Source organism: Verrucomicrobiota bacterium (assembly GCA_039027815.1).
In the GTDB taxonomy this organism is placed as follows: domain Bacteria; phylum Verrucomicrobiota; class Verrucomicrobiia; order Verrucomicrobiales; family JBCCJK01; genus JBCCJK01.
The window spans coordinates 56,600-112,525 of sequence record JBCCJK010000002.1; the positions used below are offsets into that span (position 1 = coordinate 56,600).

A 55,926-nucleotide genomic window follows, 5' to 3' on the forward strand; every position below is an offset into this window, starting at 1 on the left:
GAGAGGGCTACCTCGAGATGACGGGCTACGCTGACGAGTTGGAAACCCTTCAGGATTAGGGGCTGAGGAAGGTTTTCAGGACTTTTTTGCCCTTTTTTGGGCCGCCGCGTGCGAGGGTCGGGCGGCTTCCTGTAGGGCCTCAAAAACGTTTTCCAACAGACCACGCTCTTCGATCAGGCGAAGCAACAATTGCTATCGCTCTTCTGATCTTTTCGGATCTCGCGACAGCGCGGCACGGCTCTCGTGGAATCTCAACTCGCGACGCGCGTGAATTTGCTGCCTGCTGCGGAGTCGATCTACGTGTGGGAGGGGAAGATCCAGCAGGAGGGGGAGATTGTGGCCATCGCCAAGACCGCGATGGAAAAGAAAGACGCGCTGGAGTCTTGAGTCTTATCTGGCCACCTACCATCCCTACGAAGTTCCCGAGCTGGTGCTGCTGCCCATGGCAGATGGGGGTGGGGAGTCTATGCGATGGGTGCGGGGTGCCTTGTGAAAGAGGCTGTGCAAGGGGCGTATGGCCGCCGACTGCAGGACAGACAACTTGCCGCTTTCGGGGAATCAACGACTCTGTTCCATGGACAGCGGAAAACAGGGGCTGACGCGTGATTATGTCCGAGAGCTGCTGGGTGGTCGCGATCCCGAGGAGGTGGCAGAGCAGTTGTTGCCTCACGGGGGGGATGCTCCACGTTCGTTTTGGCCGAGTGCTTCGACAGATCCTTCTCGTGTGGAGCGTTTGTGGAAGCGGCTAGGGGCGACTTCCAACCCCGCGCTCTGGGATAGCTGGACGCAGGCGAATGCAGGAGCCTTTGCCGGGAATATCGAGAATTTCATTGGGACGACGAAGATTCCCACGGGGATCGCGGGGCCGCTCCGGGTGAACGGCCTGCACGCGCAGGGAGAGTACCCTATTCCCTTGGCGACTTCCGAGGCGGCGTTGGTGGCGAGCTATCATCGCGGGATTTGCCTGCTGAATGCGGCGGGGGGCTGCTCGGCGATGGTGGTCTATGAATCGGTGGCGCGCGCGCCGGCCTTCCTCTTTGATACCATCGGGGATGCGGGGCGGTTTTTGGTTTGGGTGACGGAGCAATTGGAGGCGCTGAAGCGTGTCGCCGGGACTACGACATCGCATGGAGAGTTGCGGGATGTGGCGGTGACAGTGGAGGGCAATCATGTGTATCTCTCGCTAGAGTTCTTTACCGGTGATGCGTCCGGGCAGAATATGGTCACGATCGCGGCGGAGGCGGTTTGTGCCTTTATCGATCAAGAGTCTCCGGTGCCGATTCGAGCGATGTATGTCGAAGGCAATCTTTCCGGTGATAAGAAGGCGAGCGCGAAAGCCTTCACGGATACGCGGGGCAAAAAAGTGACAGCAGAGGCGGTGTTGCCGTCGGCCTTGGTGGAGAAATTTCTGCATTGTTCGGCTCAGGCGATGACGGAGTACTGGCGGGTGTCAGCTGTGGGTGGAGTGCTGAGCGGAACGCTGGGGGTGCAAGGCCATTTTGCCAATGGCTTGGCGGCGTTCTATCTGGCGACGGGTCAGGATGTAGCTTGTGTGGCGGAAAGCGCAGTGGGTGTGACGCGATTTGAGCTGACGGAGGGCGGAGACCTCTATGCGTCGGTGACGCTGCCCGCGTTGATGATTGGCAGTGTGGGCGGCGGGACAGGATTACCAAGTCAGCGAGCGGCACTGGAGCTTCTGGGATTGTCGGGAACGGGGAAGGCGCGGGCCTTGGCGGAGGTTTGCTGTGGGACGCTGCTGGGTGGGGAATTGTCGATCATTGGGGCCTTGGCGGCTGGAGAATTCACCCGCGCACACCAGAAGCTGGCGCGAAAACATTCCTAGAATCAATGATTCTATCCAAATGATCGATTGGACTGGGCTGCTTGCGGCGAACTATGATCGAAGCCATGCAGAAGTGGTGGATGTACCAGAAGGAGCGTTTTCCGCTCGCGGCGCATGGCCCGTTGGTCTTGGCGTTCAGCGCGGGAGCGGTAGCGTATTCGGCGCTCTTGACGGGGGTGGCGGAGGTGCCTTGGCGAGCTTGGGTGGTGGCTTTCGGGGTTTGCTTGCTTTTCTTCCTGCAGCTGCGGATTGCGGATGAATTCAAGGATGCGGAGGAGGATCGGCGTTGGCGTCCGTATCGGCCGGTGCCGCGTGGGTTGGTATCGCTGGGTGAGTTGCGGCTGATCTTCATCCTGTGCGCTTTACTCCAAGCAGGGCTTGTGGTTTGGCTGCACGTGGGATTGCTGTGGGGTTTATTTTTCGGCTGGGCGTATCTTTCGCTTATGAGCGTGGAGTTCTTCGCTCCGGAATGGTTGAAGGCGCGGCCGATTACGTATTTGTGGACCCACATGCTCATCATGCCGATCGTGGATTGGTTCGCCACGGCCTGCTTGTGGCTGCCGCTGGGCAAGCCGCCGAGCTTGGGGCTGACGTGGTTTCTGGCGGCGAGTTTTGCCAATGGTCTGGTGATCGAGCTGGGGCGGAAGATACGTCGTGTGGAGGATGAGGAAGAGGGTGTGCCGACGTATTCGAAGCTCTGGGGGGCGGGGCAAGCGCTCCGCGTTTGGTGGGGTTGTCTGCTGGCGGTAGTGATATTCGCGCTGTTGGCGGCGTGGTATGTGAGTGGTATGGTGACGGCGATTGTTCTTTTACTGACTGGACTGGTGGCTTGTGGTTTTGCGACGCTTCGCTTCCGCCGAGGTTCGTCCGGCAAGGTGTTGGAGGGGGCGGCCGGGTCGATGACGATTGCGCTGTATCTCGGAGTGGGGTTGGCCCCTTTGTGGTTGCAGGAGGTGGTGCGATGAAAATTCGTTTTCCAGAAGAGATCTCGGGTGACCATCCGCTGGGCGGGAAAGCGGCGGCCTTGGTGGCTTTGGCGCAAAGCGGATTGTCGATTCCGCCATGGTTTGTGGTGCTGGAGGGCAGGGAGGAAGTGGGGTTGCCGGAGGCTTTGGCGCGTTTGGGTGGCGAAGTCTTTGCGGTGCGGTCTTCGGCGGGTGATGAGGATGGGGCCAGTGACTCGTTTGCGGGACAGTTTGATAGCTTCTTGAATGCGCCGCCGGAGCGGGTTGCCGAACGGATCGAGGCGGTGCGGGCGAGTGGTCGTGCGGCTCGCGTGGCGTTGTATCGCGAGAGCCGAGGTCGTGAAGAACCCCGTTCCATGGCGGTGCTGGTGCAGCGGATGATTCAGGCCGAGAAGGCAGGAGTGGCCTTTTCGGCAGATCCCCTCAGCGGTCGGCGCTCCCTGGTGCGTCTTTCGGCAGTGCGCGGCTTGGGGGAGGCTTTGGTTTCCGGTGAGGCGGAGGGTGAGGATTGGCAGGTGGCGGAAGAAGCGGAGCGTGTAGCGGGGCCGGACGTGCTGCGCGAGCACGAGGCGATGCAGGTGGCGGATCTGGCGCGGGCTTGCGAACAGTTCTTCGGCGTGCCGCAGGATATTGAGTGGGCCTTCGATGCGGCGGGGAAACTCTGGCTCTTGCAATCGAGGCCGATCACCACGCTCGGGCAGTTGCCGGACCCAGAGGATACGCTTCGCGTTTGGGATAACAGCAACATTGCGGAGAGTTATTCCGGTATCACGACGCCGCTGACCTACTCCTTTGCCCGTAAAGCTTATGCAGAAGTGTATCGCGCGTTCTGCCGGATTCTTCAGGTGCCCAAGCGACGGATCTTCCGCAGTGAGGCGGTCTTTGAGGAGATGATCGGGCAGGTGCGGGGGCGGGTGTATTACAACCTGCTGAGTTGGTATCGCGTGCTGGCGCTCTTGCCGGGCTTTTCGCTGAATCGCGGCTTTATGGAGCAGATGATGGGCGTGCGCGAGCCTTTACCTGAAGAGCTGGTGGAGAAGGTGATGGTAGAGGCGAAAACACATCCTGTGGCGGATGCCCTGGCGTTGGGGCGGACTTTGGCTGGCGTGGTCTGGGGGCAATTTACGCTGCGTGGGCGGATTCGTGCGTTTTATCGTCGATTGAACCGAGCGCTCGCTCCGTGCGATCCGGGTGCGATGCGTGGAGAGGAGTTGGCGGCGGCGTATCGCGATCTAGAGAAACGACTGCTGACGCGCTGGGACGCGCCGCTGGTAAACGACTTTCTGGCGATGATCGCTTACGGGGTTCTGAAAGGGCTGGCGAAAAAGTGGGCCAAGGATGCGGGTGGTGATTACGCGAATCGCTTGGTCTCACGTGTTGGTGGTGTCGTGAGTGCGGAGCCTGCTAGGCGGATGCGGGAAATGGCCGCTATGATCGAAGAAGAAACGGCGCGGTTTCTGATTGATTCCGAGCAGCCCTGGCAACGGCGGGAGGCTCGATTGCGCGAGCTGGAAGAGGTAGGCAAGGCCTACCAAGCCTACTTGGATCGTTTCGGCGACCGTTGTCTGGAGGAGTTGAAGTTGGAGAGTCGGAACTTACGTGATGATCCTTCGACGCTGTTGGCCGGTATCGGAGCGTTGGCTTTATCGCCGCGCGAGCCTTCGGCGGAGGAGTCCCTGGAAGAGAGAAGAATCGAGAACCCGTTCGGGCGCTGGATTTTCCGGCGCGTGGCCGAATGGGCAGTGGCGCGGGTCCGGGATCGGGAGAATCTGCGATTTGAGCGGACGCGGGTCTTTGGTCGTGTGCGGGATTTGGCGCGAGCTATGGGACGACGGTTGGCGGCGGATGGTCGATTGGCAGATGCGGAAGATGTGTTCTTTCTGGAGATGGAGGAGGTGGTGGGGGTGTTCGAGGCGAGGAGAGCAGGAGACGATTTGCGCGGGATGGCAGAGGAGCGGAAGCGGCTTTTCAGAGAGTATCGCGAGCAGCCAACGCCGCCGGACCGTTTTGAAACCCGTGGCCCACTTTGGCGAAATGCCTTGCAGGCGGAACTGACCCATAAAGTGCTGGAGGGAGATTTGCGAGGTACGGGGGCTTCGCCGGGTGTGGTGCGTGGAAAGGTGCGCGTAGTGGAGAATCCGCAGGGAGTAACGTTGCGGGCGGGAGAGATTTTGGTGGCGCGACAGACTGATCCCGGATGGATCGTTTTGTTCACGGCGGCGGCGGGTCTCCTCGTCGAGCGTGGCAGTGTGCTTTCGCATTCGGCGATTGTCTCGCGCGAGCTGGGACTGCCTTGCGTGGTGGGCTTGACGGGAATTTGTGAAGCGCTGCAGGAAGGCGATGAAGTGGAACTAGATGGAGCCAGTGGCGTGGTGCGCCGATTTCCCTCGTGAGCAGCGAAGTGCAAGAACACGCGGCCTTCGATCGCATTCGCTATGCGTTTCCCTGGGAGGATGCGGAGATACTGGTGGCTGCCTTGCAACCAAGGGGGAGGCGCTGTCTGAGCATTGGAGCATCGGGCGATAATAGTTTGGCTCTGCTGGCAGCGGGGGCGGAGTCGGTCTTAGCCGCAGAGCTGAATCCGGCGCAGATTGCGTGTCTAGAGCTGCGTGTGGCGGCGTTTGGTTGTTTGGAGTGGCAGGAGCTCTTGCAGTTGCTGGGCGTGCGAGCTTGTGGGGATCGGGCAGTTTTGTATCGGCGTTGCCGGGAGGGGTTGTCCTCGGAGGCGTGTGCTTTCTGGGATGCTTGTGATTGGGAAAAAGCGCGCAGTCCGGCGAGTGATGGAAAGTTCGAGCGCTACTTCGCGATGTTCCGTCGGGTGGTGCTGCCCTTGTGCCATTCCCGTAGACGGGTGGCGGAACTGCTGGAGTCGAGAAGTAGGGAGGAGCGTCGGCGCTTTCACGATGAGGTCTGGGACAACCGTCGCTGGCGGGCGCTCTTTGCGGTGTTCTTCTCGCGTCGCGTGATGGGTTGGCTGGGCCGCGATCCGGCCTTTTTTCGCTATGTGGAAGGCTCGGTAGCGGAACGGATTCGTGGGCGGGTCCGTCATGCCTTGGTGGAACTGGATCCGTCCGCCAATCCCTATCTTCGGTTTATTCTAAACGGCGCGTATGGCGATTGTCTGCCACCAACATTCCGAGAGGAGAACTTCCCGCGTATTCGCGAAGCCTTGGCTGAGGGGCGGCTGGAGATTCATCGAGGGCCAGTTGAGGGTGTGAAAGAAGCGAGGTTCGATGCTTTCAATCTCAGCGATATCTTCGAGTACATGAGCGCGGATGCTACGGAGTCTGTGCTGCGGTCTTTGCTATCGCGGGCGAGGGGGGGAGCTCGATTGGCTTACTGGAACATGCTGGCACCGCGAAGCCGACCGGAGTCGTTGGCGCATCGGTTGCGACCTTTGGAGGAGGAAGCGGCGCGTCTCTTTCAGCGTGATCCGGCGTTTTTTTACAGTCGCTTTGTGGTGGAGGAGGTGACGGATGGCTGATGCGATCGGCATGGCGGGGGTGCTTTTGGGAATGGTGGCTTGGATGGCGCTGGTGCCGCGTTTTGGTTGGTCGCCGGAGTTATCGAGAAAAGCGGTGCATGTCGGACTCGGGCTGGGGTGCCTGGGATTTCCGTGGCTTTTTTCTTCGCCGCTCTCGGTCTGGATTCTGGCCGGTCTGGCTGTGGCGGTGCTGGCGGGGCTTCGTCGGCTGGAGCTGGGCAAGGCGCTGCATGGCGTGGAACGGCAATCGCTCGGCGATCTGTTGTTTCCGCTGGGCGTGGCGACGGTCTTCACGACGGCGCGTGGCGATGCCATGGCCTTTGTGATTCCAGTGGGGATTCTGGCGCTGGCGGATGCGGTGGGCGCGGTGGGTGGTGTGCGATACGGGAGGGTGTCCTATACGACCTGGAAGGGAACGAAGTCGGTCGAGGGTTCGGCGCTCTTTTTCCTGACAGCATTTCTGCTGGCGCATCTCGGCCTCTTGCTGGGGACGGAGGAGACGCGGTGGACCTGTGTCTTGGTGGCCTTGGCGATCGCTTTGCTTGGTATGGTGATCGAGGGATTGCTGGGCGATGGGTGGGACAATTTTGTTTTGCCAGTGGGGCTCTGGTTGGTGCTGGATCGAGCGTTGGAGCGGTCGCTTTTGGGGCAGGTGGTTTCGGTGGTCTTCGTGGTGGCGCTCTTCGCTCTGGTGCTACTGCTGCGCCGGTCGAGTAGTCTGGATGGCGGCGGATTGCTGGCGGCGGTTCTTTTTGGCTATGCTTGTGCGACGCTGGGGGGCGCGACGTTCCTATGGCCGCCCCTGGTATTGTTCGCGGTGCATCTTGTGACGACGCGCGCCATCGCTGATCGCAAGAGTCTACAGCATGGGCTGAGGGAGATCGCTGCGGTGGCGGCGCCGAGCTTGGTCTGGTTGCTCTTGTATGAGTTGAACCTGGTTTCCTATGCCGGTGCGCTGGCCGGGCATGTTCTGGCGAGTGCTGTGCTGCTCGGGCTGATGCATGTGGGCACGCGACGTTTTTTGGGGCTGTCGGGCGTGGGCTGGAACTTGGGTCTGGCGAAGCCTTTGCTGGGGTTGCTGCTGCCTTGGCTGGCGTTGCGCCGTTTTGCATGGGATGGCTGGCTCGGGGTGATTTTCGGGCTGTCGGGGCTCGTGGGCGCGATGGTGGTTTTTTATCGTTTCGGCTGGCGCAGGGCAGGCAATGGCTGGAACTGGTCTTGGAAGGCCGTGGCGGCGGGAGGGGTTTCCCTGGGGGCGTTTCTTTTGCCGTTATGAAGCCGGACCTTTTTCTGCGAGACGAGTTTCCGGATGGAGAAGCGCCCTACGAGGCGGCGCAGCAAGGTGCGGATGCGTGGTTGTGTGTGCCGGGGGCTCATTGCGGCTTGTGGTGGTCGAAGGTGCCTGCGCTGCCGGGGCGTCGAATGGGTTGTGTGGGTGCGTATGCGGCGGTGGAGCGGGAGGCGGGGCGCGGATTGCTGGAGCAGGCGGTTGCGCTTTTGGGGGAGCGCGGGGTTGAGGCCGTGGTCGGTCCCATGAATGGCAACACCTGGCGACCGCATCGGTTGGTAGTGGAAAGCGATGGGCGTCCTCCGTTTTTCCTAGAGCCTCGGAATCCGGAGGCGTGGGTGGAGGATTTTCGGATGGCAGGCTTCTCCGAGTTGGCGACCTATAGTTCTTCGGAGGTGCCGTTGACGGAGTCGCCGGATTTGGGGCATATTGAGAATCGATTGGCTGCACGAGGTATTCAGTTTCGCTCGCTTGATCGGAATCGCTTCGGCGGGGAGCTGGAGAGGATTTTTGCTGTTTGCTTGGAAGCGTTTGCGCAGAATTATCTCTACACGCCGTTGGAGAGGGAGGAGTTCCTGGCAGCCTATGGGAAGATGGCTCCTCATGTGCGACCGGAGCTGGTAGCTCTGGCGGAGAGAGAGGATAGATTGGAAGGATTTTTGTTCGCCTTGCCCGACTTGGCGGCGGTGCAAGCGGGTCGAGAGCCTTCCCTGATTCTGAAGACGCTGGCGGTGCGACCGAAACGTGACTTGGCGGGGCTAGGCAGTGTGCTGGTGTCGCGGGTGCAGGCGGCGGGTCGGCGAGCAGGCTTTCGTAAGGCCTTGCATGTGATGCAGCACGAGAACAATGCCTCGCGAAGACTCAGTTCGCGCTTTGGTGACCAAGTGTTTCGACGCTATGCTCTTTTTGCCAAGGAGGTGACAAGATGAATCTGTCGATTTTGCTCGATGACTGGGCGGAACGCGCTCCGGAGAGAGCGGCGCTGGTGGAATCCCGGCCTCGACGGCGTGTTGTTTCCTATCGTGAGTTGGCGGAACGGGTGCGTGGGTTTTCGGGGGAATTCCGGGCGGCGGGACTGCAGCCAGGGGACGGTGTGGTGATTTTGCATCCGGTTGGGATCGGGTTTTATGAAATTCTGTTAGCTGCCTGGCGCGCGGGTCTGGTGGCGGTGATTGTAGATCCTTCACGTGGGCCGGATTTTGTGAATCGCTGTTGCCAACGCCTGCGTCCTAAGGCGCTGGTGGTGAGCCCATTAGCGGGCTGGCTGCGTATGCTTTATCCGGCTTTGCGACGGATTCCCGTTGTCTGGCAGGCGGGAGGATGGAGTCCGAGGGTGAGGCGATGGGTGCCGGCGAAAGGCGTTGAGGCAGAAGCGGTGGAGTCCACGCATCCGGCTTTGGTCACGTTTACCAGCGGCACTACGGGTGGGCCGAAGGCAGCGGTGCGATCGCAGGGCTTCTTGCTGGCGCAGCATCGCGCCTTGGCTTCGTCGATTTCGCTACGGGAAGGAGAAGTGGATTTGATCACGCTGCCGGTGTTCGCCATTGCGAATTTGGCATCGGGGCTGACTTCTGTCATTGCGGATATGGATCTGCGTCATCCGGCGCGGGTCCAGGCGGAGCGGATCATCGCGCAGGTGGCCGTAGAGCGGGTGACTCGTTGTGCTGCTTCGCCAGCGTTGTTTCAGGCCCTGTTACGAGGAAAGGCGTTCCCGGCATTCCAGGCCATTTACACGGGCGGGGCGCCTGTCTTTCCGTCTTTGTTGCGAGCACTTCGGGAAGCTCGTCCAGAGATGTCGGTGTATTCGGTGTATGGTTCGACCGAAGCTGAGCCGATGGCGCATGTGGAAGAGGGTGAAATCGAGGAACGAGATTGGGAGAGGATGCGTGAAGGACGGGGGCTCTTGGTGGGAAAACCGGTGCCGGAGGTGCGGTTGGCTATCGTCGAGGATAGAGGAGGTCAGCCTTTGGCGGCGATGACGAAGGGGGAGTTTGCTCGCCTCGTGCGTGGTCGGGGGGAGATCGTTGTAGCAGGCGATCATGTGCTTCAGGGCTACCTCGATGGCGTGGGTGACGAGGAGACGAAGTTCCGTGTCGATGGCGAAACCTGGCATCGGACTGGCGATGCGGGTGTGTTGGATGAAAGGGGGCGTCTCTGGTTGCTGGGTCGGCTGTCGGCAGGCGTGGAGGTGGAGGGGCGGTATTGGTATCCCTTTGAGGTGGAGGTGCGCGTCGATGGTTTGGAGGGCGTGGCTCGAAGCGCGTTTGTGGAGATCGGAGGGAGGCGCTGGGTATTTGTGGAAACGATGGCTGGGGCTTCCCTCTGCGAAGGGCAGGTGCGGGCAGTGTTAGGAGAAGTGCCGGTGGATGAAGTGCGTTTGGTGAAGCGGATTCCTGTGGACAATCGGCATGAGGCGAAGGTGGATTATGTGAAGTTGAGAAGATGGCCGGGAATGTAACTCTTGGCGTTTTCCGGGTTGGAAGAATGGGTTCTCCCCCTTTTTTGCTCCCGATTTCGGTGCGGGTCGTGCTATTCTTTGTGGCGCATGGAGATCCTTCTCGAGATCCTTTCCTTTCTGCGGTCCCAGCCGCAGGCGGCCGCTTTGGGCTTCGTTCTGGGGATGGCAGCCGTTTTGGTTTTCCTCTTTGGAACGAAGTTGGGCAAGGGGCTGGCCCACTGGCTGACGGGTCGCACCCAGCGGGCGCTCAGGAGGGAATTGGAAGCGCTCAAGGCGCGGATTGCTGAGACCGAAGAAGTCTTGGACCACGTGAAAGATCTCTCGAAGTCGATCTGGATCCAGCGGCCCGTGAAAGAGGGCGCGCCGGAAGCCCGCCCTTTGGAAGAGAAGTCCGCTCGCATCATTTCGGTCTTCAATCTCAAGGGCGGAGTGGGGAAAACCACCCTGACCGTCAATCTCTCGGCCGCGCTTTCCAAGATGGCCTTGACGCATCTGGGCGAACGAGAACCGCGCATCCTGATGGTGGATGCCGATTGGCAAGGGACGCTCACCGCGGGTTGTCTCGAGGGCCGGGATTACAGGGAGCTGGTGGCGACCAAGCGGATGACGGATCGTCTTCTGGTGAATGACCCCGAGTTCCCACTGGAGGTGGCCCATGCCACCCATCCTGTGCCCGGGCTCGAGCTAGTCCGCCTGCTGGGAGCGAACGGAGATCTCGGAACCCTGGAAGAGATCCAACTTCTCAAATGGGCCATCGGAGAAACCGAGCATGACCCGCGCTTTGCCCTCCGCCGTTGGTTGCAGTCGACCGCTGTGCAGGAGTATTTCGACTACATCCTCATCGATTGTCCACCCCGGCTGAGTGCCGCTTCGGTGGCGGCCTTGGCGGCATCGGACTCGGTCTTGGTGCCAGTGGTGCCAGACGATTATTCCATGAACGCCGTGCCCATTCTTCTGAAAAGCCTCGGTCCTCTTGGTAACAAATTAGGCGTGCAGCTAAAAATCGCCGGGGTGGTCGTCAACCACGCCCCTCCCAATGGCCTCACCATGGTGATGGAGCGCAAGTTGAAGCAGTTGGAGAACGATCTCGAAATCGTTTGGAAGCAGCGGGTGGGGGTCTACTGGCAGGAGGAATGGGTCATTCGGCGATTCAACGGAGCTGCCTTGGAATCGGGGCCTTTCCCGGGTTTGCACTCGACGCAACGAGCCACCTTCGACGCCTTGGCCGAAAAGGTGGCTTCCATCACCTAGGAGAGCGATGCGACTAGAAAAACTCATCCGAGCCCTGCGAAAGACGGCCGCCCAGGTGCAAGCCGGCGGGAAGCGCGCGGAGGCCACCCGTTTCAACAAGGTGGCCGATGTCTTGGACGCTTACGGCTTGGGTCCGAGCAAGATCGAGGATCTCGGAAAGGAGTTGCAGGCGAGAGCCCCCAAAAAGCGGGCCCCCAAAAAGAAGGCAGCCCAAAAGAAAACCGCCCGGCCGCTGGCGGAGCTGGTGGAGGGAGTGGTGGCTGGCTACCGAGCGGCCCAGGAGAAGGCCTATGCCAAGAGTCTCCGGGAAGAGGATTTGGCGGTCCTCAAAAAGACAGCCAACCAGCCCACGCTCCCGATCTTGCGGCAAGCCTTTCAGGAACTGGATCTTTCCATGCCGAGGACAAAACGGGCGGCGGTCGAGTTTCTTTGTGAATCCGTGAGGGAAAGCCAGCGGCGGGCCAGCCGGTGGTAGTCTACGAACTAGGTCTTTTGCGAGTTATACCAACCTCCAGAATTGGCTGGTATAATGGAGGGAAGGTGTTGTGGGGAAGAGGCGCTGAAGCGCGGGGAAGGAAGAGCCGGTGTCTTTCGAGACAGCGCTGGGTTGCTCCTCGGTTACGGTGCCTGCACCGCGCCCTCGTCGCGCCTTGGTCTGGCCCGAAATCCACTCGGCCATTCTACCAGCCAATTCTGCAGCTTGGTATTACCGCTGCGCCAAGAGCGCCAGTTCTCGATGATGGGGGCGGAGGAGTTGGAGGCGGATTTTTGAGAATTCCATTTCGCGGAGCGTGGCGAACCAGGCTTCTTTTTCGGCGACTTGCGTGGGGTCGGTCAGTTTCAGCGTCATGAGCGCTCCTCGGATGGTGGGGGCCATTTGGCAAAAACGGGCACACTCCTTGAGGATGACTTCCGGGGATTGGTTCATGTCCGAGAGAAACCAGGTGACTCCTCGGCCGAGTTCTTTCTTGCTGACGAGGGCCGCGGGTTTGCGGCAGTGGTAGAACCAGGCTTGGTCCTGTGGTGCCTGGGATCGCTTGGGGATGGCTTGCTTCATGACGACGTCGTCCAAGTTCGCGGGATCCACACCGATGACGGAGACGCCCCGGTTGAGCAGGGCCAGCACGACGCCACCGGGAGCGGCCCCGAGCTCGACGGCGATGTCCTTTTCAGAAAATTGTAGACCGAAGAAGCGGATGGCTTCTTCTAACTTCAGCCATGCCCGGGAGGGGGAAGTCTCCGGCATGACGAGGCCGGCGTCGCCTGCGGGGTCTCTGCTCAGGTGTTTCTGGTGACGATGGATGCCGGTCCAGAACTCTTCTTCACCCAGCTTGACGATGGTTCCCACGAGTTCGTCGGGATGGGGATGGTTCTTATCCGCTTCCAAAGGCACCCCCCGCATGCCTCGGTCTTGGTAGCGAGCTTGGTGAAGGACCTTGATTTCGCCGAGAAGGTCTTTGGCTTCTGCGTGACTGGCCGCTTTGCCGAGGGAGAGGCAGAGTCGGCGCGCGCAAGCGATCTCTGCTTGCAGGGAGTCGAGGGTAAAAGGCTCCTCGCCCTTAAAGGTCACGAACCCTTTCCGCTGATAGCTCAGGCGCCAGCCGAGCCCCATCGATTCCACCTCCAGCTTGAGAGCTTTCTCGGTTCGCGGGTTGGTGAGGGCGAAGAGGAAGTCGGACTGCATGGTCATTCGAAGGGGAAAACCTGATTGAAATTCGGTCGGCTAGGATATACGTATATCTTCAGATGAAAACTACGGTCTTCACATCGGGCGGCTCCCAAGCGGTTCGCATCCCGAAGGAGTTTCGTTTCGACACCAAGCGGGTGGAGATTGAACGAAAGGGGGGTGCGTTGATTCTTCGTCCTGTCTTGGAAGACAATGCTTGGCCTAAGGGTTACATTGAAGCGATTCGGGAGCAGGCGGTAGGAGAGGATTTTGCGCGACCTCCACAAGGCGAGCATCGTGACGTGTCGTGGTGATGGTGTTGCTCGATACTGATACGTGTATAGATATTTTGCGGGCGGAGCCAGCGGTCCTGGAGCGTTTCGCTGCGCTGCTTGGCAAGACGGCGTTTCTTTCTAGCATTTCCTACCATGAGCTGCGCTACGGCGCGCTGCACTCGTCTTCGCCTGAGCGGCATCTCTTGGCGTTGGCTACCTTTTTGGAACCTTTGCAGGTTCTTCCCTTTACGGTTACTTCCGCGAGGGTTTCTGCGGAGATCAGTGAGGAGCTGACGAGAAAGGGTAAACGGATTGGTCCTCTGGATACCCTGATCGCGGGACATGCTCGCGAGCATGCGCTGACCCTAATCACCGGAAATACGCAGGAGTTTGGCCGGGTTTTGGGACTTCGGCTGGAGGATTGGAGAGGGTAGCTGACTTGGTGCGCACTGATTTGGGAAGACACGGAGGTCGTCCCTCCGGGAGCGGTTATTAGGGGTAGCGGTAGCCCGCGCCGTGGACGGTTTGGATGAGTTGGGGGTCGGTGGGGTCGGATTCGATTTTTTTGCGGAGTTGGCTGATGTGCTGGTCGAGGCTGCGGCTGTGCGGGTAGTAGTCCAGGCCCCAGGCGTGCTCGTAAAGCTGGTCGCGGGTGATTACTTTTCCCCGGTGGCGATGGAGGAGTTGGAGGATCTTGAGGTCTCGGAGAGAGAGCTGGATTTCTTGGCCGTTTCTCAAGGCTCGGAGCTCGCTGGGCAGGACTTGGAGGGGGCCGAGGTCGAAGTCTTCGAGGGTGGCGTCTTTCTGGGTGAGGAGTTGGGTGCGGCGGAGGATGGCGCGGATGCGGGCCAGGATTTCGCGGACGCCGAAGGGTTTGGCGATGTAGTCGTCGGCCCCGAGTTCGAGGCCGAGGACGGTGTCGATTTCTTCGGCTTTGGCGCTCAAGAAGAGGAGGGGGATGGCGGGGTCGGTGCGGCGGATGCGTTTGCAGACTTCGTAGCCGTCGAGCTCGGGCATCATGACGTCGAGGCAGACGAGGTCTGGCTTTTCCCGGTTGAAGAGGTCGATGGCTTCGCGGCCGTTGGCGGCGGCGGCCACGGTGAAGCCTTCTTTCTCGAGGAGTTGGGTGAGGCCTTCCCGGGTGTAGCGATCGTCTTCGGCTATCAAAAGTTTCACTTTGGGAGTTTGCTCGTTTTCAGGATTCAGTTTTCAGGCGGACTGCTCGCTTCGCTTGGCAGTTTTTTGGATCAACGGGGAATCCGGAAGGGGGAGGGTGAGGACGAAGTGGGCGCCTTTGCTGGATTCGCGGAGTGCGAGGGTGGCGTTCATTTCTTGGGCCAGGGTTCGGGCGATGCTGAGTCCGATGCCGGTGCCGCTCACGCCTTCGGTCAGTTGGTCGCTCAGGCGGGTGAAGGGGGTGAAGATTTTTTCGCGGGCGTGTTGGGGGATGCCGGGGCCTTGGTCTTGGATGTGGATTTCGATGCTCCCGTTGACGTCGTGGCTGGCGATGTGGGCTCGGCCTCCTTGGGCGGCGTATTTTTCGATGTTGCTGAGGAGGTTGCCTAGGATTTGCTCGAGGGCGTCGGGGTCGGCGGAGGCGGTTTGGGTGCTTTGGAGGTCGGTCTCGACGGTGATGCCGGCGGCGTCGAGGGTGGGTTGCCAGTGGGCGAGGGTTTGTTGGATGCAGGTGTTGGGGTTGAGGGGTTGGGGGTGGAGTTGGAGCTTTTGGCGGTCGGCGCGGGCGAAGCTGAGGACGTTTTGGATGAGCCGGGAGAGGCGGGAGCTTTCTTCCTGGACGATGTGGAGGGATTGCGCAGCGGGGTGGGCAGGGCCGCCGTCGAGGTCTTCGGCGGCCATTTCGGTGTAAAGCCGGATGTTGGTAAGGGGGGTTTTCAGTTCGTGGCTGACTTGGTTGACGAAGGAGACGCGTTGGGAGGCTTCGCGGAGGGCGCGGTTGTTTTCCCGGTAGAACCACCAGGCGAGGAGAAGGAGGACAAGGGCGAGGGCGGCCAGGTTGAGGAGGACGCTGAGGGGGAGGCCGGTCCGGGGGGCGGGAATGGTGGCAGAGTAGTAGTCGAGAGTCCAGCTTTCGAGAGGGGGGGAGAGGATGAGCGAGAGGAGGGGGACTTGGCTGGCCTCCGGGCGGTGGGCTCCCCATTGATGGAGGATTTCCCGGGTGGCGCTGCGCAGGACGATGCGGGTGTCCGGGAGGGAGGCTTTCCCGCCGAGCCGGGAGGGGAGGTCGCCGATGAGACGCGCCAGGAAGGCGGCGCGATTGATTTCGGCGCCCAGGGTTTGACCGTTGTCGAGGCGGACCCAGTGGAGGAGGCCGATGTCGCTCCCATGAAAGAAGGCGTGCCAGCCGGTTTCCTGAGTGCTGACACGAGCCCGGGGGAGGCTGCGCTGGCGGGCTTGTTTTAAGCCAAAGGCGGGGGCTTGAGAGCGCTCGGGCGCGAGGGGGGCGAGGAGGTCTTCTTCCAGCTCGTTTGGCGGGGGGGAAGGGCGGGCCGTTTCCTCTTCGCCAAAGCGGAGGCCAGAGGCCCAGATGGCCTGGGTGTGGTCGAGGAATTCCAAGGAGGCGGGGTTCCGGGTGTCGGGGGCGGGGTAGAGGAGTCGGGAATCGGCATCCAGGAGAAAGGCGTGGCGGACGAGGGGGGTGGCGATGGCGCTCGGTTCGAGGGTGGCGGCGGCCCTTTGGTAGGCTTGCAGAAGCTGCTGCTCGATGCGGAGCAGTTCGCTCCGAAAGGTGGCGTCGATTTCGTTCAGCTGCTGTTCGATGAGGGATTCGAAGCGTTCGGCGGTTTGCGTTTGTTCCTTGAGGCTCATTTCCCAAGCCAAGACCGCCAGAAGCCCGAGGGGGATCAGGACGAGCAGGGCGAAGGGGACTGAAGTTTTCAGGTTCAAGTTTTTATACCAACCTCCAGAATTCACCGGAAGAATGGAGGAGAGGTGTTGTGGGGAAGAGGCGCTGAAGCGCGGGGAAGGGAGAGCCGGTGTCTTTCGAGCCAGCGCCGCGTTGCTCCTCGGTTACGGTGCCTGCACCGCGCCCTCGTGGCGCCTTGGTCTGGCCCGAAATCCACTCGGCCATTCTACCAACTAATTCTGCAGCTTGGTATTCGTTTTCAGAAAGAAGAGGCCCGGCGCAAGGCCGGGCCTCTGGGGAAGTGAGGTGGGTGAGGGAGAAGGGGGCGGGACCTCCGCCCTCGCTCTTCGGGGTTTAGTTTTTGCGGGGTTTAGTTTTTGGAGCGGTAGCCGCTGTTTTGGGTGACTTTTTCGTTTTGGCGCTGGGTCATGGCTTTGCGTTTTTCGTTCCATTCGGCCCCGATGAGGTTTTCGGCGTCGTCTCGGTTGAAGCCTGCCTCCACCCGAAGCCTGGGAGCAGCGTAGGTGGTGGCGGCTTCGTCGAGGATGAGGGCGTTTTCCCGGAGGACGGCTTTAGCTTCTTCGATTTTACCCTGATCGCGCAGGCGCATGGCGGCGAAGTTGCGTTCGTTGGCGAGGAAGTCGACGACGGCGATCATGACTTCTTTGTTGGCGGCTTCCTCGGCGGCGGCCGGGTCGTCCGTGAGGCGGGCGACCGATCGGGTTTCCAAGGTTTCGCGTTGGTCGGTCTTCATGTTGCGATAGGTGACGCGGGCGTCGGCGATGGCTTGGTCGCGGTTGGCTTGGCTGGCGGGAATTTCGTATTCCACGAGGAGGAATTTCTCCTGTTCGGCGTAGAGCTGGTTGAGGGCGATTTTGATCTTCTGGCCTTCGATGGTGGCTTCCCGTCCGAGGACGCGCACGGGGCGGATGCCGTCGGCGATTTCGATTTCGATTTCGATGGCTTGGGCCACCACGGATTGGAGGTCGCCGAGTTCTTGGTCGAAGACGGCGGCCAGCTCCTGAGGCGTTTCCACGAAGCTGTGGGTGCCATCCGAGCGGAGGGCGAGCTGGTTCATGAGGTCTTCATTGTAGCCGCCGCCCAGGCCGATGGTGGTGACGGCGATGCCTTCCCGGGCGAGCGAGGAGCCGAGGTCGCCGAGTTCCTGAGGCGTTTGCGGGCCGACGTTGGCCTGGCCATCCGAGAGGAGGATGATGCGATTGACGGCCTCAGCTTGTTTGAATTTGCGGAGTTCTTCCGCGCCTTTGGAGATGCCGGCAAAGAGGGCGGTGCTGCCGCCGCTGGTGATTTCGTCGATGGCGGCGTAGATGGCTTTTTTATGGGTGAGTTTGGTGGCGGGGACGAGGACATCCACGGTGTCGTCGTAGGTGACAATCGAGAGGATGTCTCGCGCGCTCAGGCGGGAGACGGCCATTTTGGCGGCTTGGCGGGCGTGGGCGATTTTTTGCCCCGACATGGAGCCCGAGCGGTCGAGCACGATGGTGACATTGATGGGCGCTCGCTCGGCCTCCGGCTCCATGGGGAAGCCGGTTAGCCCGACTTTGAGGTAGGAGCTTTGGGTTTCTCCCGCGAAGAGGAGGGGGTGGCTGAGCTCGGATCGGAGGAGGAGCTGGTCCTGGACGGCGGGGGCGCTTTGGAAAGCGAGGGCGGTGAAGGCAGTGAGTAGGATTTTCTTCATTGGGCAACAGGGTTGGTTGGTCCTCTACTGGGCGGCGCGGGCAGGGAAATGTCGTCAGCGGGGGGTTTGGAAATTGTAAGATGATTGTCAGCTTGAGGGAGCGGCTGCGTTTGCGGGAATTCGGTTTTCAGTTTTACTGTGCGACCCATGACAGATTTCCAGGTGCTTCTGTTTTACCTTTACACGCCGATGGCGGATCCGGAGGGGTATCGGGATCGGCACCGCGTACTTTGTGAATCACTGGAGCTGAAGGGACGAGTCTTGGTGGCGAAGGAGGGCCTCAACGGGACGGTTTCGGGAACAGCGGAGAATTGTGAGCGCTACCGGGAGGCGCTGCGCCAAGACCCGGTCACAGCGGAGATGGTCTTCAAGACGGATCCGGTGGCAGGGCATGTTTTTCCCCGACTTTCCATCAAGGTGCGCGAGGAGATTGTGAGTCTGGGACTGGGGGAGGAGGATGTGAAGCCGTGGGAGGAGACGGGTCGGTCTTTGAGCCCGCGAGAGTGGCGGGAAAGGATGGAGCAGGAAGAGGTGATCCTTTTGGATGGGCGGAATGAGTATGAGTCGGACCTGGGTCGCTTCGAGGGGGCGATCTGCCCACCGGTGGCGAATTTCCGCGAGTTTCCCGATTGGATCCGCGAGCATCTGGCCGGGGCCAAGGAACGGCCCATTTTGACCTACTGCACGGGGGGGATCCGCTGCGAGAAGCTTTCGGGGTTTCTCCTGAGGGAAGGCTTTCGTGAGGTCTACCAGCTCGAGGGGGGGATCGTGAGTTATGGGAAAGATGAGACGGTCCAAGGCGAGAAGTTTGAGGGGCAGTGTTATGTCTTCGACGAGCGGGTCGGGGTGGCGGTCAATCGGGCGGAGCCGCCCAAGGTGGTTTCCCGCTGCTCTCTCTGCGGCGAACCTTCGGACCGCTATGTGAACTGTGGCTTTTCTGGCTGCAATGCGCGGCTTTTCCTTTGTGAGGCTTGCCAGGAAAAGGAGGGGTGTTTCTGCAAGGAGGCTTGTCGGGAGGCGAGCGAAGTCCCCGAGACAAATGAATGCGTGCACGACGCCTCCGTCTCAGCATCACCATGACCTCACAAGAAAACTCGCCCGCAGCCACGCAAGAATGGCGCAACTGGTTCGATAAAAACGGCAATCGCCTCCTCCTCTTCTCCCGGCAGCAGACCCGCTCGGCTGCGGACGCGGAGGATGTGCTGCAAGACGCCATCATCCGCCTCTGGAAGTGGCGCTTGAACAAGGGGGAAGACCCCAACCAGCTTCCCAGTCTGGCGGAGGCTTACACGGCCATCCGCCGGACGGCCATTGACCTCGGTCGCAAGGAGACCCGCCGGGTCAAGCGGGAGCAAAATGTGGTGGAGTTCGACGATGAGTTCGGCGTCACTTGGTTCGAGAGTTCGCTCGAAGAAGACGAACGAGATGAGCAGTTGCGCGATGCCATGAAAGAGCTACCGGACAAGTTCAAGGAGGTGTTGACGCTCAAGATTTGGACTGGTTTGACCTTTGCGCAAATCGCTGAGACCCTCGATATCCCACAAAACACCGCTGCCTCCCGCTATCGCTACGCCCTGGAAGCGCTCCGCCGAAAAATCGTGGGCAAAGCAAATTATTCCGATTTTAACAACATGATGCTTTTGGCCTGACGCTTGAGTTGCGAAATTATGAGTGAGCTGACCACAGAAGAAATCGAAGCCCGACTCCAAGCGCTGGTTCCGGCAGCGCCCACCGCCCGCTTGAAGGACCGGATCGAGAAGGCGCTTCTTTCCGATGATCCCCTGCCCGCCGCGCTTCCCGAGCCAGAAAAGGGCAAGGTCCTTCGCCCCAGCTTCCTGCGATGGGTGCCGGTGGCGGCGGCTGCCTGTCTCGCGCTTTTCCTTAGCATGCAGGTGATCCCGCAATTGCAGGGAACCCAAGAGACGGTTTTGGCGGGGGTCCATGCCGAGGCCCCGATGGAGAGCCCTTCTAGCACCCCGGCCATTGCAGGCGTGGAAGCTCCGATCTCCCCCGTTTCTCTCTCGGAAGGGGATGCATCAGCCAAGCTGGTGCGGACGGTCGATGAGGGAGTGCGGCAGTTGGCTAATGGGCAAGTGGTGCGCGTGCTGCGCTACGAGTATTTGGATTCGAAGGAGTTTGTGGACCCGGCGACGGGGCGGAATGTGCGAATGACCCTCCCCCGAACCGAGTGGCGGCAAGTTCCTGCCAAGTTGGATTGATATCGACTGCCCCGATCAAGATCGATCTATGAAGCGGACGTTCGTTTCAACTGCGGTCCTGTGCTCGCTGGTGACTTTTGCGAGTGGGCAAGCAGGACAAGCGACTGAGGATTCTGCTAGGCAGGCTTGGTTAGGCATCGCCACCAACAAGCTGCCGGAGATCCTTTATCAGCATCTCGACATCCCGACCGGTTCGGGCCTGGCGGTCGATTACGTGGCGCCCGGGAGTCCGGCGGAGCGAGGGGGCTTGCAGAAAGACGACATTCTGGTGCGGCTTGACGAACAACTCCTGATCAATCCGGAACAACTCTCGGTCTTGGTGCGCCAACGGGCGGTCGGCTCGACCGCCACCCTGGAAGTCCTTCGCAAAAAGGAGCCGCTGTCCTTGCAGGTCGAGTTTGGTTCTTTGCCCCCGGCCATGGCTGAGAAGAGACCGCTTCCGTCTTCGCCTTCGGGGGGCGCTTCTTCCATCGATCAGCTTTTGGAGGAGTTTTTGGGTGAGGACCTCTTGGGAGACGCTCTCGACCGCTTGCGCCAGGAGGGTGGGGTGAGAGGGGTGGATCCTCTCTTGATGGACCAGTTTCAATCCCTTCTGGAAAATCGGCTGGGGGAGGTCCTCCCACCGAGCGGGCCTGGGGTCCATCGTCGGGTCATGAATTTCGACGGAGAGGAGCTGCTTCTCCAGGATCAAGAGGGCTCCATCAAGGTTTTCTCGAAAGAAGGCAAGAAATGGTTGGAGGCACGCGATGGAGACAATGAGGTGGTCTTCAGTGGCCCCTACGAGACGGAAGAGGAGAAGGCCAAGGTGCCGGAAGCGCTCCGGGATCGTTTGGGGTCGGTTTCAATGGCCGGGGGGGACCTTTCCGAGCAACTTCGCCAGACGTTCCAGTTTCAGTTGCCACCTGTGCCGGCCGTTCCCGAAGGGGAGGGCGAGGGGTTGAAGGAGTTGATTCCCGAGCTGCCGTCGGAAGAGGACTAATTTTCCTTCTCCCGAACTGGGTCGAACTGAGGTTTCGGGATTCAGGCAGTTGGCCCTTCTGCCACTTGGTCTGGCTGCTTCTTTTTACAGTGGGAGGAGGGAGATGTTTCTCCAGCGGACTTGGAAGGGGCCGACTCCGGGTTTGATGCTGTGGACTTGAAAGCCGAGGAAGCCTTCCGAGAAGTGGGAAGTGCTGTCTTCTCCATCGGTCACGAGCTGGTCATTGATCCAGACCCGAATTCTTTTTCCTTCGACCCGAATTTTGTAGTGGTTCCAGTCTTCTTTGAGGTAGGCCTTGGCAGCGGTTTTGGGCGAGCCTTCCACCAGCCACCCGCCCACGCCTTCAAAGTAAATCGAGCCGGCTTTGTTGTTGGCGGCGATTTCCACTTGGGGTCCAGTGAGGCTGCCGGATTTGGTCCGCTTGCTGGCTTTCTTGAGGGTGGTTCCGGTGAGTTCTTCGGGCAGGTTTTCCGTGCTGTCGATCGAACGAATCTGCACCCCGCTATTGAGCTTGGGATCACATTGGACCTCGAAGGTGAGTTCGAAGTCGGAGAAGGTTTGCTCCGGGCAGAGGAAGGTGTTGGGAGACTTCGGCTGAGTCGTTCCCACGATGGCCCCTTCGACGACCTCGTAAGTGGCTCGGCCTCCTTTGACTGACCAGCCCTCCAGGTCCGTCCCGTTAAAAAGCTGGATGGGCTCGGCCGCGTGGAGGCAAGAGCTGGCCAGCGCGCTGGAGAGAAGAAGAGAGAGGGGCAGGGGGCGGGGAGTTTTCATGGTTGGAAAATGGGGAGGAAGGGGGGCAGGTTACAGTTCCTTGACCAAGATATTACGGAAGTGAATGAGGCCTTCTTCCGCCTTGTGAACTTGCAGGGCAAAATAGCCGCTCAGGAACTCTTCATTTTGAAAATGGGCGCACGGCACTCCATTGACCCAAGTTTTGACGGTGGCGCCCTCGGCGTGGATGGTGATGCGGTTCCAGTCATCGAACTTGACGGCCTGACGGGCTTCTTGGTGGGCATCCAGCCAGAGGGGGTAGAGAAAGCCTCCCAATCCTTGGCCGTAGACGCCGCCCGTCCACCCGCGTTTCCGGGCGGCTTCTTCCAGCTCGACCTGCGGCCCCTGGACGCCTCCTCGGCCGATGACTCGGGAGCGGAATTGAATGCCAGAGTTGCCTTGGAGAAGCCATTTGAACTCCACCGTGAAGATGAAGTCCGTGAAGTCGTCTCGAACCGTGCAGAGGTAGGAATTGGCCTGGGGTGGCACGTAGGTGCCCACGATGGCTTCCCCTTCTGCGTGGTAGAGATTGTCGGCTCCGCGCTGGACCCAGCCATCAAGGTTCTTTCCATTGTAGAGCGAGACGAAGCCCTGGCTCAAGTCTGGCTCGGGGTCGGTGTTGAGAAGCATGGCCGAAGGCTCCGGGGTGGAGGGCTTTTCGCGCAGCTTTTGGTAGAGCTTCTCAAATCGGGGAGCGAGCTGCGGGGCTTCGGGCTCGTCCGCCAGGCCGGGGGAGGCCCCGGCGAGCAAGCAGGCTACGGAGAGGGGGAGGAAGTATTTCATGGTTTGTCTTTTATGCTTTCCATGGGCCTTCGACGGCAGGCGGTTGGTTAAAATCGATTTTTGTGCGTGGCGATGAAAAATTTTTGTCAGGCCTCTCGAGGTCTGTCTCAGCCCCGTGAAGCATTCTGTACTCGTTCCTTTCGGTTTCTTTTTTATGGCGGCCCCGACTGCTTTGTTGGCGGAGTTGGAAAAGCCCAACATCGTTTGGATCTGCGGCGAGGATCTCGGGGCGCAGTTGAGTCCTTATGGTGAAGAGCACGCCCGGCGGGCGGAGACGCCCCATATCGACTGGTTGGCCAGCCAGGGCCTGACTTACCAAATCGCTTGGTCGAATTTTCCGGTGTGCCGCCCCGCGCGGACCACTTTGGCCATGGGTATGTATGCGGAGAGCCTGGGTGGGCAGCATATGCGCTCGGTGATCCCGCGCCCGCCGGGTTCCAAAATGTATCCCGAGATTCTCCAAGAAGAGGGCTATGAGACCATCAACCATGGCAAGGAGGACTACGCCATCAAGAAGGTGAAAGGGCTCTGGAGCAGCCAGGCGGATCTGGCCACCGCCAAGCAGCCATTCTTCATGAAGCTGCAAGACGGCAAGCTCCATGAGGGTGGGGTGCGGGCCAAAATGAAAGAGCTGAGCCAGGAGACCCTCCCCCGCTACGACCTTCCGGGTTTCCAACCGGACATCCCCGAGATGCATCGTGCTTGGCATGCGCTTTATCGACGGATCGAGGAGTTTGACGCGAAGATCGGTCGCTGGCTTGAGACGATGGAAGAGCAGGGTCTGATGGAGAACACCATCATTATGCTGTGGGGGGACCACGGCCCCGGCCTGGCCCGCGGCAAGAGACACACGAGGGACTTTGGTCTACGCGTTCCCCTGATTTTTTATATTCCGGAGAAGTTTCGCGCCCATTTGGCTCCGGAGGAGTATCGGCCGGGTGGGGTGAGTGAGCGCCCGGTGGGGTTTGTGGATATCGCGCCCACCATGTTGAGCCTGGCCGGCATCGAAGCGCCGGAGATGATGCAAGGCGAGCCCTTTATGGGTCCGTTTGCCAAAGCCCCTTCCCGCTATGTCTTTGGCGCGCGGGGGCGGATGGATGAACGGATCGATATGGTGCGGACGGTGCGGGATGAGCGTTACCAACTGTTGCGAAATTACCAGCCTCACTTGCCCTATGGCCAACATGTCGCGACGCTCTTCAAAAATGAGGTGATGGGGCCGTGGCAGCGCTTGAGCGCTAGCGGCCAGATCAAGCCGCCGCCGGCTACCTACTGGGAACGCAAGCCTCCGATCGAGCTTTATGATCTGCAAGAGGATCCCGATCAAATTCACAATCTGGCGGAGGATCCGCAGGTTCGTCCGATTCGCGATCGGCTCCTGGCCGCCTTGCACCAGCATCAGGAATCCATCCGCGATACCGGCTTCCTGCCCGAGGCCCAGATTCATAGCCGCCCGGCCAAGAACCAATCGCCATACGAGTGGGCTCAATCGCCTGCCTATGAGCTTGAGAGGATCCGGAGGATGGCGGAGCTGGCAGCCGATACGTCCCCGGAAGCGGGGCCGCAGTTGCTGGCTGGCTTGGAGGATGAGGACCCAGCGATCCAATACTGGGCGGCTTTGGGCTTTCTCAACCGAGGGAGCGAGGTGGGGCGCGCCCACCTGGAAGAGCTGCGATCTTTCAGCGAAAGCGGGAGCGCTCCGACGGCCCGGGTGGCGACGGCGGAGGCGCTCGTCCAGTATGGGGAGGTCCAAGATCGGGCCGTCGGTCTGGCGGTCTTGCTGGAGCTGGCCGACCAAGAAACGCCCTCTTCGGACCAGTATGTGGCCTTGGCGGCTCTCAATGCCTTGGACCGTTTGGGGGAAGCCGCTCTCCCCCTTTACCCGGAGCTGAAGGAGCTGAAGGCGGCCAAGTATGGAGCCTTGGTGCTCTCGGAAACGCTTCTGCCGAGGTTGGAAAGCTTTCGAGGGCGGTAGCTCTCGGGCCTTGTTTTGTGAGCGGCCTATTTCGGCGGTTCGGGCATGTTGGCGACGAGGCCGCGAAGGCGGGTGAGGACGGCGGCGTATTCCGGGTTGTCTGCCAGGTTGTAGTGTTCCTCCGGGTCATGCTGGTGATCGTAGAGGGCCTCGCTGCCTCGTTTCCAGAGGGTGTAGCGATAGCGTGGATCCCGCACGGAGCGGTCTCCATTGCAGTAGGAGTAGGCGATTTCTCGTCGGGGCGCGTTCGGGTCCTGCAAGAGCGGGACGAGGCTGAGCCCTTCGAGGTGGTCCGGCGGCTCCAGTCCGCAGAGTTCGGCCAAGGTGGGGTAGAGATCGATGAACTCCACGATGCGATCGGTGCTCTGGCCTGCTTGCGCCATCCCGGGGCTGGAAATCAGGAGGGGAGCGCGGCAGGATCGCTCAAAGAGGACTGCTTTGTTCCAGTAGTCTTTCTCTCCGACTTGGAAGCCGTGATCGCCGAAGAAGACAATGTGGGTGTTCTTCAGCAGGCCCTTGGCCTCCATGTGGTCGAGGACGCGACCCAGTTGCTCATCCATGTAGGAGGTGCCCGCATAGTAGGCTTGCATGGCGCGGAGCTTTTCTTCGTGGGTCATGTTCTGGAAGGCCTTTTGGAAGACGTGATAGAAGGCGTAGTCCGGCACGGTGCTGGCATCGCCTGGGGTCTGGGGGAGCTGGAGCGAGTCGAGTGGATAGAGGTCGAAGAAGCGTTTGGGCGCGAAGAAGGGGTCGTGCGGTCGGGCGAAGCCGACCGCGAGGAAGAAGGGCACCCCGTCCGCTGCCAGTTCATCCGCCCGCCGGATGGTGGCGCGGGCGATTTGGAAGTCCTTGAGAAACTCTTCGCCTTCGGTGACGGAGCGCCATTGGAACCAGGGCACGGTGTCATCGCCCAGCATGGCTCCTGGGCCTCGGGTCCGTTTTTCTTGTCCTTGCTGATAGAATCGCGGTTCCCGGTCCATCGGAAGAAGGTCGCCGGTGTAGAGGTCGGAAATCTGGGTCCAGGACTGGGGATCGCGCTGGTGGAAGACTTTGCCGGTGGAGATGGCCCGGTAGCCATTTTCTTTGAAGAGCTGGGGGAGGGTGACGAGATCGGGCAGGAGTTCCCGGAGGGAATCGGCGTTGTTGAGGTTGCCGCTGGTGCCGGGGTAGAGGCCGGAGAGGAAGGAATTGCGGCTGGGGTTGCAGAGCGGGTATTGGCAGTAGGCTCGATTGAACTGGAGGCTGCGCGCCCGAAGCCGGTCGAGGTGAGGGGTCTGCACCAAGGGGTGTCCGTAGGAGGCGATGTCGACATTGAGGTCGTCGACCACGATGAAGAGCACATTGGGGGCGCTTGCTAGTCCGCCCAGTGGCAAGCCAGCCACCAAGAGGGCGAGGAGGAAGGGTTTCATTTCGGTGGAGACGGTGGAGCAGGTTTTCCGGGTGCCAAACGACAAATCTCCTTTCCTGCTCTCTTCCTTGGACTGGGCCAAGAGCGGAGTCGCGCTCGGGGAGACGGTCGCTTGACGGAGAAGGGGGCCAAGCGTAGCGCCGCTGGATGGCGGCTGCTGCGGAATTCCCTCCTCCTCCTCCTCCTTCCGAGGGCCCGCCTTGGGCGGTCGAGCTGCGAGATCTGCGAGTCGATTACGGGGAGACTCTGGCGGTCAATGATCTCACCCTTCAGATCCGGCGGGGCGAGGTCTTCGGGCTGGTCGGTCCGAATGGGGCCGGGAAGACGAGCACCTTCAAAGTGCTCGCGACCCTGCTGGAGCCGACCTACGGGGAGGTGCGGATCGGGGGGCTGGACTTGGCCGAGGAACCGTCAGCGGTTCGCAGTCGCTTAGGCTACATGCCCGATCTCGCACCCGTCCCGAGCGACTTGCGGGTCTGGGAATTTCTCGATTTCTTCGGAGCGGCCCACGGGCTTTCCTCTCAGGAGAGAGCGGAGCGCAGCGAGGAGTCTCTCCAAGCGGTCCGCCTGACCGAAAAACGCCAGGCGAAGTGCTCGGACCTTTCTCGAGGGATGAAGCAGCGACTGGTGCTGGCCAAGGTCATGCTGCATCGGCCAGAGCTGCTCATTCTGGACGAGCCGGCCAGTGGCATGGATCCCTTGTCCCGCCTGGCTTTGCGGGAATCCCTCCAGGCCTGGGCCAAGGAGGGGCGTGCGGTCGTGGTCAGTTCTCACATCCTGGGCGAGCTGTCTGAGATGTGCACCCGGATTGGGGTGCTGCATCAAGGAGCGCTCTTGGCGGAGGGACCAGTCGATGAGGTGGCCAATCGCTTGGCAGGCCAAGGCCGGAAGATCCGCGTGCGCTTTTTGCCGGGGCCGAGGGCGGGGGAGCGGATGGCTTCGCTTGTGCAAGAGGACCCTGCGGTGACCGGTTTGGAGCTAGAGGAGGGCGAGGCGATTTTTTTCTACGCCGGCCAGGCAGAGGAGCAGGTCGCGCTTCTGAGACGCTTGGTCGAGGGGGGGCTGCAGGTGGAGAGTTTCGCCGAGGAGCGGGCTCGCTTGGAGGAGGCCCTGGTGAGCTTGGATGGGGGGGAGCAGGAGTGAGAGAGGGGACCTGGTGGAAGAATCCGATTTTTCGGCGCTATGTCCGCTCGCGCTTGCGCTGGCAGTCTTTTTTCAGCTGGGGGCTGGTCATGCTGCTGCTGACGGGCTTTGTCTATCTGCTGTCCTTTCTTTTGACGCGGGAGCGCTTGCTTTCGGCCGGGATGGGGGAGGCGCTCGCCCAGCGGGAGGGCTTCCGGGCCACCCTTCTTCCCCTGCTGGTGGTGCAGGGAATCATGCTGCTGCTGATGGGCACGGGGGCGGTGGCGTCCGGCATTGGCCGGGAGAGAGAGGAGGGCATGGTGGACTACCAACGCCTGACGCCTCTTTCCCCCGCGACCAAGGCCTTGGGCTACCTCTTTGGCCTGCCGGTGCGCGAGTATGCCTTCTTCCTGCTGACGGTGCCCTTTTTGGTGGCCACCGCGGTGGGCGGAGCCATCCCCTTGGGTGCTTTGCTGCGCGTTTACAGCGTCTTTTTCGCTTCGGCCTGTCTTTATCACCTCACGGGGTTGGTGGCGGGTTTGGTTTTGAAGCGCTCGGCCATGGCGGCTCGGGGAACGCAATTCCTGGTGGTGGTTCTGTATCTCCTGATGCCGCGTTTTTCCGATTTGGGGATTTCTTTTTTTGAGTACCTCACGGTCCGGCCGGTGGCCCTGGCCGAGTTCCAATCCTTGCTCGATTTCGATCTGGGAGACGGGGACGCGGTTTGGTTGCAGGGGGTGCCGCTTTTCCATCTGGAAGTGGAGCAGGCGGTTTTTTCCTTGCTGCTGCAGACGGGCTTGGCGGTGGTGTTGTTTGCCATCGTGCGGCGGCGCTGGGCCCGGCAGGCAGGCTTGCTTCTCGGTAAGAACTTCGCGCTGGGGGCGTTCTCGGCCATGCTGCTGCTCTTGGTCGGCCATCTCATCCCGATGGTGCGAAGCGAAGCCCTCTTCGAGCTGCGCTCCGCTTCTTGGTGGCGCACGACCTCGGGGTGGGGGGCCTTGGGGCAGACGGCCCTGATCGGCTTGGTGGCTTTGGCGTCCTTCGGCATGCTGGTGACGGTGGTGGGAGGGCTGCTCACGCTGGCCATTACCCCCGGCCGGGAAATGATCCTGCGCGGTCTCCGCCGGGCTCGCAAGCGTTCGCTGAAACGGCTGTCGCTTTCGGCCGATGAGTCCCCGAGTGGGCTCTATGTGCTGGGAATCGTTGGGCTGGTATCGCTGGCCTGGTGGCTGCTGGCCCGCGAGCTGAGCGGGCTGCCACGGATGGCGGAGGCCCTGCCTTCTGGGACGCCTTTTTGGTCCTATCTTCTGGTGCCGATTTTGGCCATCGGGCTGGCGCATTGGACGTGGGAGTGCTTCGGCCCGCGAGGCTTGTTTGTTCTGGTGGTGCCGGGCTGGATTCTCCCCCCGATGGTGGGGGTGATCTTGATTTCGGCCCAGCTGATCGAGCCCCAGGCGGTCTATCTCCTGGCGTGGAATCCGGTGACGCTTTGCTTCTTCCAAGTGTTCCGGGAGATGAGGGTGCCGGATACCTTGCCCTTGGCCCCCGCGTATTGGCTTTCCTTGGCAGGGCATGGCTTGGCTTGGGGCTGCTTGGGCTGGTGGCGAGGGAAGATGAGTCGGCGTTTGCAGCAAGCGGTGGCCAGCAACGAGCGGGTTTCCTTTCCTCAGGAGTTCACTTGACCTCCCGGTGAGATGACGTTGAAGGAGGCATGGCCGATTTCACTCCCATCGCCGAAAAAATGCGCCGAGCTGGTTTGGGCGAGCCCGTGATTCGCTCCTTCGAGCGCAACTACCAGGCGCTGGTGGCCGGTTCCAGCACGGACATTCCCGAGGCCAGCATTCGCCCAGCGGTCGATCTTCCTCGTGCGGACCAGTTGCCCGAAGGCGATGACTCGCTGCTTTCCCAAGCGGTCGTGATCAAACTGAACGGCGGTCTGGGCACGAGTATGGGGCTTTCAAAGGCCAAGTCTCTTTTGGAGGTGCGGGATGGGCAATCGTTTCTCGATCTGATCGCGAAGCAGGTCGCCTGGCGGCGGGCCCAGGGGGCGCCCACCCTGCGGTTTCTGCTCATGAACAGTTTTTCGACGAGCGAGGACTCCCGGGCGGCGCTGGCCAAGCATCCCGAGCTGGGCCCCCCAGAGGAGCTGGAGTTTGTCCAAAACAAGGTCCCCAAGCTCTCGGCCTCTGATTTTTCGGCGGCCCAATGGGCGGCCCAACCGGAACTGGAATGGTGCCCGCCCGGCCACGGGGATCTCTACCTGGCCTTGGCTGGTTCCGGGAAGCTGGCGGCGCTTTTGGCTGAGGGCGTGAAGTATGCGTTCATTTCCAATGCGGACAATCTGGGGGCGTGGCCGGATCCGGCCATTCTTCGCCATTTCGCCGAGAGCGAGAGTTCGTTTCTGATGGAGGTGACGCGGCGGACCGAGAGCGATAAGAAAGGAGGGCACTTGGCAGTGCGGGTGGCGGATGAGCAGCTGGTGCTGCGGGAGGTGGCGCAGTGTCCGGAGGAGGACCTCGAGCGCTTCCAAGACATTGCCAGACACCGCTTTTTCAATACCAACAATCTCTGGGTTCGGCTGGATCGCCTACAAGAGGCGCTCGAAGCCAACGACGGGATCTTTCCCCTGCCGTGCATTCGCAACCAAAAGACGGTCGATCCACGAGAGGGCGATTCCCCAGCGGTCTTCCAGCTGGAAACGGCCATGGGGGCGGCGGTCGAGTGCTTTGGCGACGCCACGGCCCTGGAGGTGCCCCGCTCTCGTTTCGCCCCGGTCAAGCTGACCTCCGATCTGCTGGCGCTGCGCTCGGACGCCTTTCAAGTGACGGAGGACTTTCGGTTGGAGTTGGTGGCCGAGCGAGAGGGCCAGCCTCCTTTCATCGAGCTAGATAAGAAGCACTACAAGCTAGTGGAAGGCTTGGACGCTCTTTTGGCGACCGGTGTCCCCTCCTTGGCGGCTTGCCAACGGCTTTCGGTGCAAGGGCCGGCCCGCTTTGCCGAGGGGGTCCGTTGTCAGGGTGAGGTGACCTTTGAGAATCCGGGGGACGAGGTGGCCGTGATTCCGGCGGGGACCTATCAGGATGAGAAGGTTTCGCTTTCTGGTTCCTGATCGCTCGAGAGGCCGCCTCATACCAAGCTCCAGAATTCACTGTTAGAATGGAGGGAAGGTGTTGTGGGGAAGAGGCGCTGAAGCGCGGGGAAGGAAGAGCCGGTGTCTTTCGAGCCAGCCCTGCGTTGCTCCTCGGTTACGGTGCCTGTACCGCGCCCTCGTGGCGCCTTGGTCTGGCCCGAAATCCACTCGGCCATTCTACCAGCCAATTCTGCAGCTTGGTATCATACCAAGCTTCAGAATTCACTGGTAGAATGGAGGAAAGGTGTTGTGGGGAAGAGGCGCTGAAGCGCGGGGAAGGGAGAGCCGGTGTCTTTCGAGCCAGCCCAGCGTTGCTTCTCGGTTACGGTGCCTGCACCGCGCCCTCGTCGCGCCTTGGTCTGGCCCGAAATCCACTCGGCCATTCTACCAGCCAATTCTGGACCTTGGTATAACGCATCGTGTTCCCGTGACAGGTCAGGGGAGCAATCTCTCCAAAGTTTACTGCGGGTTGACCGGGGTTTGCGTGTTCGGGTTCGGCTGTTCGAACTCAAAGCCATTCCCAAATCCTCCGGGAAAGAGTGGGAAGAATGGGCCGAAGCCCAAGGGAGTGGGAGCGGGGGTCTCCGGGCCCGCTTCTTGAGGAGTCGGGATCAGGGTCTTGGGTCCTTTGGGCGAGCTTTTGAAGCCGTTTTTGCCCCCGGTTGTGATGGCGCTCGGGTCATTGCCTAAGATGCGCGTGATGGCACCCCGAATTTCCGCCTCCGCGTAGGGCGCGTTGCGAATGGCGCAGGCCTGGATGACGGGGGCCTGTGTGGGGTAGGCCGAGACGGCAGCCGCCACGATTTCACTCACGATTTCGGCCGAACCTTCTACCGAGACGATGGCCGTGCTCACGATCTCGCAGGCATACTGGGGAAACTGCAGCATGTAATCCTCGACGATGTTGAGAAGCATCCCAGGGGCGCGTTCGATGTCGTCCTCCACCTTTTTTGAAAGTTCGAGGGCATCCTCGGGTTGGTGGGCTTGCATGGCCGTCGGGATGAGCACCCGGTCGCCCGCTTCGGCGGCCAGCACGGTGGGCTCTTGGTCGACGGCGGCCGCAGCAATCGTCACTTGAGAAACTGCTGCTCCCAGGAGGGAATTCGTTTCCTGAGAAGCGCCCATGGCAGTGGGGACCAGGAGGCGATCGCCCGGCTCGATGGCCAAAGCAGGAAGGCTCAAGACCACGAGGGCGAGAGGGATCAAAGTGAGAGGAGCGTTCTTCATGACTTTGCGTGTTGGGAATGAGAATAACCGATCCCGTGAGGATTGGTCAATCCAAAATTTATAGAAATTCAGAAAAAGAACAGATAATTCTATCAAAAATGAGAATATTGGGCAGGGAGGGAGAGTCGACGAGGGGGAACTTCCCGGGGGGCGTTTCCGTTCTGAGATTTTTTCTATCGGTCTGGCCTTGGTCTGATATGTTCGGCCACCTTTTTTCCCGAGCCTTCTTAGCAATGATTTCCCAACCTGTGCGGACTGTCCTTCTCATCGCTCTCTCGATCTTTCCCCTTCTCTCCCTGGGCGGTTGTCGAGGACGGGGCGGCAGCGATGGTCCGGCGGTCATTGTGAGCGATGAGAGCAAGCCGGACGGTCAGGGGCGGAATTCGAATGCCCGGGCCCGACGCGCCATTGAGTATGATGGCCCGGTCCGCAGGAATCCCGACATCGTGGTGCGGGGCAATTACACCCCCGATGGCAGGCAGATCACGTGGTCGCGAGCCAATGTCCCCGGGCCCTTCGTGGCCTTGACTTTCGACGATGGTCCGCATCCCACGAATACCCCGCGTCTCTTGGACATTCTGAAGCGACGCAACATCACGGCGACCTTTTTTGTGGTTGGCTCGAACACCAACGCCTACCCGGGCATCATCCGGCGGATGGTGGCGGAGGGCCACGAGGTGGCCAACCACACGGTCAACCATCCCAATCTGACCCAGCTCTCCCAGAACGGGGTGCGCCGGGAACTCGATGGATCGCGCGACGCCATCCAACGAGCCTGCGGGGTGACCCCCACTCTGATGCGACCGCCTTACGGCGCGCTTTCCCGCTACCAGCGAGCCTGGATCATGGAGGAGTATCGCTACCCCACCATTTTGTGGGACGTGGACCCGCGGGACTGGACGCGACCTGGCGCGGCCGTGGTGGCGGACCGCATTGTCAAGGGCACCCGCAATGGCTCGATCATCCTGGCCCATGACATCCACGCTCCCACCATCGATGCCATGCCTTCGACCTTGGACCGATTGCTCGGGAAGGGGTTTCGCTTCGTCACGGTCTCGGAGCTTTTGGCCTTGCATCAAGCGAGCGCTCCCACTCCCGAGGCGACCGGGACCGAGGAGTAAGCCGACCCGCCTGGCGCCCGCGGATGAGGCTGGCGTGATCCCACCCCGAGTTTGACTTTTTCATGACGCCGCCTGCCCCGCCTGCTGATACGGATCGTGCCCCTCAGGAGGAGAAACCCGTGAGCAAGAGGCGAACGCTTCTCAGGCGGACGTGCAGCACGCTGGTGCTCTGGGCGCTCGTGACGGTGGCGCTCTTATTGAGTGAAGGCTGGCTCTTTTTCCTGATCTTGGGAGGCATTTCTTTGCTGGGCTTGTGGGAGTATCTTTTGATGCTCGGCCCCCAGGTGCCGTCTCCCCTGCGGGTCTTCTCTTTTTTGAGTGGCCTACTCTACCTGGGAGCGATGTATGCCTGGCTCCATCTCACGGGGGACCCGGTCGTGGGACAGCTCGATACCGGGATGTTGGTGCTCCTGATGATCGGCGCCTTCATTTTCCAATTGAGCGGCCGCTTCCGGGAGGAGCGGTCCATTTGGGATGTCATGCATTCGGTCTTTGCCGTGCTCTATACCTGTTTCCTGTTCAATTTCGCGACGCGGCTGCTTTATCTTCCCAAGGTGGAGGAGGTGGGCGCGACTTCGGGGCAGCTTTACATTCTCTTTCTGCTGGTGGCGACCAAGTTCACTGATATGGGAGCCTTTCTGACCGGGATGGCTTTTGGCCGCACCAAGATGTCGCCCAGCATCAGTCCGAAGAAGACTTGGGAAGGGTTTGCTGGATCGATCGTCTTTGGCGTCCTCGGTGGGGCGCTCATTTACTGGATTTTCCAAGACCGTCTTTGGGGAATGACTTGGCTGCATGTCTTTGTGATGGGTTTGCTCATCAGTCTCATGGCGGTGGTGGGAGATTTGGCCGAGTCCATGATGAAGCGGACCTTGCAGGTCAAGGACAGCGGGGGGGTCTTGCCCGGGATTGGCGGGGTCCTCGACCTCATTGACAGCATCTGCTTCACGGCGCCGCTTATGTATTTCTACCTCCAGCTCTTCGTCTTCCGCTATGTCTGAACCCCGGCAGCGGAAGGTGGTCATCCTGGGCAGCACGGGCTCGATCGGCACGAGCGCGCTCCAAGTGGCCCGCCGCATTCCTGAACGGATGCAGGTGGTGGGGTTGGCGGCCAATCGGAACCTGCCCGGGCTGGCCCAGCAGGCGGCGGAGTTCGGGGTGCGCGAGGTCGGCTTGGGCAGCACCGCGCTCCGGGAGGAGTTCGCCGCGGCCCTCCCGGAGGCCAATCGCCACCAGGGGGTGGAGGGACTGTGTGAGTTGGCGACTTTGCCGGAGGCGGACTTGGTGCTGGTCTCGATCATCGGGGTGGAGGGCTTGCGGCCGGCCCTGGCTGCCATCGAGGCGGGCAAGGACATTGCCGTAGCCAGCAAGGAGATCTTGGTGATGGCGGGGGAGATCGTGATGGCCGCGGCCCGGCATCAAGGGGTGCAAGTCCTTCCGGTCGATAGCGAGCACAACGCCATTTTCCAATGTCTCGCCGGAATGGAGCGCGAGCAGGTGGCTCGGCTCATTTTGACCGCTTCGGGGGGGCCCTTCCGGGAAACGCCGAGCGAGGATTTGGAGGCGGTCACTCCTGAAAGAGCCCTCCGCCACCCGACTTGGGAGATGGGTCAGAAAATCACCATCGATTCAGCGACGCTTTTCAACAAGGGCCTGGAGATGATCGAGGCCCGCTGGCTCTTCGACATCGAGATGGCGCGGGTGGAGGTGGTGGTCCATCCGCAGAGCATCGTTCACTCTCTGGTCGAGACGGTGGACGGCTCCCTGCTGGCCCAGCTGAGCGTGACCGATATGTGCTTTCCCATTCAGTATGCGGTCACTTGGCCGGAGCGGGTGGAAGCGGCGGTCGAGCGGCTGGACTTGGCGCGCTTGGCTCGACTCGACTTCGAGGCGCCTCGGACCGAGGATTTTCCGGCGCTCGACTTGGCCAGGGAAGCCGGCCGCCAGGGGGGCACGCTGCCCTCTGTTCTCAATGCCGCCAATGAGGTGGCGGTGGCGGCTTTTCTGGAGGGACGACTCTCCTTTCCCGGCATCTGGCGTCTGGTGGGCCAGGTTATGGAGACCCATGCGGTGGGTCGGGGTTCGACCTTGGAGGAGTTGCTCGAGGCGGACCTTTGGGCCCGGGTGGAGGCGGGGAGGCAGTTGGAATCGGGCCCCGTCCGGGTCCAGACTTCTTAGGCGGGCTCTTTCGGTTTCAGAGGCAGCTTTATCCGCCGATGTAGCCCATTTCCACTTTCTGGACGGCTTTGCCTTCGGCGCGCTCTTCGGAGTAGCGGTCTTTGCGTCCGGACCAGAGGGCGCGCAGGCGCTGGGAGAGTTCGGCGTCGGCGCAGGGCAGCCAGGGACGCAAGTCCGTCCCCCGGGAGGCGAAGAGGCAGGTGAAGAGCTGGCCTTCGGCCGAGAGGCGCGCTCGATTGCAGTCCCGGCAAAAGGGCTCGCTGATGGAGGAGACGAAGCCGATTTCTGCGCCGGGGGCGGCGTCGAGCACCCGGTAGCGACGGGCCACTTCCCCACGATAGGCGGCCTCGAGCGGTTCGAGGGTCCAGTGCTCCGAGACTTGCGCGTGGAGGTCTTTGGTGGGCACGACTTGCTCTCGCTTCCAGTCGTTGCTATTGCCGACGTCCATGTATTCGATGAAGCGCAGGGGGAGGCCCCGCTCGATGAAGTGGCGGGCCAGAGGGACGATTTCGTGATGATTGACGCCGCGCCGCACCACGGTGTTGACCTTGACGCCGAGGCCGAGGGACCGAGCGCGATCAATGCCACGCAAGACTGGCTCCGGGCTGCGGAGGCGCTCTCCGCTGAGGTGGCGAACGGAGGTGGGACTCATCCCATCGAGGCTGACGGTGACGCGATGCAGGCCCGCTTCGGCCAAGGGCGCGGCCAGAGCCTCCAAGCGGACGCCATTGGTGGTGAGCGCGAGGTCGTCCAACTCGGGAATGGCGGCCAAGCTGGCGACGAGTTCGGGCAATTTCGGGCGAAGCAGCGGCTCCCCTCCAGTGAGGCGGAGTTTGCGCAGGCCGAGCGGCACGAAGGCGCGGATGATGCGCTCGATGTCGAGGAAGGAGAGCCAAGCCGAGGAGGGCAGGAAGGGGTAGTCCGCCCCGAAGATTTCCCGCGGCATGCAGTAGGGGCAGCGGAGGTTGCAGCGGTCGATGAGAGAGACGCGCAGGTCGCGCAGGGGGCGACCTAGCTGGTCGAGCGCGGGCGGAGAAGCGACTGCTGCTTGCGCGGGTTTCATCCGTTTTTACAGTCCGCCCTGATGGGCAAGCTTGTCAACGTCGCGGAAGTGGATGCTTTGCTCGCGAGCGAGGGTCGGGACTGGGGCACGGTCGAGGTGTGTTTGGCCGAGGCGGCCGGCCGGATTTTGGGAGAACCGCTCCACGCGCCCTTTCCCTTTCCGTCCTTTGACCGGGCCATGATGGATGGGGTGGCCGTGTCGCGCGCCTCGCTCGAAGCGGGGCGACGAAGCTGGCGGCTGGTGGGGCATCGGGCGGCCGGGGCGGCCGAGCGTCCGCCTTTCCAGCAAGAGACCGAGGCCCTCGGAGTGGCGACCGGCGCGGCCGTCCCGGCGGGCTTGGACCAAGTTTTGCCCAAGGAGGGGCTGTCTCAGGAGGGGGAGAAGGTGCGCTGGACGGGTGCGATCCCCCCCCTTTCCTACATCCAAAAAATGGGCTCAGACGCGGTGGCAGGGGAGCGGATTCTTCCGGCTGGGTCTCTCCTCGGGAGCCGGGAGATGGCGGCGGTGGCTTCGTGTGGCCGGGCCGAGGTGGTGGTCAAGAGGCGACCACGCCTTGCGCTCTTGGGCACGGGCAAGGAGTTAGTCCGACCAGGGCAAGCCAAGCCGGCCGAGGCGATCTATGCTTCCAATGGCCCAGCCCTGGGGGCGGCGCTGTGGCGGGCAGGGGTTCCCAGCCAGGAGCTTCCCACGGTCGAGGATGCGCCGGCCGCGGTGGAAGGGGCCTTGCGGGCCGCGCTGGATGAGGCGGAGGTGCTGGTGGTGACGGGGGCGGTTTCGGTCGGCCCGGCCGATTACGTGGCTCCTCTCCTGACCGAGCTCTTAGGGGAACCGCTTTTTCATGGCGTGCGACAGCGGCCGGGCAAGCCGATGGGGGTGTGGAGGCAGGGGGAGTCTGGCTGTTTCGTCTTCGGGCTGCCGGGCAATCCGCAGAGTGCCTTGGTCGGGCTCCACCGGCACGTTTTGCCTTGGATTCACCGGCAAATGGGCTGGGTGGAGCGGCCTGAGGAGCGGCCCTTGACGGCCGCTTTTGAGAATCCTTCGGACTTCACGCGGTTTCTGCCGGTTTCCCGGGAGGGGGCGGGGGTGCGACCGGAACCAGCCGGCAATTCCGGCGAGGTGATGCGCCTTTTGCGAAGTGAGGGATTTCTTGAACTTCCCCCGGAAGCCCGCACTTTGGAAGCGGGCGAGTCCTTTCCCTTCCGACCTTGGCTATGAGCACCACTTCCCTGACTGATGTCTCCGCGAAAGCGGTCACGGCGCGGGTGGCGCGGGCCAGTTGTCGGATTGTTTTTCAGCCGGGGGTGTTCGCTCAGTTGGCGGCTGAGAATTTCCGGGTCAAAAAAGGTCGCTTGGAGGAGATCGCGGGTTTGGCCGGCATGATGGGGGCCAAGAAGACGCCCGATCTCATTCCTCACTGCCACCCTTTGGCCTTGCAGAAGATCGAGGTGGAGGTCCGGCCCGAAGCGGAGCGATTCAGTTTGAAAGTGGTCTGCACCTGCCGCTGCCAAGGGCAGACGGGCGTGGAGATGGAAGCGCTGACGGGCGCTTCGGTCGCGGCGCTGACCTTGTATGACCTGTGCAAGTATCAGGGCCAGCGGATGACGATCAGCGAACTCCAGTTGGAGGAGAAGACGGGCGGCAAAAGCGATTACCAGCGATGACGCCTCCTTACGGTCTCATTCTGGCGGGGGGGCGCAGTCGGCGGATGGGTCGCGACAAGGCGGCCCTCGTCTACCACGGTCTCCCGCAGACGGAGTGGCTCCGAGCTTTGCTCGAGCCCTTTTGTCAGGAGATTTTTTTGAGCGTGCGGGAGGCGAGTGAGTCGCCCCAGGGAAAGGAGCTGGTCGACCGCCAGCCCGGCGAGGGGCCGCTGGGGGCGATCGCCTCCGCCTTCGAGGCTTACCCAGAGGTCCCGTGGTTGGTGGTGGCCTGCGATTTGCCTTACGTGCAGCCAACTCTGTTGCAAGCGCTTCTGGGAGCGCGCGAGGGAGGGCGGCCGGTGGTTTCTTTTGAGAGCGATTTCGATGGCAAGAGTGAGCCGCTCTGCGCGCTCTATGAGCCGGAAGCGGGGGAGACGGTTCGGCGGGCTTTTTCCGCGGGCCAACGATGTCCGCGGAGTGTCATTGAGGAGCTGGGGGTGGAGCTTTTGCCTTTGCCGATTGCGGGGGCGCTCGACAATGTCAACACGCCGGACGAGGCGGCGGCGGTCGAGGACAAGCTGCGTATGCCTTGGGCTCGCTTGCAGGTGTCTTACTTCGCGCAGTTGGCGGAAGAGGCGGGCAAGACGCAGGAGACCTTGGAGGGGGCGTTTGGCTCGCTGGGGGAGCTGTATGAGCGGCTGCGAGAGCGCTACGGGTTCAGCTTGGATCGCAGTCGAGTGCGGGTAGCGCAGAATGAGGAGTTTGCCCACTGGGGGGATGCGCCTCTGGCCCAGGCCGAGATCGCTTTTTTGCCGCCTTTTGCCGGAGGGTAGAGATGAGTTTTGAGATTTGGAGCCGTCCCATCGACTGCCCGAGTTTGCGGCGGCGCTTGGTCCATTCCCGGACCGGTGCGGTGGTGGAGTTCACCGGGGTGGTCCGCGATCACCAGGGGGGGCAGGCCGTGCAGTCGCTAGAATACAGCGCCCACGAGGGCTTGGCCGTGAAGGAGGGGGAGCGGATTTTGGCAGAGGTGCGCGAGCGTTTCGGACTGGAGCTGGTGGTGGCGGTTCACCGGGTGGGGCACTTGCAGGTGGGGGACCTGGCGGTCTGGGTGGGAGTGGCTTCGGCCCATCGGGGGGCGGCGTTTGCGGCCTGTCGCCTAGCCATCGATGAGATCAAAGAGCGCGTTCCCATCTGGAAAAAGGAGCACTACGAGGGCGCGCCAGCCAGCTGGGTGGAAAATGCTTCTGGGTGAGCGGGGAGGATTCCATGTGGCTTCTGCTGGCCTTTTTGGTGGCTGCCTTCGTGCATGCGGCGGCTGGCTTGGGCGGGGGCAGTAGCTACACGGCCTTGCTGAGCTTGGCGGGCTGGCCGCCCGCTCCGCTCAAAGTGCTTTCGCGAGTCTGCAATCTGCTGGTGACGGCCCAGGGATGCTGGCAGTTTTGGCGGCACGGGCACTGGAGGGGGCGGTGGGCTTGGCCCTTTTTGGTGGCTTCGGTTCCGCTGGCTTTTTTGGGTGGGATGACTCCGATTTCGGCCGAGGGCTTTCGGGCGGTCTTGGCGGTGGGCCTGGGCTTTTCGGGCTTGCTTTTGTTTTTCGAGAAAGCGCCGGACTCGGGGCCGGATCGCAGTCACTTGGCCTCGGCTGCCCAGCGCTGGCTGGTGGGCCTGGCTCTGGGCGGAGGGGTCGGCTATGGGGCAGGGCTGGCCGCCATCGGCGGGGGGATTTTTTTGGCCCCGGTTTTGCATGCCCTCCGCTGGGGGCAGCCGAAGGAGATCGCGAGTTTGGCCTCGGCCTTCATTTTTGCCAATAGTCTGGCGGGCTTGCTGGGCCAGGCGGTCCAAGGGGACTGGGCGGGGCCACCGAGTGAGGGTTTTTGGTGGCTGCCGGGGGTGGTGTTGGTGGGCGGGTTTTTGGGGAGCCGCTGCGGAGCGAGCTGGTTTTCCCAGCGCTTGGTGAAACGATGGACGGGTGGGCTGGTCTTTTTGGTCGCCCTTCGGCTGGGGTGGGAGGTGCTTTTTGGCTGAATCGGTGATCCTCGATTCTCTCTGCCTGATACCAAGCTCCAGAATTCACTGGAAGAATGGAGGGAAGGTGTTGTGGGGAAGAGGCGCTGAAGGGCGGGGAAGGGAGAGCCAGAGTCTTTCGAGCCAGCCCTGCGTTGCTTCTCGGTTACGGTGCTAGCACCGCGCCCCCGTCGCGCCTTGGTCTGGCCCGAAATCCACTCGGCCATAAATCCACTCGGCCATTCTACCAGCCAATTCTGCAGCTTGGTATCAGAGTTCGTTTCGAAGGAGGCGATAGAACTGGGGAGGGTCGGGGGCGGTGGATTGGGGGTCAGTCAGGAGTTGGCTGGAGACGCTTGGGACGAAGGTGGCGACTTCGGTCCAAGTTTCCAGGTCAGGAGAACGCTCCAAGGTGTGCGATTTGCCGGGAGCCAGGTCGGTCAGTTGAATTTGGGTGGCATTCTCTCCCTGGGGAAGGACGCGGACTTGGGCTGTCAGTCGGAGGGAGGACCACACGGCGAGCGCGCAGGCCACGGTGCTGTCACTTTGGTTGCCGATTTCGAGGTCGTAGGTGCCAGCTGGGAGCGCTTGCAACCAAAGGAGTTCCAAATTTAGATCGGCGGAATCGCTGGTGGCGACGGGGGATCCGTCGTCGGCTGCCAAGCTCAGGCGAAGATTGGGAAGTTCCTGCCGGAGGTAGGTCGGGAAGAGGGGCCCGAGTGCCCGCACGGGGCTGTGCCACACCAGCGAGATGGAAAGCTCTCCGGCCACGGTCCCGGCAGGCACTTCCAGCGAGCGGGTGGAGGTGCCCGACTCGCTCAGGGAGAGGAGCGACCATCCTCGGAGATTGCTGGGGCCGCTCTCGACCAGGGGCCCCCCGGACAGCGATTGGTAGGCGCGCAGGATATTGAGCTGGCCTGCGCCGAAGACGGGGTCGAGGGGCGCGCTTTCGCTTTGGTTCCAGGTTTCGCCGGCCTCCCAGAAGGCGTCTTCCAGGCGGGTGGCGCCGGCCAGGAGAAGGGCTTTGATGAGGCGGGGGTCGCGGTCGCTTTCGCCGAGAGCGCTCAAGAGGAGAGCCCCGGCGCTGGCGGTCAGGCCGGTGTTCCAACTGGTGGTGTCGAGCGGGCCGACGATTTCGGGCTTTTGGCGTCCGGGCCCGTCGAGATCGTCCGGGGTGCCGTTGCGGCTGTGGCTGCCATCGCTGCGCCCGACCGCGAGCGAGTTGTAGGAGGGGGCCAAGAGTTGGGGGACGCTGCTGCCCGAGCTGTTGTTGACGCCGATGACGGAGAAGATGCCCTCTTGGGCGATGGCGTAGTCGAACCCGCGGAGGACGAGGTTGTCATTGGAGCTGCTTCCAATCCAGGCGTGGGATTGCACGAGACGGCCGAGTCCGTCGTCGGCGGCGTTGATGAAGTCGCCTGCCAGGATGACGGCGATGTCCGAGATCCCGGGAGCGAGGCCAGCATTCCCGAGGGCGGCTTCGGTTCGGTTGCCATAGAAATGATCAGCCACGCGGGCGGAGTGATTGCTTTTCCCGGTCAGCCCGGAGAGGGCCAGCAGGCTTTTGTCCGCCAAGTTCCCCGTCCCACTGAAGGCGGTGGAGGACTCCCCGCTGGCGTCTTGGGGGAGGTATTGGCCGCTGAAGGCGGCCTCGGTTTGGAGAACGGGGATGCCGCTTCCATCCGGAAGGGCGTCGCCCAGTTGCTCCTGCAATTCGGTGAAGCCGATCTCGTCCAAGTAGTCGGCCCCCGCCTTCCCACCGCTGCCCCAGGTCCCGAGGAGCAGGCTGAAGAGAAAGAGGGGGCGGAGGGTCATGGGGGCGGGAGCGTGTGAGAGGGGGGAACGCAATTTTCTCAAGAGAGCTTCCCGCCAGCAACAAAATTCCCCCAAAGAGACCGGCCATTGCGCCTCTGGGCGTAGTTTGTATAGTTGATACCGTGAGTGTCCTTCTCTCTCTTTTCCAAGGCCTTGGCATCCTGGTGTTGGTGCTGCTGGTCTTCAATCTCATGATCGTGGTTCATGAGCTGGGTCACTATTGGGCGGCCCGCTGGAGAGGCCTGCGGGTGGAGAAATTCCAGATCTGGTTTGGGAAGCCGATCTGGAAGAAAACCATCAACGGGGTCCAGTGGGGCCTGGGAAGCATCCCGGCGGGGGGCTTTGTGGCCCTGCCTCAGATGGCACCGATGGAGACCTTTGAGGGGAAATCGGAATACCAAGACCTGCCGCCCATCAAGCCGATCGATAAAATCATAGTAGCCTTTGCTGGCCCGCTTTTCAGTTTCCTGCTGGCTTGTGTCTGCGCGGTTCTGGTGTGGGCCGTGGGTCGGCCGGTGGAGGTGCCGGGTGCCACCACCATTGGGTTCGTCGACACGGATTCGCCCGCGGAGGAGGCGGGGCTTTTACCGGGCGATGAGATCCTCCGTATCAACGGCACCGAGATCCGGAGTTGGTCCGGGCTTTTGGACAGTGTGATCGAACGGATCGCCTTCAGCGAAGGAGAGACCATTGAGTTCCAAGTCCAGCGGGGCGAGGAGACCCTGACCATCCTTTCCGGCTGGAAAACCGAGGACAAGGCGATCTACCAACGCGCGGGAATCCGGCAAGTCGGGCTGGGGCCCATTACGGAGACCAAGATCAGGGAGATTATGAAGAATGGTCCGGCCGAGCTGGCTGGCCTGCGTCCTGGAGATGAGATCGTGGGCGCCAACGGGCAAGCGATCTTGAGCGCCCTCTCGCTCGCCAATCTGATCCGGGAATCCCCGGAAGAGGCGCTCGACTTGCAGGTCAGGCGGGGCAGTGAGGTCCTTTCGGTTTCGGTGACGCCGGTCGTGCCCCAAGTTTCGCCCGCCCCGGAGGAAGAACCGCCTCCCATGATCGGCATCCAATGGGAACGGCTGCAGGCGGAAACCCGGGTCGTCCATCAAAATCCGGCTGTCATGGTGGCGGACTCTTTCACCATGATGGGGCGCATGATCGGCGGGCTCTTTTCCAGCAACAACAATATTTCGGTGCAGCACCTGGGGGGGCCGATCGCCATCGGAAACATTTTTTATCGCCTGTTCCAGCAGGAGGATGGCTGGCGCTTGGTGCTGTGGTTCAGCGTGGTGCTGAATATCAACCTCGCTCTCATGAATCTGCTGCCCTTCCCGGTCTTGGATGGAGGGCACATCACGATGTCGCTTTATGAGATGATTACCAAACGGGCCATCAATTTGCGCTTTCTCGAGATCGTGCAGACTGGGTGCGCCCTGATGTTGTTTGGCTTCATGTTTTATGTGACCTTTTTTGACGTGCAGGATCTAGGGATTTTCCGAGGCGGGGGCGGGGAAACCACCATCACTTTTCCCGAGCCGGAGACGGCCCCTTGAGCGGGCCCCTGTCTTGCTTCTCCTTCTTTCCTCGTGAGCCACCATCCTTACTGCACCGATCTTTTTCGCTACCAGCGTCGGCGGACGCGCGAGGTGCGCGTGGGAGAGGTGGGCTTGGGGGGGGACAATCCCATTCGGGTGCAGTCCATGCTCACCAGTGACACCTTGGACACGGAGGCCTGTGTCACGGAGGCGCTGGGGTTGGCGGAAGCGGGTTGTGAGATCGTGCGGATCACGGCTCCAGCCAGAAGGCATGCCGCCAACCTCCAGAACATCGTGGACGCCCTGCGAGCGGAGGGCTGCTCGGTGCCGGTGGTGGCCGATATCCATTTCAAGCCGGACGCCGCGCTGGAGGCCGCCAACTGGGTCGACAAAGTGCGGGTCAATCCCGGGAATTACGCCGATTCCAAAAAGTTCGCCGTCCTGGAGTACACGGATGAGGAATACCAGGCAGAGCTGGAGCGGATCGAGAAAAAGTTCACGCCCTTGGTGCTCAAATGCAAGGAACGGGGAGTGGCCATCCGGATTGGGACCAACCACGGCTCGCTCAGCGATCGCATCCTGAACCGCTACGGCGACACGCCTCATGGGATGGTCGAGAGCGCGCTCGAGTTCGCTCGGATCGCCCGCCAGCACGATTTCCACGACTTCGTCTTCAGCATGAAGGCGAGCAATCCCAAGGTCATGGTGGAGGCCTACCGTCTCTTGGTGGCCACGCTCGAGGCCCAGGGTCCGGACTGGAATTACCCGCTTCACTTGGGGGTGACTGAGGCGGGCGATGGGGAGGACGGCCGCATCAAGAGCGCGATTGGGATCGGTTCCCTGCTGGCCGATGGCTTGGGGGATACCTTGCGGGTTTCCCTGACGGAGGATGCCATCTACGAGATCCCCGTGGCCCGGAAGTTGGTGGCCTGGGTCCAGAGCTATGGACAACGCGCGCAGACGCCTTTGGAGGCGGACTACCCGGTGGATCCTTTTCGGTTTGAGAAGCGGGCCAGCGAAGCGGTCGAGGTGGAGGGCCTGCGCGTGGGAGGGGGGGCGCAGATTGGCGTGTTCACCGACCAGCGGCGATGGGACGCGGTCGCGCACAAGTTGGATCGGATGGGGGACTTCAAGCCGGAAGGGATTTTGGAGTCGCACGAGGTGCTGGCGATTGACCCGATGGAGGAGGAAGCGGTGGCCGCCATCAATGAGAGCCGGCAGCCGCGTCTGATCACGGTGGCCGATGGAACGGATTTGGCGATTCTCCCGGCGTTTCGCCTGCTGGCCAGTCGGGTGCACCCCCGGCATCCCATTTTGCTGAAAGACACGCTCAGCCCGGAGCCCTCCAGCCAGGATTTCGTGACCTCGCTCTTGCACGCGAGCGTGAATGTGGGGTCGCTCTTATGCGATGGCGTGGGAGATGCCGTGGTGGTGCGGGGCGAGGAGGCGCCGGGGCAGAGCCTGCGAATCGCCTACAACATCCTGCAAGCGGCCGGGGCGCGCATTTTCAAGACGGACTATGTGGCCTGCCCCAGCTGCGGCCGCACGCTTTTCAATCTCCAGAGCACGACCCAAAAAATCCGGGAAGCCACGGGTCACCTCAAGGGGGTCCGGATCGCGGTCATGGGTTGCATCGTGAATGGACCGGGGGAGATGGCGGACGCCGATTTCGGCTACGTGGGGGGCGCGCCGGGCAAGATCAATCTCTACGTCGGGAAAGAGGCGGTGAAGTTCAATATCCCGGAGGAGGAAGCGGTCGATCGCTTGAAGGACCTCATCAGCGAGCACGGCAAATGGATGGACCCGCCGGTGCCCCAGGAAGCCAGTGTCAACTGAGCCCGCTCCGAGGGAAGAAGGCCCGCCCCCCCGCGCCTCCGAGGCGCAGGAGTGGCTGCCGCAGGATTACTTCCGGCGGGCCACGGTGGAGGAGATCTTTCCGGAGCGACCGGAGGCGTTCTTGGAGGTGGACCTCGGCTGTGGGGACGGCCGCTTTCTCGAGCGTATGGGGGCGCAGTTTCCCGAGAGGAATTTTCTGGGCGTGGAGCGTCTTTTGGGGCGAGTGCGCAAAGTCAGCCGAAAAGCGGAACGGGCCGGTCTCCAGAATGTGAAGGTGCTGCGATTGGAGAGCGCTTATGCCATTGAGTGGCTGCTGCCGAGGGCTTCGGTCAACCGCCTGCACTTGCTCTGCCCTGACCCCTGGCCCAAGGCCAAGCACCACAAGCGGAGGCTCTTCCAACTGGCTTTCCTCCGCTCGGTGGCGGCGGTCCTGAAACCGGGCGGGGAGTTTTGTTTCAAGACGGACCACCTCGGCTACTTCGAGTGGGCGGAGGAGGTGCTGGAAGACTGTTCTTTTCTGGAGCGACTCGCTTGGCCATCCGAGGCGTTTTTTTACGCGAAGACGGATTTTCAGGAGCTGTGGGAAGGGCAGGGGAAGTCCCTCCGTCGGCTGCGCCTGCGCAAGCCGTGAGGGGGGCGAGAGGGCTGCGTTGGCGGGACGCAGCGCCTGCGCTCCTTATACCAACCTCCAGAATTCACTGGTAGAATGGAGGGAAGGTGTTGTGGGGAAGAGGCACTGAAGCGCGGGGAAGGGAGAGCCGGTGTCTTTCGAGCCAGCCCTGGGTTGCTCCTCGGTTACGGTGCCTGCACCGCGCCCTCGTCGCGCCTTGGTCTGGCCCGAAATCCACTCGGCCATTCTACCAGCCAATTCTGCAGCTTGGTATTAGTTGTAGCGAGTGGGGCTGAGCTGCGGGAGGCGTCCGGTGGCGGTCCGGCTGGTGACGGGGTCGGTGATGAGGTCTTCGATCGGTTCGTTCACGACTGCGAAGATGGCTGGATTGGCCTGGCTGGCGTGCTGGAGCGCATTCCGGAGGCTGAGCATGCTCGGTTTGACGATCTCGGCCACCGCCAGGCGCTCTTCGCGATCGAGCGATTCGGTCAGCTCGGCCGTCCGTCTTTGGAGCGCGGCGAATTCGTCGATGCGATCGGCCACCAGCCCAACGTATTCGATGGCCTGCTCGACGTTGGCCACGCTGTTGAGGTTGTGGGTGACTTCGTCGATGAGGGCGCGGGTGGCGAAGGCGGCTTTCCAGGGGTTGTCTAGCTTCTGGATCTGGGCCATTTGCGGTCGCCTCGGCAAGGTCTCCGACGCTCGCTCGATTTCCCGCTGGATTTCCCGGCGCTGCTGACGCAGGTCCACGACCCGTTCCACTTCGGGCTCGGGCAGGGCCAGGTCTTCCGCTGCCGGCGGGCTAGATGGCAGCAGGATGGAGAGGTCGGGCGAGATCCGCTCCTCGACTTTGGGCTCGTGAAAGAGAACCAGCAGCAAGACGATCCCGCCCACCAGCATACCGGTCAACCCCGAGAGGTTGGCAAACGAGAACTTGGAAGGAGGCGTCTTCACTATGGAAATTATAAATGTTTCCTGAATTCGAAACAATCAAAAACCAAAGAATGCTTCTTGAGCCCCCCGGTGGCTGCTCTTGAGTGGGAGGGATCTATGGCGGGTTCTTCCAATCTTCATCTCCTGACGGGGAGCGATGACGCCCAAGTCCGGGAGGCGGCGGCCCGGCTGGTCAAGGAGCTGACGCCGGCCGGGGCCGGGGACTTTGGGGTGGAGGTGGTGGATGGGAATGCCGAGAACGCGGAGGCGGCTGGGGAGATTTGCTATCGGGTGATCGAGGCTCTTCAGACGTTGCCTTTCTTCGGGCAGGGGAAAGTCGTTTGGCTCAAGAATGCCAATTTTCTGGGAGATTCGGTGACGGCTCGTTCCCATCCCTCGCAGGAGGGGCAGCAGGCGCTGCTGGAGGTCTTGGAAGCTGGCTTGCCTGGGGAGATCCACTTTGTGATCAGCGCCGATGGGATTGATAAACGGCGGGTCTTTTACAAGCGGTGGCAGAAGGAGGGGGAGCTGCGTGTTTTCGATTTGCCGGACACTAGCCGGGGCCAGTGGATGGAGGAAGTCATGACGCAGGTGGCAGCGCGGGCGGAGGCTCTTGGCCTGGAATTCTCGGCGCCGGTTTTGGAGTATTTCGTGGCCATCGTGGGCGAGAAGACGCGCCAAATTCAGAGTGAGCTGGAGAAGCTGGATCTCTTTTTGGGCGAGGAGCGGCAGGTGAGCCGCGAGGCCATCCGCGCCATCGTGGCGAGCGGCCGGGAGGGGGTGATCTTCGATCTGGGAGCGGCCTTGGCTCGGCGGGAGGCGGCGGAGGCCTTGGCCCTTCTCGACGAGCTGCTGGAGCAGGGAGAGAGTGCCATTTCCCTGCTTTTGGCCGGGGTGGTGCCCAAGGTCCGGAGTCTCTTGCTGGCCCGCGATTTGTTAGACAAACACGCTTTGCCGATCCAGCGGGCCCCGCAGTTTTTGGCCGCGCTCAAGAAGCTTCCTGAGGCGGCCACGGCCCATCTCCCCAAGACAAAGAATGGGGCCATCCATGGCTACCCGCTTTTCTTCGCGGCCCGCGATGCCGAGCGGTTCACGGTCGACGAGTTGAAGGAAGCTTTGATCGCCTGCGCGGAGACCAATCGTCTCTTGGTCACGACCAGCCACGATCCCAAGCACCTGCTTTCCCGTTTGCTGGTGGGCATCGCGAACCCGATACGGAAACGCCGCGCCGCATGAAGACCTTCGTCCTGGCCCTGCTTTTGGGAGGGGTGGCCGGCTTGATCGGGGCGCTGTGTGGGGTGGGTGGGGGCATTCTCATGGTGCCGGCCTTTGTCTACGGGCTCGGGATGGAGCCGCATCGAGCCGTCGGCACCTCGCTGGCCATCATTTTGCCGATCGCCGTGACGGCCACGCTCCAAAATCATCGAAATGGCTTGGTCGATTGGCAAATCTGGATCGGGGCTGCCCTGGGCGCGGCGGTCGTGGCCTGGTTTGCGGCCGATTGGATGAAAGGGCTGCAAGACCAGACCCTCACCCGGGTCTTTGCGATTTTTCTGATCCTGACCGGCTTGGTCATGCTTTTTGGAAGGCGGGGCTAATACCAAGCTCCAGAATTCACTGGTAGAATGGAGGGGAGGTGTTGTGGGGAAGAGGCGCTGAAGCGCGGGGAAGGGAGAGCCGGTGTCTTTCGAGCCAGCCCTGCGTTGCTTCTCGGTTACGGTGCTAGCACCGCGCCCTCGTCGCGCCTTGGTCTGGCCCGAAATCCACTCGGCCATTCTACCAGCCAATTCTGCAGCTTGGTATCAGAGCGGCCAGGATGGCGAACCGGGGCCTGGGGCTGGTTCCGGAGGCCCTCTGGCCTTTCTGCAAAATCATTCCGCCGGAGGGGATTCGGCTTGCCTTGGAACGGCCATTTCGGGTATAAACGAAGTCCCAAGTCTATTGGGGGGGAAATCGTGATCCCGCAGTTCGTTTCGAGGGCTGCGGGATTGCACTTCTTATGAGGAGCGGGTTTCGGGGTCTTCGACTTTGACCCAATCCGGCAAGAGGTCTTCGCGTTGCAGGAGGCCTTTCACGCTCAGCGCATGCAGTCGCTCCGCCGGGGTCTGCGCCAAGACGGTGAGGTAGGGGGCCAGCCGATCCATTTCGGTGACGGAGGTGTGGACGAGGCTGGTTAGGATGGCGGGATCGAAGGGGCCGTGGGCGGGGAAGAGGTTGGTGGCACGAAAGAGGGGAAGACCTTGGTCCCAGAGCAGTTCGAAGTTGCCCACTGTCAGCTGCTGATTGGTCCGCAAAATCAATTCGGCGAGGGCGGGTCGCTTGTTCACGGGAAAGCTTTGCGAGCCCTCCGCGACCGCGGAGACGGCCCCGATCTCAGGGAAGGTCTGGACGTGGACTTGGTAGCGGGAGTGGTGTCCTTCGAAGCCTGCTTCGAGGACGTGCTCTTTGACCAAGGAGAAGGACCAGCCAGCTTGAGAGAGAGCGTTGATGACTTGGCGAGTGAGATCAGCGATGAGCGGTGTTCTCACGAAGAGTGCTGGCTAGCAACTCAGATTTTCGATCCGCCCTCCCGGCCAGGAGAAGGCGTCGGTCCTAAAGGCCTTGCCTCCCTTCTGATCCCGCCTACAGCTAACCGGGTGATGTTCTCGCTCCTCCGCTCGGCCCTGGCCCTTGGGATGGCGCTGCTCTTGGGAGCGGTCGCGGCTCGCCCGCTCCTGCTGTGTGTTTCTTCTGAGGGCATCCACTTGGCGCATGAGCACCATCATGAGCCGTCTGCTTGTTGCGAGGGAGAGGCGTCGCGAGGCGAGATCGCTCCCGATCCTTGTTCCGAGTTTTTTCTCGATTTGGGAGATCTCCCACAGGTGGGCTCGCAGGGCCCGCTCCTACCTAGTCTTTTGGAAGCGGAGAGGCCGGTCTGGGGAGTGAAAGAAGGGTGGCCGATGGGGGAGGCGATCCCGGCCGCTCGACCCGGTGGAGGCTTGGGGCCACCGGGACGACTTCCTGGGATGGGCTCGGTGGTGCGGCGTTGTTGAAAGCGGGCTTGTTTTGTCAGGGATCGACGAGGTCCGTGCCGGCAAGAACCACCTGTGTTCTCTCCTACCCATCATGATCTTCAAACTTGGGGGAATCCTTTTCTCCCTTCTTCTAGCGACGCTTTCGAGCGCGGAAACCCTTTCCCAGCTCCGGCGCGAAGCCCTGCGACAGCATCCCCATTTGCAAGCGGCCCGGCTTGCGGTGGCGGTGGCGCAGGCCCGCCTGCGGGACGCGGGTCGTCTTTCCAATCCTTCGCTTCTGGCCCGTTGGGAGGGAGATGTTTTTCAACCGGATCGCGGCAGTGGCGAATGGGAGCTGGGCTTGGCGCATTCCTTCCCGCTGGCGGATCGCTTGCGGAGGGAGCGGGAGGTGTCTCTTTTGGACATCGAGAGGGCGCGCATCGAGCTGGTTAGCAAGGCGCTGGATCTCCTGCGGGAAATCGATGAAAACGCCGCCCTCCAAGGGGATCTGATCCACCACGCGGCGCAGTTTCGCACGGCGCTGGAGGTGGCGGAAAACTTGACGGCTTTTACGGAAAACGCTTCCGCCCGGGGAGAGGCTTCGGTGCTGGACGCTCGCAAGGCTGCCATTGAGGCGGGTCGCCTGCGGATCGAACTCCGGGAGACCGAGGCGGAACGGGAGCAGGCGGGACAAGCCTTGGCGATCTTGGTAGGCCGTCCGCCTGGGGATTCGGTGTTGCTGACTTCACCGCCCCATGGGGATCCTTCGCTCCCCGCTCTCCCTGAGTAAGCGGAGCTGCTGGAGCGACTTCCCGGCTTCGCTGCGGCCGCGCTGAAGGTGCGGGTGGCCGCGGCGAAGCTGGCCTTGGAGGACGCAGCGCGTTGGCAAGAGGTGGAGCTGCGGGCTGGCGTTTTGCGGGCGCGGCAGGTGGATGGGGCGGATCGGACCGAGCGGACTGGCTCTCTCACGCTCGGTCTGACGGCTCCTTTGCCTCTCTGGAATCTCCGGGAGGGCGAGTTGCAGGCCCGCCGGGCGGCGCTCCAAGCGGCTGAGTGGGAGTGGAAGGCCGAGACGGCCATCCTGGTGAGCCGGGCTTCTCTGGCTCATGCGCGACTGCATACCGCGGTCAAGGCCTTGGCCGAATTCCAAGCGCTTTTGCGTCTTTCTAAAGAGCACTTGGCGCTGGCGGAGTCTTCTCTGGAAGATGGGCGCCTTTCTTTGGCGGAGTTTCTTCGCTTTCAGAGAGAGGATCTGGACCTGGTCCTAGTGGCGCACGAGCACGAGGTGGCCGCTGCCGAGGCCAAGGTGGAGTTCGATCGCCTTTCCGGCCGCCATCATGCCCTCGTGCAGTCTTTCTTCTTCCCTGATCTTCTATGAAACGAGTTCTTTTCTTCCTAGGGTGGGCGGCCCCTTTGGCGGCCGTCCCCGACGTGATTCTGACCCCGACCCAAGCGAGCAATTTGGCGATCGAGACGGAGGTGGTGGAGATCGGGGATTTTGAGGAGACGGTCTTTGCTGTGGGCCGCATTGAGGCCAAGCCGCAGAACCAGGCGGTCTTGAGCAGTCGCATTCCCGGTCGAGTCCTCCGCATGGCCGCCTTTGAGGGCGATGAGGTGGAGGCGGGGCAGGAGATTTTCTGGATCGAGAGCCGCCAGCCCGGTGACCCCCCTCCGCAGGTTTCGCTGGCGGCGCCTCTGAGCGGCTTGGTCACTTCGACCGAGCTGCGGGTGGGCGATCCGGTGGAGCCGAGCAAGGAGCTGCTCACGATTCAAGATTTGTCGAGGGTCTGGGCCATTGCCCGGATTCCGGAGCATGCGGCGGGCAGCTTGAAGCTGGGGAGCCAGGCGCACATCCGGGTGCCCGCTTTGGGCGAGGAGTCCCTTTCGGGGACGCTGCTGCGTTTTGGCACCCAAGCCGATCGGGATGCAGGGACCTTGGATGCCATCTACGAGGTGGAGAATCCGGGAGGTCGATTGCGGCCGGGCATGCGGGTGGAGTTCCATGCGGTCCTGCGCACCCACGGGGGGGTCTTTGTGGTGCCGGAATCGGCCCTGCAAGGGGATGAGACCGATCGGCATCTCTGGATTCCCGACTATGATTTGCCGACGGCCTACCACCGGACGCCGGTGCGGGTGGGGCGACGAAACGGAGAGCAGGTCGAGATCCTGGAAGGGGTCTTCCCGGGAGATATGGTGGTGGTGAAGGGGGGCTACGCGCTGGGCTTTGCCGGGGCGGGGGGGATGTCACTGAAGGAGGCTCTCGACGCGGCCCATGGGCATGAGCACGCCGAGGATGGCTCCGAGATGGCGGAGGCCGAGAAGGCGGTGGAATCGACCGCGCCAGAGGAACGAGCGGAGGAGTCCGGCTGGGCGGGGGCGCTCTTTCCTTGGCTGGTGGGCTACAGCCTTTTGGCGACGCTGGTGGCGGTCTTTTTGGCGCAACAACTGGCCGGCAGTCGGCCCTGAGAGGATGTTGGATCGGCTAATTCGCTTTTCTCTGGCGCAGCGGGCGCTCGTCCTCGGGCTGGCCTTGGCGCTTCTGCTTTGGGGCGCGAAGACGGCGGTCGAGCTGCCGGTGGACGTGCTTCCGGATTTGACCAAGCCGACCGTGACGCTCCTGACCGAGGCGCCCGGCTATGCCCCCGAGGAGGTGGAGCAGCTCATCACGGTGCCTTTGGAGAACGCGCTCATGGGGGTGACCGGGGTGGACCGTTTGCGGTCGACCAATGACATCGCCCTTTCTCTGGTTTTCATCGAATTCGATTGGGGAACCGATCTCTACCAAGCGCGCCAGTTTGTGCAGGAGCGTCTCGTGAGCGCGGGGGAGCATTTGCCCGAGGGTCTCACGCCCTACATGACGCCGGCCACTTCCCTGATGGGGGACATCCTGCTGGTGGGGCTGCGAGATCGCGCGGGCCAGATGCCTTTACGAGAGCAGCGGGTGCTGGCGGACTGGACGGTGGCGCGTCGCCTCCAGTCCATCCCCGGCATTGCCGAAGTGCTGGCCATGGGCGGAGGCATCCAGCAAGTCCAAGTGCAGCCGGATCCCAATCAGATGCGGGTGCATGGGGTGACCTTTGAGTAAGTGCGAGCGGCGGCTGCCAAGGCGGTCCGCAATTCCACCGGGGGGTTTTTGGTGGAGGGCTCGCAGGAGATCATGGTGCGCAATCTTGGGATGACGACCGACCTCGGGAAGATCGGCCGCACGACCGTGGCGCATGTGCGGGATCGTCCCATCACGATCGAGGATGTGGCTGAGGTGGTTTGGGATGTGGCTCCCATGCGGGGGGATGCGGGCATGGGCCTGGCGGGGGAGGAGGGGAGTCTGGGAGTGATTCTGAGTGTTCGGAAATCGCCCGGTTACGATACCTTGGCTCTGACCGGAGAGGTCGAGACGGCCCTGGAGGAGCTGCAAGCGGGCTTGCCGGAGGGCTTGGAATTGCTGACGCTCTATCGTCAGGCCGACTACATCCAGATCGCGATCGGCAATTTGGAGGAAGCCCTTCGCGATGGGGCTCTCATGGTGGCCTTGGTCCTGCTGCTCTTTCTGCTGAACATCCGCGTCACGGCCATCACCTTGACGGCCATTCCGCTCTCTTTGGCGATTGCGGTGGTGGTGTTTGACCTCATGGAGATCGGGGTCAATTCCATGACCTTAGGGGGCTTGGCAGTCGCCATCGGGATGGTGGTGGACGATGCCATCGTGGACGTGGAAAACGTCTTTCGAAGACTCCGGGAGAATGCGGCCAAAGAAGAGCCGCTCCCGCGCTTGGAGGTGATTGCCCGCGCTTCCGCCGAGGTCCGCTCGTCGATTTTTTATGCGACGGTTCTGATCATTCTGGTGTTCCTGCCGCTGCTTTCTTTAAGCGGGGTGGAGGGCCGGCTCTTCACGCCGATTGCCCTGGCCACCATCACCAGCATGGCGGCATCCTTCTTGGTTTCCCTGACCGTGATTCCGGTTTTGAGCTCGCTGTTCCTTCATCCCAAGCCGGGAAGCGGTCGGGCGGATACCTTCTTTGTTCGCTGGCTGAAGGAGGGCTTTCGCCGAACGGGTCTCCGGCTGGCCTTGGCCCAGCCGTGGGTGGTGTTGGTGGCGACCCTTTTCTTGCTGGTCGGGAGCGGGTGGCTGTATGCGAAGATGGGCGGGAATTTCCTGCCTCCTTTTCGGGAGCCATCGCTGGTGGTGGCCACGACCATGGCGCCGGGGACTTCGCTTAAGACGACGACCGAGATGGCGCAGAGGGCGACCGAGCTGGTCCTGCAGATCGAGGGCGTCAAAAGCCTCGGCTACCGAGTGGGCCGGGCGGAGCGAGGCGATCATGTAGTGCCGGTTTCCACGGTCGAATTTGACATCGAGTTCCAGGATCTCAGCACTTCGGAGCGAGGGGAGGTGGTGGAGGCGGTGCGCGAGACCATGCGGGGCCTCCCCGGGACCTTCAGTGCGCTGAGCGGACCCTTGGCCGATCGGATCGGACACATGCTGAGCGGGGTCTCCGCCAAGGTGGCGATCAAGATCTTTGGGCCAGAGCTGCGGGAGCTGCGTCGCCTGGGCGAGGAGATCGCGGGGGTGGCGAGAGCGATTCCCGGGTTGGAGGAGGCGCGCACCGAGCAGCAAGCGCCTGTTCCCCAGCTCAGGATTGAGGTGGATCGAGATCGAGCGCTCGCCTACGGCGTCCAGCCTGGGGAGCTCAATGCCCAGTTGGCGACCCTCCTGGGCGGAGAAGTGGTGAGCGAGATGTATGAGGGCGCGCGCGTCTATGACCTGGTGGTTCGCTTGGCCCCGGCCTGGCGGGAAAATCCGGAAAGACTGGAGGAGCTTTACATCGATACCCTCAGTGGCCAGCAAGTGCCCCTCTCGGCGGTCGCGAATTTGCGCCCCGCCAGTGGTCCCAACACCATTCTGCGGGAGAACACTCGGAGGCGGTTTGTCGTTTCCATCAATCCCTTGAGGGAAAATCTGACGGAAGCCGTCGAGGAGCTGCAGGCGGCCGTTCTGCGGGAGGTGGATTTGCCCGAGGGCTACGCCATCTCGTTCGAAGGGGAATACCAAGCACAGCAGGAAGCTTCGCAGACCATTTTCTGGACGTCGGGAGCGGTTTTGCTGGTGATCGTGCTGCTTCTTTCAAGCTATTTCCGCAGCCTGCCCTTGGCCTTGCTGGTGTTGACGATCCTTCCGGTCTCGCTGGTGGGGGCCATTGTTTTGACCCAGCAGATGCTCAACAACGTGAGCATTGCCACTTTGGTCGGTTTCATTGCGATCGCCGGAATTTCGGCCCGCAACAATATCATGCTGCTTTCTCACTACCTGCATCTGATGCAGCAAGAAGGGGAGTCTTTTGGCCGGGAGATGGTGGAGAGGGGGACGCTCGAGCGGCTGGTTCCGGTTCTCATGACGGCGCTCTCGGCTGGCTTTGCTCTCATGCCCATGCTCTTGGCTTCGGAAGACCCTGGGAAGGAAATCTTGCAGCCGGTGGCAGTCGTAATCGTGGGCGGCTTGCTCTCTTCCACCTTGCTCGGCTTGATCGTGACGCCTTCGCTCTTTTTCGCTTTCTTCGAAAAGTCCTCTCGGGCGGCCTTGCGTCGGCGGAGCGGTCACTTCTTCTGAAGAAAGAAGGAATGAACCTCGTCTTCTTTCACCCTTATCCTAGAATCAGAATCCATCCAAACCAGACCGATATGAAACGAACCATCCTCACCCTGACTCTCCTTTCTGCCATTCCGCTCTCGGCCATCGCCTGTGGCCCTTGCGGCTGCCGCGCTCCCAAGCCGAAAAAAGAGACCACCGCGACCCACGATCATGGGCACGACCATTCCCACGATGAGATTGTGGGTCCCAATGGGGGCAAGATTCTCCATGGAGTGGATCCCCATGTGGAGTTTTTCCTGACCGAGGAGCGCAAGGTCCAACTGACCTTTGTGAACGAGGAGGGGGGAGTGGTTTCGGTGCCTGAGGGTCTCCAAGTGAGCGTCATCACGGGCGACCGCAAGGCGCCCACCACCCTGCGCTTTGCCCAAGAGGGCTCCAGCCTCATCAGCACGGGGACGGTCCCCGAAGGCGATGATTTGCCGGTGGTGGTCCAGATCAAGCCAAGCGAAGACGCGCAGACCGTCTATGAGAGATTCAATTTGAGTTCCGAGGATTGAGAGAGATTTCCAATTCTCTGGAACCAAAACGGCGGCCTGAACGGGCCGCCGTTTTTTGTGCTTATACCAACCTCCAGAATTCACTGGTAGAATGGAGAGAAGGTGGAGTGGGGAAGAGGCGCTGAAGCGCGGGGAAGGGAGAGCCGGTGTCTTTCGAGCCAGCCCAGCGTTGCTCCTCGGTTAAGGTGCCTGCACCGCGCCCTCGTCGCGCCTTGGTCTGGCCCGAAATCCACTCGGCCATTCTACCAGCCAATTCTGCAGCTTGGTATTATGGGTCGTAGGGGATTTTCCTCCCCTCTAAGATAGCTTTCGAAAAGGGATCCCCCGCTTCCGCAAACTCTTGCAACTGGGTTCGCGCCAGCGTTTGCACCTCGGGCCGGGGGTTGCTGAGGGCCGAACGCAGGACCTTCCAATCTGAGAAGCGATCCAGCAGTTCTTCGGCTTCGGCGAGGGTGGATTTCGGTAAGCGAATGGAGTAGTCCCGCCGAGTGAGATCTTCCAAGTAAAACAGATCCTGTTGGTCCTTTTCGCGTCCGGTATTCAATTTGGTTTCAAGAAGGTCCAGCGGTGCAGGCAAAATCGTCCCGTCCTCCCGGGTTCTGCCTCGATCAGCAAATTCGTCAAAGCGTGTTAGCTCAACTT

The 55,926-nt window shown here is 61.7% G+C and carries 52 protein-coding genes and 1 pseudogene (1 of these 53 running past the window's edge); 40 read left to right on the forward strand and 13 right to left on the reverse strand.

Annotation, left to right across the window (positions count from 1 at the left end; genetic code table 11):
• From AAF555_01465 to AAF555_01515, 11 genes are all read left to right on the forward strand, one after another.
• A protein-coding gene (locus AAF555_01465) for a lipocalin-like domain-containing protein (protein ID MEM6910225.1) crosses the window boundary here: on the forward strand, nt 1-59 show its final stretch. Its footprint begins 1,033 nt before the window's first position; the window shows 59 of its 1,092 coding nt (coding positions 1,034-1,092); its start codon lies off the left edge, out of view; the stop codon is at nt 57-59.
• Between the two features lie 184 nt (nt 60-243).
• Complete coding sequence (cutA, locus tag AAF555_01470; GenBank protein MEM6910226.1) at nt 244-387, forward strand: divalent cation tolerance protein CutA; 144 nt, start codon at nt 244-246, stop codon at nt 385-387.
• Nucleotides 388-574: 187 nt separating this feature from the next.
• Nucleotides 575-1,843: a hydroxymethylglutaryl-CoA reductase gene (locus AAF555_01475; GenBank protein ID MEM6910227.1), complete on the forward strand. Its 1,269-nt coding sequence runs from the start codon at nt 575-577 to the stop codon at nt 1,841-1,843.
• A gap of 53 nt (nt 1,844-1,896) precedes the next feature.
• Nucleotides 1,897-2,808, forward strand: a complete 912-nt coding sequence (locus AAF555_01480) for a UbiA family prenyltransferase (GenBank protein MEM6910228.1) — start codon at nt 1,897-1,899, stop codon at nt 2,806-2,808.
• Entirely contained in the window at nt 2,805-5,201 is a 2,397-nt protein-coding gene (locus AAF555_01485) for a PEP/pyruvate-binding domain-containing protein (GenBank protein ID MEM6910229.1), read from the forward strand. The genes AAF555_01480 and AAF555_01485 overlap by 4 nt, the downstream gene beginning before the upstream one ends.
• Complete coding sequence (locus tag AAF555_01490; protein MEM6910230.1) at nt 5,198-6,292, forward strand: DUF3419 family protein; 1,095 nt, start codon at nt 5,198-5,200, stop codon at nt 6,290-6,292. Before AAF555_01485 ends, AAF555_01490 begins: the two co-directional genes overlap by 4 nt.
• Nucleotides 6,293-6,335: 43 nt before the next feature.
• Complete coding sequence (locus AAF555_01495) at nt 6,336-7,568, forward strand: hypothetical protein (GenBank protein ID MEM6910231.1); 1,233 nt, start codon at nt 6,336-6,338, stop codon at nt 7,566-7,568.
• The gene (locus AAF555_01500) at nt 7,565-8,509 is read left to right on the forward strand and encodes a GNAT family N-acetyltransferase (protein MEM6910232.1); all 945 of its coding nucleotides are present in this window, start codon (nt 7,565-7,567) and stop codon (nt 8,507-8,509) included. Before AAF555_01495 ends, AAF555_01500 begins: the two co-directional genes overlap by 4 nt.
• Nucleotides 8,506-10,038, forward strand: coding sequence for an AMP-binding protein (locus AAF555_01505; GenBank protein MEM6910233.1), 1,533 nt, complete (start codon nt 8,506-8,508; stop codon nt 10,036-10,038). Before AAF555_01500 ends, AAF555_01505 begins: the two co-directional genes overlap by 4 nt.
• Before the next feature lie 87 nt (nt 10,039-10,125).
• Nucleotides 10,126-11,289 (forward strand): ParA family protein, encoded by a 1,164-nt coding sequence (locus AAF555_01510; protein MEM6910234.1) that lies wholly within the window; start codon nt 10,126-10,128, stop codon nt 11,287-11,289.
• A 7-nt stretch (nt 11,290-11,296) separates the two neighbouring features.
• Nucleotides 11,297-11,764, forward strand: coding sequence for a hypothetical protein (locus tag AAF555_01515; protein MEM6910235.1), 468 nt, complete (start codon nt 11,297-11,299; stop codon nt 11,762-11,764).
• A 231-nt stretch (nt 11,765-11,995) separates the two neighbouring features.
• On the opposite strand, the gene AAF555_01520 is transcribed toward AAF555_01515, so the two are convergent.
• Nucleotides 11,996-12,973 carry an SAM-dependent methyltransferase gene (locus AAF555_01520; protein MEM6910236.1) on the reverse strand — a complete coding sequence of 326 codons (978 nt, stop codon included), beginning with the start codon at nt 12,971-12,973 and terminating at the stop codon, nt 11,996-11,998.
• A gap of 62 nt (nt 12,974-13,035) precedes the next feature.
• Between AAF555_01520 and AAF555_01525 the strand changes: the two genes are divergently transcribed.
• Together AAF555_01525 and AAF555_01530 are read left to right on the forward strand one after the other, a co-directional pair.
• Nucleotides 13,036-13,269 (forward strand): AbrB/MazE/SpoVT family DNA-binding domain-containing protein, encoded by a 234-nt coding sequence (locus AAF555_01525; protein MEM6910237.1) that lies wholly within the window; start codon nt 13,036-13,038, stop codon nt 13,267-13,269.
• Nucleotides 13,269-13,664: a PIN domain-containing protein gene (locus AAF555_01530; protein MEM6910238.1), complete on the forward strand. Its 396-nt coding sequence runs from the start codon at nt 13,269-13,271 to the stop codon at nt 13,662-13,664. Before AAF555_01525 ends, AAF555_01530 begins: the two co-directional genes overlap by 1 nt.
• Nucleotides 13,665-13,722: 58 nt before the next feature.
• On the opposite strand, the gene AAF555_01535 is transcribed toward AAF555_01530, so the two are convergent.
• The 3 genes from AAF555_01535 to AAF555_01545 form a co-directional block, all read right to left on the reverse strand.
• Nucleotides 13,723-14,406: a response regulator transcription factor gene (locus AAF555_01535; GenBank protein ID MEM6910239.1), complete on the reverse strand. Its 684-nt coding sequence runs from the start codon at nt 14,404-14,406 to the stop codon at nt 13,723-13,725.
• A 33-nt stretch (nt 14,407-14,439) separates the two neighbouring features.
• Nucleotides 14,440-16,134, reverse strand: a complete 1,695-nt coding sequence (locus AAF555_01540; GenBank protein ID MEM6910240.1) for a HAMP domain-containing sensor histidine kinase — start codon at nt 16,132-16,134, stop codon at nt 14,440-14,442.
• 329 nt (nt 16,135-16,463) lie between these two features.
• Entirely contained in the window at nt 16,464-17,792 is a 1,329-nt protein-coding gene (locus AAF555_01545; protein MEM6910241.1) for a VWA domain-containing protein, read from the reverse strand.
• Between the two features lie 147 nt (nt 17,793-17,939).
• Here AAF555_01545 and AAF555_01550 point away from each other — a divergent pair, with 147 nt between their 5' ends.
• Genes AAF555_01550 through AAF555_01565 form a run of 4 tightly spaced genes read left to right on the forward strand, consistent with a single transcriptional unit; the run spans nt 17,940 to nt 20,990 of the window.
• Nucleotides 17,940-18,872 (forward strand): rhodanese-related sulfurtransferase, encoded by a 933-nt coding sequence (locus AAF555_01550; protein ID MEM6910242.1) that lies wholly within the window; start codon nt 17,940-17,942, stop codon nt 18,870-18,872.
• Complete coding sequence (locus AAF555_01555) at nt 18,836-19,441, forward strand: RNA polymerase sigma factor (GenBank protein MEM6910243.1); 606 nt, start codon at nt 18,836-18,838, stop codon at nt 19,439-19,441. The genes AAF555_01550 and AAF555_01555 overlap by 37 nt, the downstream gene beginning before the upstream one ends.
• Before the next feature lie 18 nt (nt 19,442-19,459).
• Nucleotides 19,460-20,011: a hypothetical protein gene (locus tag AAF555_01560; protein ID MEM6910244.1), complete on the forward strand. Its 552-nt coding sequence runs from the start codon at nt 19,460-19,462 to the stop codon at nt 20,009-20,011.
• 28 nt (nt 20,012-20,039) lie between these two features.
• Nucleotides 20,040-20,990, forward strand: coding sequence for a PDZ domain-containing protein (locus AAF555_01565; protein ID MEM6910245.1), 951 nt, complete (start codon nt 20,040-20,042; stop codon nt 20,988-20,990).
• An 84-nt stretch (nt 20,991-21,074) separates the two neighbouring features.
• On the opposite strand, the gene AAF555_01570 is transcribed toward AAF555_01565, so the two are convergent.
• Together AAF555_01570 and AAF555_01575 are read right to left on the reverse strand one after the other, a co-directional pair.
• On the reverse strand, nt 21,075-21,764 hold the full coding sequence (locus tag AAF555_01570) for a DUF1080 domain-containing protein (protein ID MEM6910246.1): 690 nt from the start codon (nt 21,762-21,764) through the stop codon (nt 21,075-21,077).
• Between the two features lie 30 nt (nt 21,765-21,794).
• On the reverse strand, nt 21,795-22,547 hold the full coding sequence (locus tag AAF555_01575; GenBank protein MEM6910247.1) for a DUF1080 domain-containing protein: 753 nt from the start codon (nt 22,545-22,547) through the stop codon (nt 21,795-21,797).
• A 154-nt stretch (nt 22,548-22,701) separates the two neighbouring features.
• On the opposite strand from AAF555_01575, the gene AAF555_01580 reads away from it, so the two are divergent.
• On the forward strand, nt 22,702-24,522 hold the full coding sequence (locus AAF555_01580) for a sulfatase-like hydrolase/transferase (GenBank protein MEM6910248.1): 1,821 nt from the start codon (nt 22,702-22,704) through the stop codon (nt 24,520-24,522).
• A 26-nt stretch (nt 24,523-24,548) separates the two neighbouring features.
• On the opposite strand, the gene AAF555_01585 is transcribed toward AAF555_01580, so the two are convergent.
• A complete protein-coding gene (locus tag AAF555_01585; protein ID MEM6910249.1) occupies nt 24,549-25,931 on the reverse strand; it encodes a sulfatase in 1,383 nt (460 codons plus the stop codon).
• A 146-nt stretch (nt 25,932-26,077) separates the two neighbouring features.
• Here AAF555_01585 and AAF555_01590 point away from each other — a divergent pair, with 146 nt between their 5' ends.
• The 3 genes from AAF555_01590 to AAF555_01600 are packed head-to-tail and all read left to right on the forward strand — an operon-like array spanning nt 26,078 to nt 30,161.
• Nucleotides 26,078-27,073 carry an ABC transporter ATP-binding protein gene (locus tag AAF555_01590; protein MEM6910250.1) on the forward strand — a complete coding sequence of 332 codons (996 nt, stop codon included), beginning with the start codon at nt 26,078-26,080 and terminating at the stop codon, nt 27,071-27,073.
• Nucleotides 27,070-28,734 carry a hypothetical protein gene (locus tag AAF555_01595; GenBank protein ID MEM6910251.1) on the forward strand — a complete coding sequence of 555 codons (1,665 nt, stop codon included), beginning with the start codon at nt 27,070-27,072 and terminating at the stop codon, nt 28,732-28,734. Before AAF555_01590 ends, AAF555_01595 begins: the two co-directional genes overlap by 4 nt.
• Before the next feature lie 29 nt (nt 28,735-28,763).
• Nucleotides 28,764-30,161 (forward strand): UTP--glucose-1-phosphate uridylyltransferase, encoded by a 1,398-nt coding sequence (locus AAF555_01600; GenBank protein ID MEM6910252.1) that lies wholly within the window; start codon nt 28,764-28,766, stop codon nt 30,159-30,161.
• Nucleotides 30,162-30,641: 480 nt separating this feature from the next.
• Here the strand turns inward: AAF555_01600 and AAF555_01605 are convergent, their stop codons facing one another.
• Entirely contained in the window at nt 30,642-31,409 is a 768-nt protein-coding gene (locus tag AAF555_01605) for a hypothetical protein (GenBank protein ID MEM6910253.1), read from the reverse strand.
• Between the two features lie 233 nt (nt 31,410-31,642).
• On the opposite strand from AAF555_01605, the gene AAF555_01610 reads away from it, so the two are divergent.
• The 3 genes from AAF555_01610 (at nt 31,643) to AAF555_01620 (ending at nt 34,708) form a co-directional block, all read left to right on the forward strand.
• Nucleotides 31,643-32,530, forward strand: a complete 888-nt coding sequence (locus AAF555_01610) for a polysaccharide deacetylase family protein (GenBank protein MEM6910254.1) — start codon at nt 31,643-31,645, stop codon at nt 32,528-32,530.
• A 119-nt stretch (nt 32,531-32,649) separates the two neighbouring features.
• Nucleotides 32,650-33,531: a phosphatidate cytidylyltransferase gene (locus AAF555_01615; GenBank protein MEM6910255.1), complete on the forward strand. Its 882-nt coding sequence runs from the start codon at nt 32,650-32,652 to the stop codon at nt 33,529-33,531.
• Nucleotides 33,524-34,708 carry a 1-deoxy-D-xylulose-5-phosphate reductoisomerase gene (locus AAF555_01620; protein ID MEM6910256.1) on the forward strand — a complete coding sequence of 395 codons (1,185 nt, stop codon included), beginning with the start codon at nt 33,524-33,526 and terminating at the stop codon, nt 34,706-34,708. The genes AAF555_01615 and AAF555_01620 overlap by 8 nt, the downstream gene beginning before the upstream one ends.
• Before the next feature lie 28 nt (nt 34,709-34,736).
• Here AAF555_01620 and moaA read toward each other — a convergent pair whose 3' ends face one another.
• Nucleotides 34,737-35,771 (reverse strand): GTP 3',8-cyclase MoaA, encoded by a 1,035-nt coding sequence (gene moaA, locus AAF555_01625; protein MEM6910257.1) that lies wholly within the window; start codon nt 35,769-35,771, stop codon nt 34,737-34,739.
• Nucleotides 35,772-35,792: 21 nt separating this feature from the next.
• Here moaA and AAF555_01630 point away from each other — a divergent pair, with 21 nt between their 5' ends.
• The 5 genes from AAF555_01630 to AAF555_01650 are packed head-to-tail and all read left to right on the forward strand — an operon-like array spanning nt 35,793 to nt 39,439.
• Nucleotides 35,793-36,986, forward strand: a complete 1,194-nt coding sequence (locus AAF555_01630; GenBank protein MEM6910258.1) for a molybdopterin molybdotransferase MoeA — start codon at nt 35,793-35,795, stop codon at nt 36,984-36,986.
• The gene (moaC, locus tag AAF555_01635; protein ID MEM6910259.1) at nt 36,983-37,432 is read left to right on the forward strand and encodes a cyclic pyranopterin monophosphate synthase MoaC; all 450 of its coding nucleotides are present in this window, start codon (nt 36,983-36,985) and stop codon (nt 37,430-37,432) included. The genes AAF555_01630 and moaC overlap by 4 nt, the downstream gene beginning before the upstream one ends.
• On the forward strand, nt 37,429-38,244 hold the full coding sequence (locus AAF555_01640; GenBank protein ID MEM6910260.1) for an NTP transferase domain-containing protein: 816 nt from the start codon (nt 37,429-37,431) through the stop codon (nt 38,242-38,244). Before moaC ends, AAF555_01640 begins: the two co-directional genes overlap by 4 nt.
• A 2-nt stretch (nt 38,245-38,246) precedes the next feature.
• Complete coding sequence (locus AAF555_01645; GenBank protein ID MEM6910261.1) at nt 38,247-38,666, forward strand: molybdenum cofactor biosynthesis protein MoaE; 420 nt, start codon at nt 38,247-38,249, stop codon at nt 38,664-38,666.
• A gap of 14 nt (nt 38,667-38,680) precedes the next feature.
• A complete protein-coding gene (locus AAF555_01650) occupies nt 38,681-39,439 on the forward strand; it encodes a sulfite exporter TauE/SafE family protein (protein MEM6910262.1) in 759 nt (252 codons plus the stop codon).
• 249 nt (nt 39,440-39,688) lie between these two features.
• Here AAF555_01650 and AAF555_01655 read toward each other — a convergent pair whose 3' ends face one another.
• Complete coding sequence (locus tag AAF555_01655; GenBank protein ID MEM6910263.1) at nt 39,689-41,233, reverse strand: hypothetical protein; 1,545 nt, start codon at nt 41,231-41,233, stop codon at nt 39,689-39,691.
• Nucleotides 41,234-41,355: 122 nt separating this feature from the next.
• Here AAF555_01655 and rseP point away from each other — a divergent pair, with 122 nt between their 5' ends.
• Genes rseP through trmB form a run of 3 tightly spaced genes read left to right on the forward strand, consistent with a single transcriptional unit; the run spans nt 41,356 to nt 45,235 of the window.
• On the forward strand, nt 41,356-42,786 hold the full coding sequence (gene rseP / locus AAF555_01660) for an RIP metalloprotease RseP (protein MEM6910264.1): 1,431 nt from the start codon (nt 41,356-41,358) through the stop codon (nt 42,784-42,786).
• A gap of 33 nt (nt 42,787-42,819) precedes the next feature.
• A complete protein-coding gene (ispG, locus tag AAF555_01665) occupies nt 42,820-44,604 on the forward strand; it encodes a (E)-4-hydroxy-3-methylbut-2-enyl-diphosphate synthase (protein ID MEM6910265.1) in 1,785 nt (594 codons plus the stop codon).
• Nucleotides 44,594-45,235 carry a tRNA (guanosine(46)-N7)-methyltransferase TrmB gene (gene trmB, locus AAF555_01670; protein MEM6910266.1) on the forward strand — a complete coding sequence of 214 codons (642 nt, stop codon included), beginning with the start codon at nt 44,594-44,596 and terminating at the stop codon, nt 45,233-45,235. The genes ispG and trmB overlap by 11 nt, the downstream gene beginning before the upstream one ends.
• 252 nt (nt 45,236-45,487) lie before the next feature.
• On the opposite strand, the gene AAF555_01675 is transcribed toward trmB, so the two are convergent.
• Entirely contained in the window at nt 45,488-46,168 is a 681-nt protein-coding gene (locus AAF555_01675) for a hypothetical protein (GenBank protein MEM6910267.1), read from the reverse strand.
• Between the two features lie 96 nt (nt 46,169-46,264).
• Here AAF555_01675 and holA point away from each other — a divergent pair, with 96 nt between their 5' ends.
• Together holA and AAF555_01685 are read left to right on the forward strand one after the other, a co-directional pair.
• Nucleotides 46,265-47,383, forward strand: coding sequence for a DNA polymerase III subunit delta (gene holA / locus AAF555_01680; protein MEM6910268.1), 1,119 nt, complete (start codon nt 46,265-46,267; stop codon nt 47,381-47,383).
• Nucleotides 47,380-47,745 (forward strand): sulfite exporter TauE/SafE family protein, encoded by a 366-nt coding sequence (locus tag AAF555_01685; GenBank protein ID MEM6910269.1) that lies wholly within the window; start codon nt 47,380-47,382, stop codon nt 47,743-47,745. The genes holA and AAF555_01685 overlap by 4 nt, the downstream gene beginning before the upstream one ends.
• Before the next feature lie 399 nt (nt 47,746-48,144).
• On the opposite strand, the gene AAF555_01690 is transcribed toward AAF555_01685, so the two are convergent.
• Nucleotides 48,145-48,675: a YbjN domain-containing protein gene (locus AAF555_01690; protein MEM6910270.1), complete on the reverse strand. Its 531-nt coding sequence runs from the start codon at nt 48,673-48,675 to the stop codon at nt 48,145-48,147.
• Nucleotides 48,676-48,786: 111 nt separating this feature from the next.
• Between AAF555_01690 and AAF555_01695 the strand changes: the two genes are divergently transcribed.
• From AAF555_01695 to AAF555_01720, 6 genes and pseudogenes are all read left to right on the forward strand, one after another.
• Complete coding sequence (locus AAF555_01695; protein ID MEM6910271.1) at nt 48,787-49,179, forward strand: hypothetical protein; 393 nt, start codon at nt 48,787-48,789, stop codon at nt 49,177-49,179.
• A 73-nt stretch (nt 49,180-49,252) separates the two neighbouring features.
• Entirely contained in the window at nt 49,253-49,930 is a 678-nt protein-coding gene (locus AAF555_01700) for a TolC family protein (GenBank protein ID MEM6910272.1), read from the forward strand.
• A 9-nt stretch (nt 49,931-49,939) separates the two neighbouring features.
• Nucleotides 49,940-50,518, forward strand: coding sequence for a TolC family protein (locus AAF555_01705; protein ID MEM6910273.1), 579 nt, complete (start codon nt 49,940-49,942; stop codon nt 50,516-50,518).
• Nucleotides 50,515-51,606: an efflux RND transporter periplasmic adaptor subunit gene (locus AAF555_01710; protein ID MEM6910274.1), complete on the forward strand. Its 1,092-nt coding sequence runs from the start codon at nt 50,515-50,517 to the stop codon at nt 51,604-51,606. Before AAF555_01705 ends, AAF555_01710 begins: the two co-directional genes overlap by 4 nt.
• 4 nt (nt 51,607-51,610) lie before the next feature.
• A pseudogene (locus AAF555_01715) lies at nt 51,611-54,745 on the forward strand (efflux RND transporter permease subunit).
• A gap of 71 nt (nt 54,746-54,816) precedes the next feature.
• On the forward strand, nt 54,817-55,284 hold the full coding sequence (locus AAF555_01720) for a hypothetical protein (protein ID MEM6910275.1): 468 nt from the start codon (nt 54,817-54,819) through the stop codon (nt 55,282-55,284).
• 268 nt (nt 55,285-55,552) lie between these two features.
• Here AAF555_01720 and AAF555_01725 read toward each other — a convergent pair whose 3' ends face one another.
• Nucleotides 55,553-55,828 (reverse strand): hypothetical protein, encoded by a 276-nt coding sequence (locus tag AAF555_01725; GenBank protein ID MEM6910276.1) that lies wholly within the window; start codon nt 55,826-55,828, stop codon nt 55,553-55,555.
• Nucleotides 55,829-55,926 lie beyond the last annotated feature (98 nt).

Coding starts and splice junctions, on each gene's coding strand:
- AAF555_01475 (MEM6910227.1), top strand. CDS start 575: ATGGACAGCGGAAAACAGGGGCTGACGCGTGATTATGTCCGAGAGCTG.
- AAF555_01480 (MEM6910228.1), top strand. CDS start 1,897: ATGATCGAAGCCATGCAGAAGTGGTGGATGTACCAGAAGGAGCGTTTT.
- AAF555_01485 (MEM6910229.1), top strand. CDS start 2,805: ATGAAAATTCGTTTTCCAGAAGAGATCTCGGGTGACCATCCGCTGGGC.
- AAF555_01495 (MEM6910231.1), top strand. CDS start 6,336: ATGGCGCTGGTGCCGCGTTTTGGTTGGTCGCCGGAGTTATCGAGAAAA.
- AAF555_01500 (MEM6910232.1), top strand. CDS start 7,565: ATGAAGCCGGACCTTTTTCTGCGAGACGAGTTTCCGGATGGAGAAGCG.
- AAF555_01505 (MEM6910233.1), top strand. CDS start 8,506: ATGAATCTGTCGATTTTGCTCGATGACTGGGCGGAACGCGCTCCGGAG.
- AAF555_01510 (MEM6910234.1), top strand. CDS start 10,126: ATGGAGATCCTTCTCGAGATCCTTTCCTTTCTGCGGTCCCAGCCGCAG.
- AAF555_01515 (MEM6910235.1), top strand. CDS start 11,297: ATGCGACTAGAAAAACTCATCCGAGCCCTGCGAAAGACGGCCGCCCAG.
- AAF555_01520 (MEM6910236.1), bottom strand. CDS start 12,973: ATGCAGTCCGACTTCCTCTTCGCCCTCACCAACCCGCGAACCGAGAAA.
- AAF555_01525 (MEM6910237.1), top strand. CDS start 13,036: ATGAAAACTACGGTCTTCACATCGGGCGGCTCCCAAGCGGTTCGCATC.
- AAF555_01530 (MEM6910238.1), top strand. CDS start 13,269: ATGGTGTTGCTCGATACTGATACGTGTATAGATATTTTGCGGGCGGAG.
- AAF555_01545 (MEM6910241.1), bottom strand. CDS start 17,792: ATGAAGAAAATCCTACTCACTGCCTTCACCGCCCTCGCTTTCCAAAGC.
- AAF555_01550 (MEM6910242.1), top strand. CDS start 17,940: ATGACAGATTTCCAGGTGCTTCTGTTTTACCTTTACACGCCGATGGCG.
- AAF555_01555 (MEM6910243.1), top strand. CDS start 18,836: ATGCGTGCACGACGCCTCCGTCTCAGCATCACCATGACCTCACAAGAA.
- AAF555_01560 (MEM6910244.1), top strand. CDS start 19,460: ATGAGTGAGCTGACCACAGAAGAAATCGAAGCCCGACTCCAAGCGCTG.
- AAF555_01565 (MEM6910245.1), top strand. CDS start 20,040: ATGAAGCGGACGTTCGTTTCAACTGCGGTCCTGTGCTCGCTGGTGACT.
- AAF555_01570 (MEM6910246.1), bottom strand. CDS start 21,764: ATGAAAACTCCCCGCCCCCTGCCCCTCTCTCTTCTTCTCTCCAGCGCG.
- AAF555_01575 (MEM6910247.1), bottom strand. CDS start 22,547: ATGAAATACTTCCTCCCCCTCTCCGTAGCCTGCTTGCTCGCCGGGGCC.
- AAF555_01580 (MEM6910248.1), top strand. CDS start 22,702: ATGGCGGCCCCGACTGCTTTGTTGGCGGAGTTGGAAAAGCCCAACATC.
- AAF555_01585 (MEM6910249.1), bottom strand. CDS start 25,931: ATGAAACCCTTCCTCCTCGCCCTCTTGGTGGCTGGCTTGCCACTGGGC.
- AAF555_01590 (MEM6910250.1), top strand. CDS start 26,078: ATGGCGGCTGCTGCGGAATTCCCTCCTCCTCCTCCTCCTTCCGAGGGC.
- AAF555_01600 (MEM6910252.1), top strand. CDS start 28,764: ATGGCCGATTTCACTCCCATCGCCGAAAAAATGCGCCGAGCTGGTTTG.
- AAF555_01605 (MEM6910253.1), bottom strand. CDS start 31,409: ATGAAGAACGCTCCTCTCACTTTGATCCCTCTCGCCCTCGTGGTCTTG.
- AAF555_01610 (MEM6910254.1), top strand. CDS start 31,643: ATGATTTCCCAACCTGTGCGGACTGTCCTTCTCATCGCTCTCTCGATC.
- AAF555_01620 (MEM6910256.1), top strand. CDS start 33,524: ATGTCTGAACCCCGGCAGCGGAAGGTGGTCATCCTGGGCAGCACGGGC.
- moaA (MEM6910257.1), bottom strand. CDS start 35,771: ATGAAACCCGCGCAAGCAGCAGTCGCTTCTCCGCCCGCGCTCGACCAG.
- AAF555_01630 (MEM6910258.1), top strand. CDS start 35,793: ATGGGCAAGCTTGTCAACGTCGCGGAAGTGGATGCTTTGCTCGCGAGC.
- moaC (MEM6910259.1), top strand. CDS start 36,983: ATGAGCACCACTTCCCTGACTGATGTCTCCGCGAAAGCGGTCACGGCG.
- AAF555_01640 (MEM6910260.1), top strand. CDS start 37,429: ATGACGCCTCCTTACGGTCTCATTCTGGCGGGGGGGCGCAGTCGGCGG.
- AAF555_01645 (MEM6910261.1), top strand. CDS start 38,247: ATGAGTTTTGAGATTTGGAGCCGTCCCATCGACTGCCCGAGTTTGCGG.
- AAF555_01650 (MEM6910262.1), top strand. CDS start 38,681: ATGTGGCTTCTGCTGGCCTTTTTGGTGGCTGCCTTCGTGCATGCGGCG.
- AAF555_01655 (MEM6910263.1), bottom strand. CDS start 41,233: ATGACCCTCCGCCCCCTCTTTCTCTTCAGCCTGCTCCTCGGGACCTGG.
- holA (MEM6910268.1), top strand. CDS start 46,265: ATGGCGGGTTCTTCCAATCTTCATCTCCTGACGGGGAGCGATGACGCC.
- AAF555_01685 (MEM6910269.1), top strand. CDS start 47,380: ATGAAGACCTTCGTCCTGGCCCTGCTTTTGGGAGGGGTGGCCGGCTTG.
- AAF555_01695 (MEM6910271.1), top strand. CDS start 48,787: ATGTTCTCGCTCCTCCGCTCGGCCCTGGCCCTTGGGATGGCGCTGCTC.
- AAF555_01700 (MEM6910272.1), top strand. CDS start 49,253: ATGATCTTCAAACTTGGGGGAATCCTTTTCTCCCTTCTTCTAGCGACG.
- AAF555_01710 (MEM6910274.1), top strand. CDS start 50,515: ATGAAACGAGTTCTTTTCTTCCTAGGGTGGGCGGCCCCTTTGGCGGCC.
- AAF555_01720 (MEM6910275.1), top strand. CDS start 54,817: ATGAAACGAACCATCCTCACCCTGACTCTCCTTTCTGCCATTCCGCTC.